This is a genomic window from Mycoplana sp. ABR4_002, assembly GCF_056159645.1.
Genome location: NZ_JBSWVO010000001.1, coordinates 1673391 through 1725821, shown reverse-complemented (window position 1 = coordinate 1725821; position 52431 = coordinate 1673391). Strand labels below are relative to the sequence as shown.

General features: G+C 62.0%; 61 protein-coding genes, 4 tRNA genes and 1 pseudogene (2 of these 66 running past the window's edge). 15 read left to right on the top strand and 51 right to left on the bottom strand.

The features are described 5' to 3' along the window. From rpsS to rpsL, 10 genes are all read right to left on the bottom strand, one after another. Nucleotides 1-180, bottom strand: the 5' portion of a protein-coding gene (gene rpsS, locus ACXAGF_RS08350) for a 30S ribosomal protein S19 (protein WP_075627127.1). 99 nt of this gene lie to the left of the window's left edge; 180 of the gene's 279 nt are visible here — the first part of the coding sequence; it begins with the start codon at nt 178-180; the stop codon falls past the left edge of the window. Between the two features lie 15 nt (nt 181-195). Beyond that, entirely contained in the window at nt 196-1032 is an 837-nt protein-coding gene (gene rplB / locus ACXAGF_RS08345; RefSeq protein ID WP_475016040.1) for a 50S ribosomal protein L2, read from the bottom strand. Between the two features lie 37 nt (nt 1033-1069). Next, on the bottom strand, nt 1070-1363 hold the full coding sequence (locus ACXAGF_RS08340; protein ID WP_475016038.1) for a 50S ribosomal protein L23: 294 nt from the start codon (nt 1361-1363) through the stop codon (nt 1070-1072). After that, nucleotides 1360-1980 carry a 50S ribosomal protein L4 gene (gene rplD / locus ACXAGF_RS08335; protein WP_475016036.1) on the bottom strand — a complete coding sequence of 207 codons (621 nt, stop codon included), beginning with the start codon at nt 1978-1980 and terminating at the stop codon, nt 1360-1362. Before rplD ends, ACXAGF_RS08340 begins: the two co-directional genes overlap by 4 nt. Before the next feature lie 12 nt (nt 1981-1992). Next, complete coding sequence (gene rplC, locus ACXAGF_RS08330) at nt 1993-2676, bottom strand: 50S ribosomal protein L3 (protein WP_475016034.1); 684 nt, start codon at nt 2674-2676, stop codon at nt 1993-1995. A 168-nt stretch (nt 2677-2844) separates the two neighbouring features. Then, nucleotides 2845-3153 carry a 30S ribosomal protein S10 gene (rpsJ, locus tag ACXAGF_RS08325; RefSeq protein ID WP_108001314.1) on the bottom strand — a complete coding sequence of 103 codons (309 nt, stop codon included), beginning with the start codon at nt 3151-3153 and terminating at the stop codon, nt 2845-2847. Nucleotides 3154-3456: 303 nt separating this feature from the next. Further along, nucleotides 3457-4632, bottom strand: coding sequence for an elongation factor Tu (tuf, locus tag ACXAGF_RS08320; protein ID WP_475016008.1), 1176 nt, complete (start codon nt 4630-4632; stop codon nt 3457-3459). A gap of 67 nt (nt 4633-4699) precedes the next feature. Next, the gene (gene fusA / locus ACXAGF_RS08315; protein ID WP_475016032.1) at nt 4700-6799 is read right to left on the bottom strand and encodes an elongation factor G; all 2100 of its coding nucleotides are present in this window, start codon (nt 6797-6799) and stop codon (nt 4700-4702) included. Nucleotides 6800-6819: 20 nt separating this feature from the next. Further along, entirely contained in the window at nt 6820-7290 is a 471-nt protein-coding gene (gene rpsG / locus ACXAGF_RS08310) for a 30S ribosomal protein S7 (RefSeq protein ID WP_475016030.1), read from the bottom strand. A 54-nt stretch (nt 7291-7344) separates the two neighbouring features. After that, nucleotides 7345-7716: a 30S ribosomal protein S12 gene (rpsL, locus tag ACXAGF_RS08305; RefSeq protein WP_003507760.1), complete on the bottom strand. Its 372-nt coding sequence runs from the start codon at nt 7714-7716 to the stop codon at nt 7345-7347. A gap of 557 nt (nt 7717-8273) precedes the next feature. Between rpsL and ACXAGF_RS08300 the strand changes: the two genes are divergently transcribed. Beyond that, nucleotides 8274-8570, top strand: a complete 297-nt coding sequence (locus tag ACXAGF_RS08300) for a transcriptional regulator (protein ID WP_475016028.1) — start codon at nt 8274-8276, stop codon at nt 8568-8570. Between the two features lie 123 nt (nt 8571-8693). On the opposite strand, the gene ACXAGF_RS08295 is transcribed toward ACXAGF_RS08300, so the two are convergent. The 11 genes from ACXAGF_RS08295 to tuf (ACXAGF_RS08245) form a co-directional block, all read right to left on the bottom strand. Next, on the bottom strand, nt 8694-8942 hold the full coding sequence (locus ACXAGF_RS08295; protein ID WP_475016026.1) for a hypothetical protein: 249 nt from the start codon (nt 8940-8942) through the stop codon (nt 8694-8696). Nucleotides 8943-9131: 189 nt separating this feature from the next. Then, a complete protein-coding gene (gene rpoC, locus ACXAGF_RS08290) occupies nt 9132-13346 on the bottom strand; it encodes a DNA-directed RNA polymerase subunit beta' (RefSeq protein ID WP_475016024.1) in 4215 nt (1404 codons plus the stop codon). Between the two features lie 178 nt (nt 13347-13524). After that, a complete protein-coding gene (gene rpoB / locus ACXAGF_RS08285) occupies nt 13525-17664 on the bottom strand; it encodes a DNA-directed RNA polymerase subunit beta (RefSeq protein ID WP_475016022.1) in 4140 nt (1379 codons plus the stop codon). Nucleotides 17665-17922: 258 nt separating this feature from the next. Next, a complete protein-coding gene (gene rplL / locus ACXAGF_RS08280; RefSeq protein WP_475016020.1) occupies nt 17923-18303 on the bottom strand; it encodes a 50S ribosomal protein L7/L12 in 381 nt (126 codons plus the stop codon). Nucleotides 18304-18363: 60 nt separating this feature from the next. Further along, a complete protein-coding gene (gene rplJ, locus ACXAGF_RS08275; RefSeq protein ID WP_475016018.1) occupies nt 18364-18882 on the bottom strand; it encodes a 50S ribosomal protein L10 in 519 nt (172 codons plus the stop codon). A 345-nt stretch (nt 18883-19227) separates the two neighbouring features. Next, on the bottom strand, nt 19228-19926 hold the full coding sequence (rplA, locus tag ACXAGF_RS08270; RefSeq protein WP_475016016.1) for a 50S ribosomal protein L1: 699 nt from the start codon (nt 19924-19926) through the stop codon (nt 19228-19230). A 4-nt stretch (nt 19927-19930) separates the two neighbouring features. Then, complete coding sequence (rplK, locus tag ACXAGF_RS08265) at nt 19931-20359, bottom strand: 50S ribosomal protein L11 (protein ID WP_475016014.1); 429 nt, start codon at nt 20357-20359, stop codon at nt 19931-19933. Nucleotides 20360-20574: 215 nt separating this feature from the next. Further along, complete coding sequence (gene nusG, locus ACXAGF_RS08260; protein ID WP_475016012.1) at nt 20575-21105, bottom strand: transcription termination/antitermination protein NusG; 531 nt, start codon at nt 21103-21105, stop codon at nt 20575-20577. A 16-nt stretch (nt 21106-21121) separates the two neighbouring features. After that, nucleotides 21122-21322, bottom strand: a complete 201-nt coding sequence (secE, locus tag ACXAGF_RS08255; RefSeq protein ID WP_475016010.1) for a preprotein translocase subunit SecE — start codon at nt 21320-21322, stop codon at nt 21122-21124. 185 nt (nt 21323-21507) lie between these two features. Continuing rightward, nucleotides 21508-21583, bottom strand: a tRNA-Trp gene (locus ACXAGF_RS08250). A 546-nt stretch (nt 21584-22129) separates the two neighbouring features. After that, nucleotides 22130-23305 (bottom strand): elongation factor Tu, encoded by a 1176-nt coding sequence (gene tuf / locus ACXAGF_RS08245; RefSeq protein ID WP_475016008.1) that lies wholly within the window; start codon nt 23303-23305, stop codon nt 22130-22132. Between the two features lie 506 nt (nt 23306-23811). Between tuf (ACXAGF_RS08245) and ACXAGF_RS08240 the strand changes: the two genes are divergently transcribed. Next, the gene (locus ACXAGF_RS08240; RefSeq protein WP_475016006.1) at nt 23812-24591 is read left to right on the top strand and encodes a hypothetical protein; all 780 of its coding nucleotides are present in this window, start codon (nt 23812-23814) and stop codon (nt 24589-24591) included. 504 nt (nt 24592-25095) lie between these two features. Here ACXAGF_RS08240 and ACXAGF_RS08235 read toward each other — a convergent pair. Together ACXAGF_RS08235 and ACXAGF_RS08230 are read right to left on the bottom strand one after the other, a co-directional pair. Next, nucleotides 25096-25169: transfer RNA gene (locus tag ACXAGF_RS08235), tRNA-Gly, on the bottom strand. Nucleotides 25170-25193: 24 nt separating this feature from the next. Then, nucleotides 25194-25278: transfer RNA gene (locus ACXAGF_RS08230), tRNA-Tyr, on the bottom strand. 216 nt (nt 25279-25494) lie between these two features. On the opposite strand from ACXAGF_RS08230, the gene ACXAGF_RS08225 reads away from it, so the two are divergent. Further along, the gene (locus ACXAGF_RS08225) at nt 25495-26370 is read left to right on the top strand and encodes a TrmH family RNA methyltransferase (RefSeq protein ID WP_475016005.1); all 876 of its coding nucleotides are present in this window, start codon (nt 25495-25497) and stop codon (nt 26368-26370) included. 31 nt (nt 26371-26401) lie between these two features. On the opposite strand, the gene ACXAGF_RS08220 is transcribed toward ACXAGF_RS08225, so the two are convergent. Both ACXAGF_RS08220 and ACXAGF_RS08215 read right to left on the bottom strand, forming a co-directional pair. After that, nucleotides 26402-26665: a hypothetical protein gene (locus ACXAGF_RS08220; protein WP_475016004.1), complete on the bottom strand. Its 264-nt coding sequence runs from the start codon at nt 26663-26665 to the stop codon at nt 26402-26404. 164 nt (nt 26666-26829) lie between these two features. After that, nucleotides 26830-27453, bottom strand: a complete 624-nt coding sequence (locus ACXAGF_RS08215; protein ID WP_475016002.1) for an FMN-dependent NADH-azoreductase — start codon at nt 27451-27453, stop codon at nt 26830-26832. A 134-nt stretch (nt 27454-27587) separates the two neighbouring features. Between ACXAGF_RS08215 and ACXAGF_RS08210 the strand changes: the two genes are divergently transcribed. From ACXAGF_RS08210 to ACXAGF_RS08185, 6 genes are all read left to right on the top strand, one after another. After that, entirely contained in the window at nt 27588-28535 is a 948-nt protein-coding gene (locus ACXAGF_RS08210) for a LysR family transcriptional regulator (RefSeq protein WP_475016000.1), read from the top strand. 52 nt (nt 28536-28587) lie between these two features. Then, nucleotides 28588-28663, top strand: a tRNA-Thr gene (locus ACXAGF_RS08205). Between the two features lie 304 nt (nt 28664-28967). Beyond that, the gene (locus ACXAGF_RS08200) at nt 28968-29318 is read left to right on the top strand and encodes an STAS-like domain-containing protein (protein ID WP_475015998.1); all 351 of its coding nucleotides are present in this window, start codon (nt 28968-28970) and stop codon (nt 29316-29318) included. Nucleotides 29319-29608: 290 nt separating this feature from the next. Beyond that, complete coding sequence (locus ACXAGF_RS08195; protein WP_475015996.1) at nt 29609-30322, top strand: S1 family peptidase; 714 nt, start codon at nt 29609-29611, stop codon at nt 30320-30322. A gap of 148 nt (nt 30323-30470) precedes the next feature. Next, on the top strand, nt 30471-31193 hold the full coding sequence (locus ACXAGF_RS08190; RefSeq protein ID WP_475015993.1) for a hypothetical protein: 723 nt from the start codon (nt 30471-30473) through the stop codon (nt 31191-31193). Further along, nucleotides 31190-31690, top strand: a complete 501-nt coding sequence (locus ACXAGF_RS08185) for a type II toxin-antitoxin system VapC family toxin (RefSeq protein ID WP_475015991.1) — start codon at nt 31190-31192, stop codon at nt 31688-31690. Before ACXAGF_RS08190 ends, ACXAGF_RS08185 begins: the two co-directional genes overlap by 4 nt. Nucleotides 31691-32468: 778 nt before the next feature. On the opposite strand, the gene ACXAGF_RS08180 is transcribed toward ACXAGF_RS08185, so the two are convergent. The 4 genes and pseudogenes from ACXAGF_RS08180 to ACXAGF_RS08165 all read right to left on the bottom strand — a co-directional run bounded on the left by ACXAGF_RS08180 (nt 32469) and on the right by ACXAGF_RS08165 (nt 34427). Beyond that, the gene (locus ACXAGF_RS08180) at nt 32469-32624 is read right to left on the bottom strand and encodes a hypothetical protein (RefSeq protein WP_475015989.1); all 156 of its coding nucleotides are present in this window, start codon (nt 32622-32624) and stop codon (nt 32469-32471) included. A 235-nt stretch (nt 32625-32859) separates the two neighbouring features. Further along, complete coding sequence (locus ACXAGF_RS08175; protein ID WP_475015987.1) at nt 32860-33318, bottom strand: hypothetical protein; 459 nt, start codon at nt 33316-33318, stop codon at nt 32860-32862. Between the two features lie 193 nt (nt 33319-33511). After that, nucleotides 33512-33757, bottom strand: a pseudogene (locus ACXAGF_RS08170) (IS110 family RNA-guided transposase); the annotation flags it as partial. Between the two features lie 454 nt (nt 33758-34211). Continuing rightward, nucleotides 34212-34427 (bottom strand): hypothetical protein, encoded by a 216-nt coding sequence (locus ACXAGF_RS08165; protein ID WP_475015986.1) that lies wholly within the window; start codon nt 34425-34427, stop codon nt 34212-34214. A gap of 101 nt (nt 34428-34528) precedes the next feature. On the opposite strand from ACXAGF_RS08165, the gene ACXAGF_RS08160 reads away from it, so the two are divergent. The 4 genes from ACXAGF_RS08160 (at nt 34529) to ACXAGF_RS08145 (ending at nt 36876) form a co-directional block, all read left to right on the top strand. Then, nucleotides 34529-34744: a tautomerase family protein gene (locus ACXAGF_RS08160; protein WP_475015984.1), complete on the top strand. Its 216-nt coding sequence runs from the start codon at nt 34529-34531 to the stop codon at nt 34742-34744. 439 nt (nt 34745-35183) lie between these two features. Further along, a complete protein-coding gene (locus ACXAGF_RS08155) occupies nt 35184-35909 on the top strand; it encodes an SOS response-associated peptidase (protein WP_475019236.1) in 726 nt (241 codons plus the stop codon). A gap of 65 nt (nt 35910-35974) precedes the next feature. Next, nucleotides 35975-36580 carry a helix-turn-helix domain-containing protein gene (locus ACXAGF_RS08150; protein ID WP_475015982.1) on the top strand — a complete coding sequence of 202 codons (606 nt, stop codon included), beginning with the start codon at nt 35975-35977 and terminating at the stop codon, nt 36578-36580. Then, on the top strand, nt 36577-36876 hold the full coding sequence (locus ACXAGF_RS08145) for a hypothetical protein (protein ID WP_475015980.1): 300 nt from the start codon (nt 36577-36579) through the stop codon (nt 36874-36876). The genes ACXAGF_RS08150 and ACXAGF_RS08145 overlap by 4 nt, the downstream gene beginning before the upstream one ends. A 39-nt stretch (nt 36877-36915) precedes the next feature. Here ACXAGF_RS08145 and ACXAGF_RS08140 read toward each other — a convergent pair whose 3' ends face one another. From ACXAGF_RS08140 to ACXAGF_RS08080, 13 genes are all read right to left on the bottom strand, one after another. Continuing rightward, nucleotides 36916-37197, bottom strand: a complete 282-nt coding sequence (locus tag ACXAGF_RS08140; RefSeq protein ID WP_475015978.1) for a hypothetical protein — start codon at nt 37195-37197, stop codon at nt 36916-36918. Nucleotides 37198-37323: 126 nt separating this feature from the next. Further along, a complete protein-coding gene (locus ACXAGF_RS08135; protein ID WP_475015976.1) occupies nt 37324-37593 on the bottom strand; it encodes a hypothetical protein in 270 nt (89 codons plus the stop codon). Continuing rightward, nucleotides 37593-37784, bottom strand: a complete 192-nt coding sequence (locus tag ACXAGF_RS08130) for a hypothetical protein (protein WP_475015974.1) — start codon at nt 37782-37784, stop codon at nt 37593-37595. Before ACXAGF_RS08130 ends, ACXAGF_RS08135 begins: the two co-directional genes overlap by 1 nt. Further along, the gene (locus tag ACXAGF_RS08125; protein ID WP_475015971.1) at nt 37781-38566 is read right to left on the bottom strand and encodes an N-acetylmuramidase family protein; all 786 of its coding nucleotides are present in this window, start codon (nt 38564-38566) and stop codon (nt 37781-37783) included. The genes ACXAGF_RS08130 and ACXAGF_RS08125 overlap by 4 nt, the downstream gene beginning before the upstream one ends. Before the next feature lie 398 nt (nt 38567-38964). Continuing rightward, nucleotides 38965-39297, bottom strand: coding sequence for a hypothetical protein (locus ACXAGF_RS08120; protein ID WP_475015968.1), 333 nt, complete (start codon nt 39295-39297; stop codon nt 38965-38967). After that, entirely contained in the window at nt 39294-39587 is a 294-nt protein-coding gene (locus tag ACXAGF_RS08115) for a hypothetical protein (RefSeq protein ID WP_475015966.1), read from the bottom strand. The genes ACXAGF_RS08120 and ACXAGF_RS08115 overlap by 4 nt, the downstream gene beginning before the upstream one ends. Then, complete coding sequence (locus ACXAGF_RS08110; RefSeq protein WP_475015964.1) at nt 39587-40237, bottom strand: hypothetical protein; 651 nt, start codon at nt 40235-40237, stop codon at nt 39587-39589. The genes ACXAGF_RS08115 and ACXAGF_RS08110 overlap by 1 nt, the downstream gene beginning before the upstream one ends. A 65-nt stretch (nt 40238-40302) precedes the next feature. Further along, complete coding sequence (locus ACXAGF_RS08105) at nt 40303-43956, bottom strand: host specificity factor TipJ family phage tail protein (RefSeq protein ID WP_475015961.1); 3654 nt, start codon at nt 43954-43956, stop codon at nt 40303-40305. Then, on the bottom strand, nt 43956-44345 hold the full coding sequence (locus tag ACXAGF_RS08100; protein ID WP_475015960.1) for a C40 family peptidase: 390 nt from the start codon (nt 44343-44345) through the stop codon (nt 43956-43958). Before ACXAGF_RS08100 ends, ACXAGF_RS08105 begins: the two co-directional genes overlap by 1 nt. Next, entirely contained in the window at nt 44342-44593 is a 252-nt protein-coding gene (locus tag ACXAGF_RS08095) for a hypothetical protein (RefSeq protein ID WP_475015959.1), read from the bottom strand. The genes ACXAGF_RS08100 and ACXAGF_RS08095 overlap by 4 nt, the downstream gene beginning before the upstream one ends. A gap of 17 nt (nt 44594-44610) precedes the next feature. Further along, a complete protein-coding gene (locus ACXAGF_RS08090) occupies nt 44611-45111 on the bottom strand; it encodes a DUF1833 family protein (RefSeq protein ID WP_475015958.1) in 501 nt (166 codons plus the stop codon). Next, entirely contained in the window at nt 45108-45461 is a 354-nt protein-coding gene (locus ACXAGF_RS08085; RefSeq protein ID WP_475015957.1) for a hypothetical protein, read from the bottom strand. Before ACXAGF_RS08085 ends, ACXAGF_RS08090 begins: the two co-directional genes overlap by 4 nt. After that, a complete protein-coding gene (locus ACXAGF_RS08080; protein ID WP_475015955.1) occupies nt 45458-47197 on the bottom strand; it encodes a phage tail protein in 1740 nt (579 codons plus the stop codon). The genes ACXAGF_RS08085 and ACXAGF_RS08080 overlap by 4 nt, the downstream gene beginning before the upstream one ends. Nucleotides 47198-47445: 248 nt before the next feature. Here ACXAGF_RS08080 and ACXAGF_RS08075 point away from each other — a divergent pair, with 248 nt between their 5' ends. Then, nucleotides 47446-47769, top strand: a complete 324-nt coding sequence (locus ACXAGF_RS08075) for a hypothetical protein (RefSeq protein ID WP_475015953.1) — start codon at nt 47446-47448, stop codon at nt 47767-47769. Next, nucleotides 47766-48236 (top strand): thermonuclease family protein, encoded by a 471-nt coding sequence (locus ACXAGF_RS08070; RefSeq protein ID WP_475015952.1) that lies wholly within the window; start codon nt 47766-47768, stop codon nt 48234-48236. The genes ACXAGF_RS08075 and ACXAGF_RS08070 overlap by 4 nt, the downstream gene beginning before the upstream one ends. Here the strand turns inward: ACXAGF_RS08070 and ACXAGF_RS08065 are convergent. The 9 genes in view from ACXAGF_RS08065 to ACXAGF_RS08025 are tightly spaced (at most 12 nt apart) and all read right to left on the bottom strand, a layout consistent with a single transcriptional unit that may run on beyond the window. Beyond that, a complete protein-coding gene (locus ACXAGF_RS08065) occupies nt 48233-48607 on the bottom strand; it encodes a phage tail assembly chaperone (RefSeq protein WP_475015950.1) in 375 nt (124 codons plus the stop codon). The two genes, ACXAGF_RS08070 and ACXAGF_RS08065, sit on opposite strands and share 4 nt — an antisense overlap. Further along, nucleotides 48523-48867 (bottom strand): GTA-gp10 family protein, encoded by a 345-nt coding sequence (locus tag ACXAGF_RS08060; protein WP_475015948.1) that lies wholly within the window; start codon nt 48865-48867, stop codon nt 48523-48525. Before ACXAGF_RS08060 ends, ACXAGF_RS08065 begins: the two co-directional genes overlap by 85 nt. A 6-nt stretch (nt 48868-48873) precedes the next feature. Then, entirely contained in the window at nt 48874-49293 is a 420-nt protein-coding gene (locus ACXAGF_RS08055; protein WP_475015946.1) for a phage tail tube protein, read from the bottom strand. Nucleotides 49294-49295: 2 nt separating this feature from the next. After that, on the bottom strand, nt 49296-49664 hold the full coding sequence (gene gp17, locus ACXAGF_RS08050) for a tail completion protein gp17 (protein WP_475015944.1): 369 nt from the start codon (nt 49662-49664) through the stop codon (nt 49296-49298). Between the two features lie 3 nt (nt 49665-49667). Next, on the bottom strand, nt 49668-50132 hold the full coding sequence (locus tag ACXAGF_RS08045; RefSeq protein ID WP_475015942.1) for an HK97-gp10 family putative phage morphogenesis protein: 465 nt from the start codon (nt 50130-50132) through the stop codon (nt 49668-49670). Continuing rightward, entirely contained in the window at nt 50132-50467 is a 336-nt protein-coding gene (locus tag ACXAGF_RS08040) for a phage head closure protein (RefSeq protein ID WP_475015940.1), read from the bottom strand. The genes ACXAGF_RS08045 and ACXAGF_RS08040 overlap by 1 nt, the downstream gene beginning before the upstream one ends. A gap of 3 nt (nt 50468-50470) precedes the next feature. Continuing rightward, nucleotides 50471-50743: a phage fiber-tail adaptor protein gene (locus tag ACXAGF_RS08035; protein ID WP_475015939.1), complete on the bottom strand. Its 273-nt coding sequence runs from the start codon at nt 50741-50743 to the stop codon at nt 50471-50473. A gap of 12 nt (nt 50744-50755) precedes the next feature. Continuing rightward, entirely contained in the window at nt 50756-52309 is a 1554-nt protein-coding gene (locus ACXAGF_RS08030) for a hypothetical protein (protein ID WP_475015937.1), read from the bottom strand. Between the two features lie 12 nt (nt 52310-52321). Further along, a protein-coding gene (locus ACXAGF_RS08025; protein ID WP_475015935.1) for a coiled-coil domain-containing protein crosses the window boundary here: on the bottom strand, nt 52322-52431 show its 3' portion. It continues 937 nt past the right edge of the window; only the last 110 of its 1047 coding nucleotides appear in the window; its start codon lies beyond the right edge, outside the window; its stop codon occupies nt 52322-52324.

Below are 52431 nucleotides of genomic sequence, written 5' to 3'. Positions count from 1 at the left end.
GACCGGAACATGCTTGCTGCCGTTGTAGACACCGAAGGTGAGACCGACGAACTGCGGCAGGATAGTGGAGCGGCGGCTCCAGATCTTGATCACCTCATTGCGGCCGCCCTCGCGCACCTTCTCAGCCTTCTTGAGAAGATAGCCGTCAACAAACGGGCCTTTCCATACTGAACGAGCCATTCCTGACTACCTCTCTTACTTCTTGCGCTGATGGCGCGAACGCATGATGAACTTGTCGGTCGACTTGTTCGAGCGCGTACGCTTGCCCTTGGTGGGCTTGCCCCACGGGGTCACCGGGTGACGACCACCCGAGGTACGGCCCTCACCACCGCCGTGCGGGTGGTCGACCGGGTTCATGACGACGCCGCGAACGTGCGGACGCTTGCCGCGCCAGCGCGAACGACCGGCCTTGCCGTCGTTGATGTTGCCGTGATCCGGGTTGGAGACCGCGCCGATCGAGGCCAGGCAGGAGCTGTGCACGAGGCGCTGCTCGCCGGAGTTCAGGCGCAGGATCGCCATGCCCTGGTCGCGACCGACGAGCTGGACGAAGGTGCCGGCCGAACGGGCGATCTGACCACCCTTGCCCGGCTTCATCTCGACGTTGTGAACGATCGAGCCGACCGGGATGTACTGCAGCGGCATCGCGTTGCCCGGCTTGACGTCGACGGCCTTGTCGGAGGCGATGACCTTGTCACCGACCGCGAGGCGCTGCGGCGCCAGGATATAGGCCTGTTCGCCGTCGGCGTAGCTGACGAGCGCGATGAACGCGGTGCGGTTCGGGTCGTATTCCAGACGCTCGACCGTGCCTTCGACGTCGAACTTGCGACGCTTGAAGTCGACCAGGCGGTAGGTCCGCTTGTGACCGCCGCCCTGGAAGCGCACGGTGATGCGGCCCATGTTGTTACGACCGCCCTTGGAGCTCAGGCCCTCGGTCAGTGCCTTGACCGGCTTGCCCTTGTAGAGGCCAGACCGGTCGACGATGACCAGCTGGCGCTGGCTCGGGGTCGTCGGATTGAAATTTTTCAATGCCATTTTCTTGTTTCCTCTTGGTCCTTAGCCGACTGCCCGATTAGAGCCCGGTGGAGACGTCGATCGACTGACCGTCAGCAAGCGTGACGATCGCCTTCTTGACATCTCCCTGCCGGCCGGAGAAGCCGCGGAAACGCTTGATCTTGCCCTTCCGGACGAGCGTGTTCACAGCCGTGACCTTGACGCCGAACAGTGCTTCGACGGCAGCCTTGATCTCAGGCTTGGAAGCGCGCTTGGCGACGTTGAATACGACCTGGTTATGTTCGGATACCAGCGTCGACTTTTCGGTGATCGCCGGCGAGACGATCACATCGTAGTGGCGAAGATCCGTCATTTGAACCGCTCCTCCAGAGCTTCGACTGCAGCCTTGGACAGGACGAGCTTGCCGCGACGCAGGATGTCGTACACGTTGATGCCCTGGATCGGCAGAACGTCCACGTTCGGGATGTTCTGGGCTGCGAGCTTGAAGTTGTTGTCCAGCTCGGCGCCGCCGATGAAGAGGGCGTTGGTCAGGCCGAGGCTGGCGAAGTTGCCGGCCAGCGCCTTGGTCTTGGCTTCGGCGGCGACGAGATCATCGATGATGATGACGTCTTCTGCCTTCAGCTTGGCCGAAAGAGCGTGACGCAGGCCGAGCGCGCGGACCTTCTTCGGAAGATCGTGCTCGTGGCTGCGGACAACCGGGCCGTGGGCCTTGCCGCCGCCGCGGAACTGCGGAGCGCGTGCGGAATGGTGACGAGCGCGGCCCGTGCCCTTCTGCTTGTACATCTTGGCGCCGGTGCGCGAAACTTCCGCGCGGCCCTTGGTCTTGTGGGTGCCCTGCTGCTTCTTGGCGAGCTGCCAGCGAACGACGCGGGCGATGATGTCCTCGCGCGGCTCGAGGCCGAAGATCGCGTCGGAGAGGGAAACCTTGCCGGCGTCCTTCCCTTCGAGGGTCGTGACTTTGAGATCCATAACCAGGCTCCCTTACTTGGCTGCGGCGCGGACAGCGGCCGGACGCGGAGCGTCAGCCGGCGTGCCGGACTTGATGGCGTCGCGAACGACGATCCAGGCACCCTTGGAGCCCGGGACCGCGCCCTTGACGAGGATCAGACCACGGTCCTCGTCGGTCGAGACGACCTCGAGGTTCTGGGTGGTGACGCGCGTCTGGCCCATGTGACCAGCCATGCGCTTGCCCTTCCAGACACGGCCCGGATCCTGGTTGGAGCCGGTCGAACCATGCGAACGGTGCGAAACGGACACGCCGTGCGTGGCGCGCAGACCGCCGAAGTTGTGGCGCTTGATCGCGCCGGCGAAACCCTTACCGATCGTGGTACCGGTGACGTCGACCAGCTGGCCGGCGACGAAATGGTTGGCGGAAAGCTCCGACCCGATATCGATGAGGTTGTCGGTCGAGACGCGGAACTCGACGAGCTTCGCCTTCGGCTCGACGCTGGCGGCAGCGAACTGGCCGCGGAGCGCCTTCGACGTGTTCTTGACCTTCGAGCGGCCGGCACCGAGCTGGACTGCGGTGTAGCCGTTCTTTTCTTCCGTGCGATGGGCCACCACCTGGCAGCCGTCCAGTCGCAATACTGTTACAGGGATATGCTCCCCTGCGTCGTTGTAGACGCGGGTCATTCCCACCTTCTGTGCAATCACACCTGAACGCATGGTTCATTCCTCTTAGAAGTCCTGTGGGGGCGAGCCCCTACACGCCTCTTTGTTTAAGGATTCCGCGGAGGCCGTCCGGCCTTCGGGTTTCCCGTTCCTAGAAGCCGTTGGCGTTACCGCCACGTACCTTCCTTGTTATTCGGCTTACGCCGGACTTGAGAAACCTGATTAGAGCTTGATCTCTACGTCGACGCCGGCGGCGAGATCGAGCTTCATCAGGGCGTCGACCGTCTGAGGGGTCGGGTCGACAATGTCGAGAAGGCGCTTATGGGTGCGCATCTCGAACTGTTCGCGGCTCTTCTTGTCGATGTGAGGCGACCGGTTCACCGTGAATTTTTCAATACGCGTCGGGAGCGGCACCGGGCCGCGCACGCCGGCACCGGTGCGCTTGGCCGTCGACACGATTTCGCGCGTGGAGGCATCGAGGATCCGGTGATCAAACGCCTTCAGGCGGATGCGGATATTCTGGCCGTTCATACGACTTGTCCTTGTTCTTGTTTTCGCGGCTTCGATTACGAAACACGCATTGAACTTCGATTAATGTTCGGCCAGTCCGCTAGGTTTTCAAAGATCGGAGGGACAGGGTTTCCCCCGCCCCTTCCTATTTGAGCGGCCGTGGCCGGCCTGTCTTTTGGCGATCGCACAATGCCGACGCAAAGATGCAAATCACGCGTGCGCGCCATTTGCACTATTTTGGCGTCGTCGGCAAGGCGTGCGAGCGACTAAATCTTTCGTGGCGGCTATGCCCGGACCGCATAACGGCCCGGGCACGCCAGAGGCTTACTCGACGATCGATGCGACGATGCCGGCGCCGACGGTGCGGCCGCCTTCGCGGATGGCGAAGCGCAGCTTCTCTTCCATCGCGATCGGAACGATCAGCTCGACGTCAACGGTGACGTTGTCGCCCGGCATCACCATTTCCGTGCCTTCCGGCAGCGTGACGATGCCCGTCACGTCGGTGGTGCGGAAATAGAACTGCGGACGGTAGTTGGTGAAGAACGGCGTGTGACGGCCGCCCTCTTCCTTCGTCAGGATGTAGGCCTCGGCCTTGAACTTCTTGTGCGGCTTGACCGAACCCGGCTTGCACAGGACCTGACCGCGCTCGATGCCGTCGCGGTTGACGCCGCGCAGCAGCGCGCCGATGTTGTCGCCGGCCTGGCCCTGGTCGAGCAGCTTGCGGAACATCTCGACGCCCGTGCAGGTCGTCTTCGTGGTCGGACGGATGCCGACGATTTCCAGCTCCTCGCCAACCTTGACGATCCCGCGCTCGACGCGGCCCGTGGCAACCGTGCCGCGGCCCGAGATCGAGAACACGTCCTCGACCGGCATCAGGAACGGCTGGTCGATCGGGCGCTCCGGCGTCGGGATGTAGTCGTCGACGGCGGCCATCAGCTCGCGGATCGCGTCTTCGCCGATCTTCTTGTCAGAATCTTCGAGAGCGGCCAGCGCCGAGCCCTTGATGATCGGAATGTCGTCGCCCGGGAACTCGTAGGACGACAGCAGTTCGCGCACTTCCAGCTCGACCAGCTCGAGCAGCTCGGCGTCGTCAACCTGGTCGACCTTGTTCAGGAACACAACGATCGCCGGAACGCCAACCTGACGGGCGAGCAGGATGTGCTCGCGGGTCTGCGGCATCGGGCCGTCGGCGGCCGAGCAAACCAGGATCGCGCCGTCCATCTGCGCAGCGCCGGTGATCATGTTCTTGACGTAGTCGGCGTGGCCGGGGCAGTCGACGTGCGCATAGTGACGGTTCGGCGTCTCGTACTCGACGTGCGCCGTCGAGATGGTGATGCCGCGCGCCTTCTCTTCCGGGGCGGCGTCGATCTGGTCATACGCCTTGAACTCGCCGAAGTACTTCGTGATCGCAGCCGTCAGCGACGTCTTGCCATGGTCAACGTGGCCGATCGTGCCGATGTTTACGTGAGGCTTGTTGCGCTCAAACTTACCTTTTGCCATTTCCGGCTCTCCATTATCAGTCCCCTTGCGGGGAAGCGTTCAAATCGTTGTCGGATGGGTATTCCGGTCACTTCTGACCGGAATACTTCGCCTGGATTTCCTGCGCCACGTTCGAGGGAACCGGCGAGTAGTGGTCGAACACCATCGAGTACTGCGCACGACCCTGCGACATGGAGCGCAGGTTGTCGACGTACTTGAACATGTTCGCCAGCGGCACGTGGGCGTTGATCACGACGGCAACGCCGCGCGATTCCTGGCCCTGGATCTGGCCGCGGCGGGAGTTCAGGTCACCGATCACGTCGCCGACGTATTCTTCCGGCGTCACGACCTCGACCTTCATCATCGGCTCGAGAAGCTGGGCACCAGCCTTCCTGGCCGCTTCACGGAAGCAGGCACGCGATGCGATTTCGAAGGCCAGAACCGAGGAGTCGACGTCGTGGAATGCACCGTCGATGAGGGTGGCCTTGACGCCGAGCATCGGGAAGCCCGCGAGCGGACCCGACGACAGGACGCTTTCGATGCCCTTCTGCACGCCCGGGATGTACTCCTTCGGAACGGCACCGCCGACGATCTTGGACTCGAACTTGAAGTCCTCGCCCTCCGGGTTCGGTTCGAACACGATCTTGACGCGTGCGAACTGGCCGGTACCGCCGGTCTGCTTCTTGTGCGTGTAGTCTTCTTCGCAGGCCTTGGTGATGGTTTCGCGGTAGGCAACCTGCGGAGCACCGACGTTGGCCTCGACCTTGAACTCGCGACGCATGCGGTCGACGATGATGTCGAGGTGCAGTTCGCCCATGCCGGCGATGATCGTCTGGCCGGATTCCTGGTCGGTCTTGACGCGGAACGACGGGTCCTCGGCCGCCAGGCGGTTGAGCGCGAGGCCCATCTTTTCCTGGTCGCCCTTGGACTTCGGCTCGATCGCGATCTGGATGACCGGCTCCGGGAACTCCATGCGCTCGAGCACGACCGGCTTCAGCGGGTCGCAGAGCGTGTCACCGGTGGTGGTTTCCTTCAGGCCGGCAAGCGCAACGATGTCGCCGGCAAAGGCTTCTTCGATGTCTTCGCGGCTGTTGGAGTGCATCTGCAGCATGCGGCCGACGCGCTCGCGCTTGTCCTTGACCGTGTTCAGAACCGACGAGCCCTTCTCGAGCTTGCCCGAGTAGATGCGCGCGAAGGTCAGCGAACCGACGAAGGGGTCGTTCATGATCTTGAACGCGAGCATGGACAGCGGCTCGCTGTCGTCGGCGTGGCGCTCGATCTCGGCTTCGGTCTTGACGTCGATGCCCTTGATCGCCGGAATGTCGAGCGGCGACGGCAGGTAATCGACGACGGCGTCGAGCAGCGGCTGAACGCCCTTGTTCTTGAACGCGGTGCCGCAGAACATCGGGTGGAACTTGACGTCGATCGTGCCGCGGCGAACGAGCTCGCGGATCTTGTCGTTGTCCGGCATTTCGCCTTCGAGGTAGGCTTCCATCGCGGCCTCGTCGATCTCGACGACGGTCTCGATCAGCTTCTCGCGATATTCCTCGGCCTTCGCCTTCATGTCTTCCGGAATCTCGACGACGTCCCACTGGGCGCCGAGCGACTCGTCGCGCCAGATGAGCGCGTTCATCTCGACCAGGTCGATAACGCCCTTGAAGTCGCTTTCAGCGCCGATCGGCAGCTGCATGACGACGGCGGTCGCACCGAGGCGGGTCTTGATCATCTCGACCGAGCGGTAGAAGTCGGCACCGGTCTTGTCCATCTTGTTGCAGAAGATCATGCGCGGAACATGATACTTCTCGGCCTGGCGCCAGACGGTCTCGGTCTGCGGCTCGACACCGGCGTTGGCGTCGAGCAGCGCGATCGCACCGTCGAGGACACGCAGCGAGCGCTCGACTTCGATGGTGAAGTCGACGTGGCCGGGGGTGTCGATGATGTTGAAGCGGCGCATCTTGCCGTCACGGCCCTTCCAGAAGGTCGTGGTCGCGGCCGACGTGATGGTGATGCCGCGTTCCTGCTCCTGCTCCATCCAGTCCATGGTGGCGGCGCCGTCGTGGACTTCGCCGATCTTGTGGGACTTGCCGGTGTAGTAGAGGATACGCTCGGTCGTCGTCGTCTTGCCGGCGTCGATGTGCGCCATGATACCGAAGTTTCGGTAGTCTTCGATCTTGTATTCGCGTGCCATAATGGACTGCCTTTTCGAGATTACCAGCGGTAGTGCGAGAACGCACGGTTGGCGTCAGCCATCTTGTGCGTGTCTTCGCGCTTCTTGACGGCACTGCCGCGGTTGTTTGCCGCATCCATGAGTTCGCCGGAGAGGCGCTCGACCATGGTGGTTTCGTTCCGCTTGCGCGCTGCCGAGATGACCCAGCGGATCGCGAGGGCCTGACGACGCTCCGGACGAACATCGACCGGAACCTGGTAGGTTGCACCGCCGACGCGACGCGAACGAACTTCGACATGCGGCGCGACGTTGTCGAGCGCCTGATGGAACACCGTGATCGGGTCCTGCTTGGACTTGCCCTGGACGACATCGAAGGCGCCATAGACAATCGTCTCGGCGACCGACTTCTTGCCGTCAAGCATGATGGCGTTCATGAATTTCGTTACTACGAGATCGCCGAACTTCGGATCCGGATTGATCTCGCGCTTTTCTGCTCTGTGACGTCGGGACATACTTTTCGTCTCTCAACTCTGATTGGGTTCCAGCGAAATGGCGCCGGTTACTGGTTACTTCGGACGCTTCGCGCCATACTTGGAGCGGCGCTGCTTGCGGTTCTTGACACCCTGCGTATCGAGAACGCCGCGGATGATGTGGTAGCGCACACCCGGAAGGTCCTTCACGCGGCCGCCACGGATCATGACGACGGAGTGTTCCTGCAGGTTGTGGCCCTCGCCGGGGATGTAGCCAATGACCTCGAAGCCGTTGGTCAGGCGAATCTTGGCGACCTTACGCAGAGCCGAGTTCGGCTTCTTCGGCGTGGTCGTGTAGACGCGGGTGCATACGCCGCGCTTCTGCGGGTTCTCCTGAAGAGCGGGAACCTTGTTGCGCTTTACCTGTGCCTGACGAGGCTTACGGATCAGCTGGTTTACGGTAGGCATATAACCATCCCTTGCAAATTTGTCTCGTTACCCTTCCGGGCGGAACTTTACCGTTTCCGGCGACTGCCACACGCCTTGCGTTCATGCGCAAAACAGGACCGATCCGCTTTTCGCAGATGGCCCTCTCAAAGGCAGAGGACGCGATATTCCCGCGTCATGCGTGCAGCATTCATGTCATCAACGTGCGATGGAACCTTGTTTGAGGCGAACTTCAGAACGAGTCGTGCCGAACCAGCCAGCCTCACATGGGCTCCGATGGGCGTGGCTCTACTGGCTTAAGCCCCGGGCGTCAAGGGGCTGAGGGAAATATTCTTACGCGGGAGCGGCTGGCACCCCTGAAGAACCGGGCTTTCGCCTCGAAACGCGGTGCTTGATCCGCTTGACGGCGTCCCGGGCCGCCGCGTGCCTGTCGCACGACATTTGTTAAGGAATGATGAAGGGAGAATCAACTCCCCTCCGCGTTGTCCCCATCCCGGCGCGCCCTGACGGCGGCGGCGCTTTCCATTTCGGAGCAAGCGGCGTAATGGTCGGGTTCTGACAATTCCGAGGACACCTCCATGACCATCTCCCCCGACAACGACAACAACAACGAGGACGCCATGGTCTTCATCATCATCGGCAAGGCCTATGAGCGCGACGGCGACGAGGATGGCGTCGACATCCACGTGATGCTGAAAGCCCCGGACGACGACAGCGCCGTGCGCGAAGCGCTCAACGCGCTTGCCGAGGAGGGCTTCCTCGAGGCCGACCTGGACCAGATCGGCACGCTGACCGACGAACCGGACGAAGAGCCGCATGCCTCGGCCTACCAGGGTGCGCTCGAGGGCGAGGTCGCGATCATCCGTTTTTCCTGACGCCCGCCCGCGCGGGGAGCGCCGCCGGAAGTCGCCGACGGCGCCGACGAATTGCCCGGCCGCAGGCTTGCTGCCACCGCGCCCGGCGCGACCGGCCAGCGCCGGCAGCGATATAGGGGACGACTAGGCCTCCCAGGCGAAAAAGGTCGTCCCCGATACGTCTATGAAGACGGCCGCCGTCACCGTACCGCTCACCGCCACGTCGCCTTCATACCGGAACCCCTCCCCCCTCAGAACGAAGTGCCACCCGCCGGCGTGACGGTAGATCGCTTCCGTTGCCGATCGCGAAATCAGGGCGTGCCCACCGTCATCGACAATGATGCCTCCGTCCGGCCCGGCGGCAACCCGGCCGGCCTTGCTGCTTTCTGCCATTGCCTGCCCCTCTTTACCCTCTCCCGCAGCAAGTCTCGCTGCTGCCGAAAGATCGCGCCTCCCCCAATTGGGTGAGACGAGCGCGAAAGGCGGGCGTTTGGCCCGCTCCTGCGGTCCGCGGCCGCTCCGGAACGCAAAAGGCCGCCCGGATTGCTCCGGGCGGCCTTCGCGTTCAATCGGCAGAACGGCTCACTCGCCGGCCGGGACGTTCTCGCCCTCGACCATGTCCGCAAGCATCGGCGTGGCCGTGCCGGCGCCCGTCGACTTGCGCCGCTCGTCGAGAATCATCTCGTCGCGCGAGGTGGCGATGCGGCGGATCTGGGTCATGGTTCCGCCGGTACCGGCCGGGATCAGACGGCCGACGATGACGTTCTCCTTCAGGCCCTGCAGGCCGTCGGTCTTGCCGGCGATCGCAGCCTCCGTCAGCACCTTCGTCGTCTCCTGGAAGGAGGCGGCAGAGATGAAGGACGGGGTCTGCAGCGACGCCTTGGTGATGCCGAGCAGCACCGGTTCGCCATAGGCCGGCTTCTTGCCGTCCTCGATCAAGCGGTCGTTGACGTCTTCCAGCTCGATCCGGTCGACATTGTCACCGACGATGTAGCTTGAGTCGCCGGCATCGGTGATCTCGACCTTCTGCAGCATCTGGCGGACGATCACCTCGATGTGCTTGTCGTTGATCACAACGCCCTGCAGTCGATAGACCTCCTGGATCTCGTTGACGAGGTAGGAAGCCAGAGCCTCCACGCCCTTGATCGCCAGGATGTCGTGCGGCGCCGGGTTGCCGTCGAGGATGTAGTCGCCCTTCTCGATGTAGTCGCCGTCCTGGAGATGGAACGGCTTGCCCTTCGGGATCAGGTACTCGACAGGCTCGACGCCGTCCTCGGCCGGCTCGATGGTGATGCGACGCTTGTTCTTGTAGTCGCGACCGAAGCGGACGGTACCATCGATCTCGGCGATGATGGCGTGGTCCTTCGGACGACGGGCCTCGAACAGTTCGGCAACGCGCGGCAGACCACCGGTGATGTCCTTGGTCTTGGCGCTTTCCAGCGGCGAACGCGCGAGCACGTCACCCTGGGAGACCTTCTGCCCCGGCTCGACCGAAAGGATCGCATCGACCGACAGCAGGAAGCGGGCTTCGCCGCCGCGGGCAAGCTTGGCAACCGCGCCGTTCTTGTCCTTGATGACGATGGCGGGCTTCAGGTCGGTGCCGCGCGGCGTCGAACGCCAGTCGATGACCTGACGCTTGGTGATGCCGGTGGACTCGTCGGTCGCTTCCAGGACGGAGATGCCGTCGACCACGTCCTCGAAGTGAACGGTGCCCTCCACTTCCGTCATCATCGGACGGGTGTAGGGGTCCCACTCGGCCAGACGCTGGCCGCGCTTCACCTTGTCGCCGTCATCGACATAGATCTTCGAACCATAGGCAACACGCTGCGAGGACCGTTCGACCCCGCGCTCGTCCAGGATCGTGATCGCCATGTTGCGGCCCATGGCAATCAGGTTGCCTTCGGAGTTGCGCAGCATGTTGCGGTTCTTGATCTGCACCGTGCCTTCGTAGGATGCCTCGAGGAACGACTGGTCGACCACGGTCGCCGTGCCACCAAGGTGGAACGTGCGCATGGTGAGCTGGGTGCCCGGCTCGCCGATCGACTGGGCGGCGATGACGCCAACGGCCTCGCCCATGTTGACCGGGGTACCGCGCGCCAGGTCGCGGCCGTAGCAAACGCCGCAGACGCCGGTCTGGATCTCGCAGGTTAGCGCCGAACGGATCCGGATCGACTGGATGCCGGCCTTCTCGATCTCGACGACGTCGGCCTCGAGGATCATCTTGCCGGCATCAACGATGCGAGCGCCGGTGACCGGATGATCGATGTCATCAAGGGCGGTGCGGCCAAGGATGCGCTGGCCGAGCGAGGCGACGACCTGGCCGGCATCGACGATCGCCGTCATGGTCAGGCCCTTGTCGGTGCCGCAATCGACGTGCGTGACGATGCAGTCCTGCGCGACGTCGACGAGACGACGCGTCAGGTAGCCCGAGTTCGCGGTCTTCAAGGCGGTGTCCGCCAGTCCCTTGCGGGCGCCGTGCGTCGAGTTGAAGTACTCGTTCACGGTCAGGCCTTCCTTGAAGTTCGAGATGATCGGCGTTTCGATGATCTCGCCCGACGGCTTGGCCATGAGGCCGCGCATGCCGCCCAGCTGGCGCATCTGGTTCGGCGAACCGCGCGCGCCCGAGTGGCTCATCATGTAGATCGAGTTCATCGGCTTCTGGCGACCGGTCGCGTCGTCGAACTCGACGGCCTTGATGCGGGCCATCATTTCTTCGGCGACCTTCTCGGTGGCCTTGCCCCAGGCATCGACGACCTTGTTGTACTTTTCGCCCTGGGTGATCAGGCCGTCATTGTACTGCTGCTCGTATTCCTTCACGAGCGCCTCGGTGTCGCCGACGATCTTCGCCTTCGTGTCCGGGATCACCATGTCGTCCTTGCCGAACGAAATGCCGGCACGGCAGGCATGGGCGAAGCCCAGCTGCATGATGCGGTCGCAGAAGATGACCGTGTCCTTCTGGCCGCAGTGGCGGTAGACGGTGTCGATCATCTTGGAGATGTTCTTCTTGGTCATCTCCTGGTTGCAAATGTCGAACGGCACGTTCGCGTTCTTCGGCAGAAGCTCGCCAATCAGCAGCCGGCCCGGGGTCGTCTCGTAGATCTTCGAAACCGGGTTGCCCTCGGCGTCGACGGTCTTGTAGCGGCCCTTGATCTTGGCGTGCAGCGTCACGGACTTGGTTTCAAGAGCGTGCTGCAGTTCGCCGAGATCGGAGAAGGCCATGCCTTCGCCCGGCTCGTTCTGGTTCATGATCGACAGGTAGTAGAGGCCGAGAACCATGTCCTGCGAGGGCACGATGATCGGCGCGCCGTTCGCGGGGTGCAGGATGTTGTTCGTCGACATCATTAGCACGCGGGCTTCGAGCTGGGCTTCCAGCGACAACGGCACGTGGACGGCCATCTGGTCGCCGTCGAAGTCGGCGTTGAAGGCGGTGCACACGAGCGGGTGCAACTGGATCGCCTTGCCTTCGACCAGGATCGGCTCGAAGGCCTGGATGCCCAGGCGGTGCAGCGTCGGAGCGCGGTTCAGGAGCACCGGATGCTCGCGGATGACCTCGTCGAGGATATCCCAGACTTCCGGCTTTTCCTTTTCGACCAGTTTCTTTGCCTGCTTGACGGTCGAGGAATAACCCTTGGCGTCGAGGCGCGCATAGATGAACGGCTTGAACAGCTCGAGCGCCATCTTCTTCGGCAGGCCGCACTGGTGCAGCTTCAGCTCCGGGCCGGTCACGATGACCGAACGGCCGGAGTAGTCGACGCGCTTGCCGAGCAGGTTCTGGCGGAACCGGCCCTGCTTGCCCTTCAGCATGTCGGACAGCGACTTCAGCGGCCGCTTGTTGGCGCCGGTGATGACGCGACCACGGCGGCCGTTGTCGAACAGGGCGTCAACCGACTCCTGAAGCATGCGCTTCTCGTTGCGGATGATGATGCCCGGCGCGCGCAGCTCGATCAGCCGCTTCAGGCGGTTATTGCGGTTGATGACGCGGCGATAAAGATCGTTCAGGTCGGAGGTCGCGAAGCGGCCGCCGTCAAGCGGAACCAGCGGGCGCAGGTCCGGCGGGATGACCGGGACGACCTTCATGATCATCCACTCCGGACGGTTCCCGGATTCCATGAAGTTCTCGACGATCTTCAGGCGCTTCATCAGCTTCTTCTGCTTGAGATCCGACGTGGTGTCGGCAAGCTCGGAACGCAGGTCGCCAGCGATCTTCTCGAGGTTCATCGAGGCAAGCATTTCGTAGATCGCTTCGGCGCCGATCATGGCGGTGAACTGGTCTTCGCCATATTCATCGACCGCGATCATGTACTCTTCTTCGGAGAGAAGCTGGTTCTCCTTCAGCGCCGTCAGGCCCGGCTCGGTGACGATGTAGTTCTCGAAATAGAGAACGCGCTCGACATCCTTCAGCGTCATGTCGAGCAGCGTCGCGATGCGGCTCGGCAGCGACTTCAGGAACCAGATGTGGGCAACCGGGGCGGCGAGCTCGATGTGGCCCATGCGCTCGCGGCGAACGCGCGACAGCGTGACTTCGACGCCGCACTTTTCGCAGATGATGCCCTTGTACTTCATGCGCTTGTACTTGCCGCACAAGCACTCGTAGTCCTTGATCGGTCCGAAGATGCGCGCGCAGAACAGACCGTCACGCTCGGGCTTGAACGTACGGTAGTTGATCGTCTCCGGCTTCTTGATCTCGCCATAAGACCAGGAAAGAATCTTCTCCGGGGACGCAATCGAAATCCTGATGGAATCGAAGTTCTGCGCAGGCACCTGCGGATTGAAAAGATTCATGACCTCTTGGTTCATGCCTGTCTCCTTTGCGGGCCCGAGGCCCTCAGCTTAGCGTGCGAATGCGGCGATACCCGGCTGCCGCAATGTCCGCTTCAAACGGAAAGTGCCGCCTCTCCAAGAAGCGGCGAAGCCCCCGCTGCCGTGCGGCGAAGCGGGAGCGGTGCGCGCCGCACGGCAGCGCGCACCCTGATGCTTACTCGGCGGCGTGCGGCAGCTGGGCCTCGCCGGTCGGCTCGACCTTCGAGTTCTCCAGCTCGACCGACAGACCCAGCGACCGCATTTCCTTGACGAGAACGTTGAAGCTCTCGGGAATGCCGGCCTCGAAGGTGTCGTCGCCGCGGACGATGGCCTCGTACACCTTCGTACGGCCGGCGACGTCGTCCGACTTCACCGTCAGCATTTCCTGCAGGGTGTAGGCGGCGCCGTAGGCTTCCAGGGCCCAGACCTCCATTTCGCCGAAGCGCTGACCGCCGAACTGCGCCTTGCCGCCCAGCGGCTGCTGGGTCACAAGCGAGTACGGGCCGATCGAGCGGGCGTGGATCTTGTCGTCGACGAGGTGGTTCAGCTTCAGCATGTAGATGTAGCCGACGGTCACCTGGCGGTCGAACTGCTCGCCGGTACGCCCGTCATAGAGCGTCGACTGGCCGCTGACCTTCAGCCCCGCCTTCTCCAGCATGTCGTTGACGTCCTTTTCGACGGCGCCGTCGAAGACCGGCGTCGCGATCGACACGCCCCGGCGGGTCTGTTCCGCCAGCCGGACGATGGATTCGTCGTCATACTGCTTGATCGGCTCGCCCTTCGGACCTGCTCCGATGACGCTGTCGATCGTCTCGCGCAGCGGCTTGATCTCGCCACCCGCCTTGTAGGCGTCCAGCATCTCGCCGATCTGCTTGCCCATGCCGGCGCAAGCCCAGCCGAGATGCGTCTCGAGGATCTGCCCGACGTTCATGCGCGAGGGCACGCCAAGCGGGTTCAGCACGATGTCGACATGCGTGCCGTCCTCGAGGAACGGCATGTCCTCGACCGGAACGATGCGCGACACGACGCCCTTGTTGCCGTGACGGCCGGCCATCTTGTCGCCCGGCTGGATCTTGCGCTTCACGGCGACGAAGACCTTGACCATCTTCATGACGCCCGGAGGCATCTCGTCGCCGCGCTGGACCTTCTCGACCTTGTCCATGAAGCGCTGCTCGAGCCGCGACTTGGACTCGTCGTACTGGCCGCGCAGCGCCTCGATCTCGCCCTGCGCCTTCTCGTCCTCGACGGCGAACATCCACCACTGCGAACGCGGATATTCGGAGATGACGGCGTTGGAGAGTTCGGTGCCCTTCTTGAAGCCCTTCGGACCTGCAACGGCGGCATGGCCCCGCAGCATGTCGATCAGACGGCCATAGACGTTGCGGTCGAGGATCGCCTGCTCGTCGTCACGGTCCTTGGCCAGACGCTCGATCTCCTCGCGCTCGATCGCCATCGCGCGCTCGTCCTTCTCCACGCCGTGGCGGTTGAAGACGCGCACTTCGACGACGGTGCCGAAGGTGCCCGGCGGCATGCGCATCGAGGTGTCACGCACGTCGGACGCCTTCTCGCCGAAGATGGCGCGCAGCAGCTTCTCTTCCGGCGTCATCGGGCTCTCGCCCTTCGGCGTGATCTTGCCGACGAGAATGTCGCCCGGCTGGACCTCGGCGCCGATGTAGACGATGCCGGCCTCGTCGAGGTTCTTCAGCGCTTCTTCCGAGACGTTCGGAATGTCGCGCGTGATTTCCTCCGGACCGAGCTTGGTGTCACGCGCCATCACCTCGAATTCCTCGATGTGGATGGAAGTGAACACGTCGTCGCGAACGATCCGCTCGGACAGCAGGATCGAGTCTTCGTAGTTGTAGCCGTTCCAGGGCATGAACGCGACGAGCGCGTTGCGGCCCAGCGCCAGGTCGCCGAGGTCCGTCGACGGGCCGTCGGCGATGATGTCGCCCTTGTTGAGGACGTCGCCCACGGTCACCAGCGGACGCTGGTTGACGCAGGTGTTCTGGTTGGAACGCTGGAACTTCTGCAGCCGGTAGATATCGACGCCGGACTTCGACGGGTCGAGGTCCTCGGTGGCGCGAATGACGATACGGGTCGCGTCGACCTGGTCGACGACACCGCCGCGGCGGGCCGCGATGGCCGCACCGGAGTCGCGGGCGACGACCGGTTCCATGCCGGTGCCGACGAACGGCGCCTCAGCCCGCAGCAGGGGCACGGCCTGACGCTGCATGTTCGAACCCATGAGCGCGCGGTTGGCGTCGTCGTTCTCGAGGAACGGGATCAGCGCGGCCGCGACCGAAACGAGCTGCTTCGGCGAAACGTCCATCAGGTTGATCTGGTCGCGCGGGGCGAGCATGACTTCGCCGGCATGGCGGCAGACGACGAACTCTTCTTCGAACTCGTTGTCGGCATTCAGAACCGAGTTGGCCTGCGCGACGTGGTACTTGGCCTCTTCCATCGCCGACAGGTAGACGACGTCGGTCGTGACCTTGCCGTCGACGATCTTGCGGTACGGGCTCTCGATGAAGCCGTACTTGTTGACGCGGGCAAAGGTCGCAAGCGAGTTGATCAGACCGATGTTCGGGCCTTCCGGCGTTTCGATCGGGCAGATGCGGCCGTAGTGGGTCGGGTGAACGTCGCGGACTTCGAAGCCGGCGCGCTCGCGCGTCAGACCACCCGGGCCAAGCGCCGACAGACGGCGCTTGTGGGTGATTTCCGACAGCGGGTTGACCTGGTCCATGAACTGCGACAGCTGCGAGGAACCGAAGAACTCGCGCACGGCGGCAGCCGCCGGCTTGGCGTTGATCAGGTCCTGCGGCATGACCGTGTCGATCTCGATCGAGGACATGCGCTCCTTGATGGCGCGCTCCATGCGCAACAGACCCAGGCGATACTGGTTCTCCATCAGCTCGCCGACCGAGCGGACGCGGCGGTTGCCGAGGTTGTCGATGTCGTCGATCTCGCCCTTGCCGTCACGCAGCTCGACCAGCATCTTGACCACCGCGAGGATGTCCTCCTTGCGCAGCACGCGCACGGTGTCGGCAACGTCGAGGTCGAGGCGCATGTTCATCTTCACGCGGCCCACGGCCGACAGATCGTAGCGCTCGGGGTCGAAGAACAGCGACTGGAACATCGCCTCGGCCGACTCCATCGTCGGCGGCTCGCCCGGACGCATGACGCGGTAGATGTCGAACAGCGCGTCCTGGCGGTTCTCGTTCTTGTCGACGGCCAGGGTGTTGCGGATGTAGGCACCGACATTGATATGGTCGATGTCGAGCACCGGGATCTCGGTGAAGCCCGCGGACAGGATGATCGGCAGGGTCTTCTCGTCGATCTCGTCGCCGGCCTCGAGGTAGATCTCGCCGGTGCTGTAGTTGACGACGTCTTCGGCAAGGTAGTTGCCGTAGAGGTCCTCGTCGGTCGCCTTCAGCGCCTTCAGCCCCTTCTCGACGAGCTGCTTGAGCAGGCGCGGGGTCAGCTTCTTGCCGGCCTCGACCACGACCTCGCCGCTGTCGGCGTCGACCATGTCGGCAACGGCCTTCAGGCCCTTCAGCGATTCCGGGTGGAACGGCACGCGCCAGCCTTCGCCGTCGCGCTGGTAGACCGACTGGGTGTAGAAGGTCGACAGGATCTCCTCGCCGTCCATGCCGAGCGCCATCAGGAGCGACGTCGCCGGGATCTTGCGGCGGCGGTCGATGCGGGCATGCACGATGTCCTTGGCGTCGAACTCGATGTCGAGCCAGGAGCCGCGATAGGGGATCACGCGGGCGGCGAACAGCAGCTTGCCGGAAGAATGGCTCTTGCCCTTGTCATGGTCGAAGAACACCCCCGGGGAGCGGTGCATCTGCGAGACGATGACGCGTTCGGTGCCGTTGACGATGAAGGTGCCGTTGTCAGTCATGAGCGGCATGTCGCCCATGTAGACGTTCTGTTCCTTGATGTCCTTGATCGACTTGGCGCCGGTGTCCTCGTCAATATCGAACACGATGAGGCGGAGCGTCACCTTCAGCGGCGCCGCGTAGGTCAGGTCGCGCTGGCGGCATTCCTCGACGTCGAACTTCGGCGGCTCGAATTCGTAGGAGACGAACTCCAGCATCGAAGCGCCGGAGAAATCGGTGATCGGGAAAACCGACTTGAAGACGGCCTGAAGGCCCTCGTCCGGACGACCGCCGGCGGGCTCTTCGACCATCAGAAACTGATCATAGGACGCCTTCTGGACCTCGATGAGGTTCGGCATCTCTGCGACTTCGGGAATTTTTCCAAAAAACTTGCGTACGCGCCTGCGACCGTTAAACGAAAGGGTCTGAGCCATCGTCGCTCCTTCAAATCTGTGCATCCGGGCCTGCAACGGACGGGGTTCGCTGGCCAGTCGATCCCGTCGATCATGGGTATTTCAATCTCGTCCTGTCTTCCCAACGCGCCGGCCGGATTGCCTTTCGGTCAGGTGCAGGACCATCCTCTTGAAGAACCCATTACCCAAAAGCCGTTTTGACGGGCTTTTGGGTAATCGGTTCGGCAGCAGCCTCGACGGGAGAGGGCCTTGCGGCCCTCCCCCATCGCGGTCTCGATATTACTTGACGTCGACCTTGGCGCCGGCTTCCTCAAGCTTCTTCTTGAGGTCAGCGGCTTCAGCCTTGGAAACGCCTTCCTTGATCGGCTTCGGAGCGCCTTCGACGAGGTCCTTGGCTTCCTTGAGGCCGAGGCCGGTGATGGCGCGGACTTCCTTGATGACGTTGATCTTGTTCGCGCCGGCATCCGCGAGGATGACGTCGAACTCGGTCTTTTCTTCTTCAGCGGCGGCAGCTGCGCCTGCACCGCCGGCAGCGGCAGCAACAGCTACCGGAGCAGCAGCCGAAACGCCCCACTTCTCTTCGAGAAGCTTCGAAAGCTCAGCGGCTTCCAGGACGGTCAGCGAGGAGAGGTCTTCAACGATCTTTGCGAGATCAGCCATTTTGATAGTTCCTTTTGTTCGGTTCGAACTGGGTTGATTGATTTACAGCGAAAAACCGCCTCAAGCGGCTTCGTCCTTCTTGGCGTAGGCTGCGAACACGCGGGCAAGCTGGCTTGCCGGTGCTGCAACGACCGTGGCGACGCGGGTGGCCGGGGCATTCAGCAGGCCCAGCAGCTTTCCGCGCAGCTCGTCCAACGACGGCAGGGTCGCAAGCGACTTGACTGCATCGGCGTCGAGCGTGGTCGAGCCCATGGCACCGCCGAGGACAACGAGCTTGTCGTTGGTCTTGGCGAAGTCCATGGCAACCTTCGGAGCCGTCATCGGGTCATTGGCGTATGCAATGAGCGTCTGACCCTGGAAGAGATCTGTCATCCCTTCCGACTCCGTTCCCTGAAGGGCGATCTTGGCCAGGCGGTTCTTCGCGACTTTGACGGTTCCGCCGGCAGCGCGCATCTTCGTACGAAGATCGTTCATCTGCGCAACGGTGATACCGGCATAGCGGGCCACGACAACCGAACCGGAAGCCTTGAAGACTTCGTTCAGCTCCGTGACGAATTCGCGTTTTTCCGCTCTTTCCACTGCCTATCTCCAGTTGACGGGGCTACGGACATCCGCAGACCCCATCGGGTTTGCCTTTTGCCGCCAGGGATCAACTCGCGAAGATCCCGAGCGACGCTCGAGGATCCTGTCCCCTCGCGCTCGGCCATGCGGCCGGGGCACAAGGCAAGGTAGGTTCGAACCGAACTTGTTCCGCGTATCACTACGGGGTCGAAATCCAGGTCTTACCCGTCTCATGCAGGCAAAGTGATTAAGGTCCAACCACCTGCAATCTCGGACAGGAGTTCCGGGTTTCCCCGGAAATTCCCGGCCAGACATGACCGGGAATTCTTGCTCTGCGCCAGGCCGGAGCCGGGCGCGAAAAAATCAGGCCGCGGTCAGCGTCGACGGGTCGACCTTGACGCCCGGGCCCATGGTCGAGGAGATCGCCACGCGCTTGACGTAGTTGCCCTTCGCACCGGCCGGCTTGGCCTTGATGACGGCGTCGGCGAAGGCCTTGATGTTCTCTTCGAGCGCCTTGGCGTCGAACGAAGCCTTGCCGATGCCGGCGTGAACGATGCCGGCCTTCTCGACGCGGAACTCGACGGCGCCGCCCTTGGATGCCTTGACGGCACCGGTGACGTCCATCGTGACCGTGCCGACCTTCGGGTTCGGCATCATGCCGCGCGGGCCGAGCACCTTACCGAGGCGGCCGACGAGCGGCATCATGTCCGGGGTGGCGATGCAGCGATCGAAGTCGATCTTGCCGCCCTGGACGATTTCCAGCAGGTCTTCGGCGCCGACGATATCGGCACCGGCAGCCTTGGCTTCGTCAGCCTTGGCGCCACGGGCGAATACGGCAACGCGGACCGAACGGCCGGTGCCGTTCGGCAGGTTGACGACGCCACGGACCATCTGGTCGGCGTGACGCGGGTCGACACCGAGGTTCATCGCCACTTCAACGGTCTCGTCGAACTTGGCAACGGCCCGTTCCTTGACCAGCGAGACGGCGTCCGTCAGGCCGTAGACCTTGGTCGGATCGACGCCTTCACGAATTTTCTGGATACGCTTTGCAATCTTCGCCATGGTCTCAGCCCACCACTTCCAGGCCCATGGAGCGAGCCGAGCCCGCGACCATTGCCATTGCGCCTTCTACGTCGGCAGCATTCAGGTCCTTCATCTTGGCCTCGGCGATCTTGCGGACCTGGGCCTCGGTGATGGTGCCTGCCTTTGCCTTGCCCGGGGTCTTGGAGCCCGACTTCAGGCCTGCTTCCTTCTTGAGGAAGTAGCTGACCGGCGGCTGCTTCATGACGAAGGTGAAGGACTTGTCCTGGTAGTAGGTGATGACGACCGGGATCGGCATACCCTTTTCCATTTCCTGCGTGGCGGCGTTGAACGCCTTGCAGAATTCCATGATGTTAATGCCACGCTGACCAAGCGCAGGGCCGATCGGCGGGGACGGATTTGCCGAACCTGCCGAGACCTGCAGCTTGAGCTGGCCTGCAACTTTCTTAGCCATTTCTCTCTGCCTTTACTCTTGTGCGACCGGTCGCCCGGCCATCGGTGCCGCACCCCCGAAGGTGGCGCGACGGCTGCGGTTGCGTGGTGCGGGACATGACGCCCGGCTAAGACGCCCACCCTTCCACGCGGGTTGCGGGAAACTCCCGCGCCGACGCCGTAAGGCGCCGGGATTGAGGGCGCCGCGATCGAGCCAGGCTCCCGCGGCGGCGATGATCAGATTTTCTCGACCTGGCCGTATTCCAGCTCCACAGGGGTGGCGCGACCGAAGATCGAAACCTCCACCTTCAGGCGCGAACGCTCCTCGTCGACATCCTGCACGACGCCATTGAACGAGGCGAACGGACCGTCGGACACACGCACCTGCTCGCCGATCTCGAACGAAATCGACGGCTTTGGCCGATCGACCCCTTCCTGGACCTGCCCCAGAATCCGCTCCGCCTCGTAGTCCGGAATCGGCACCGGCTTGTTGTCGGAACCGAGGAAGCCCGTGACCTTCGGCGTGTTCTTGATGAGGTGATACGCCTCATCGGTCAGGTTGGCGCGAACAAGGACGTAGCCCGGGAAGAACTTGCGCTCGGCATCGACCTTGCGGCCGCGACGCACTTCCACGACCTTCTCGGTCGGCACCAGAATCTTCTCGAAAAGATGCTCGAGCCCCTTCTGGCGGGCCTTCTCCTCGATCGATTCGGCCACCTTCTTCTCGAAATTCGAATAGGCGTGAACGATGTACCAACGCGAAGCCATGCTCATCTCCACCCGATTACGCGCCGACGTTCAGGATCAGGCCGATGAGCCAACCCATGAGCTGGTCCGCCGCGAAAAAGAAGACCGCAGCGAAAAAAACCATGACGAGTACCATTACGGTGGAGATCATCGTCTCGCGCCGCGTCGGCCAAGTCACCTTCGACGCTTCGGAGCGGACCTGCTGCAGAAACGTTATCGGATTCGTCTTGAATGCCATTGAATGCCCACGCCATTACGGCGCGTAAAGCCGAATAATCAGCCCCACGCACCGCGTGTCTGTTTTGCCCTACATAAAGCGCGATTCTTCTTTTCACAAGAGGCAAACGCGCTTTTCACGAAATTGGACGCAAACCGTCCGCCGCCGATCCGCCGCCGCCGCAGTTCACCGCGCAGACGGACGAATGGCAGGGGCAGAGGGGCTCGAACCCCCGACCTGCGGTTTTGGAGACCGCCGCTCTACCAACTGAGCTATACCCCTTTGCGCCTATGCCGCCGGCCGGGCGACCCTTGATCGCGACGAACCGCCATAGGCATGGCGCACCCTTTAAGACGCGACGAACGGATTGGCAAGTGCGATTTTCGACTTTTCCAGCGCGGATGCTGGTGCGGCAGGCTGCCCAAGCCCGAAGCTGCGCGATCCCGCCACCGACGCCCCACAATCCGGTGGAATCATAGGCTTGCGCGCCGCGCTCTACCCGTTGACGGCCACCCATCCGACGGCAGGCACCGCTCCGATCCGAACGGTCGCGGAGGCCACGCCCGACCGCTCCATGAGGCGCCGCGCTTGCCAAAGGCATTGGCCGTGCCGTCGCGCCCCAGGCGCTGCTCCGCCCCGTTCCTGTCCTGAAACGATTGGGACGACGGTGCGGCCGCCCGGGCAATGGGATGGGGCAAGCCCACCCCCTGCCCGCCAGAGCGACGCAGGCAAGCGGCCGTCGGCATCACGCGCGCTGCCTGTGACGCGCCAAGAAAAAAGGCCCCGCGGCGGTGCCGCGGGGCCTTCCGTTGCCGGTTGAACCGACGCTTACTCGACGATCGATGCGACGATGCCGGCGCCGACGGTGCGGCCGCCTTCGCGGATGGCGAAGCGCAGCTTCTCTTCCATCGCGATCGGAACGATCAGCTCGACGTCAACGGTGACGTTGTCGCCCGGCATCACCATTTCCGTGCCTTCCGGCAGCGTGACGATGCCCGTCACGTCGGTGGTGCGGAAATAGAACTGCGGACGGTAGTTGGTGAAGAACGGCGTGTGACGGCCGCCCTCTTCCTTCGTCAGGATGTAGGCCTCGGCCTTGAACTTCTTGTGCGGCTTGACCGAACCCGGCTTGCACAGGACCTGACCGCGCTCGATGCCGTCGCGGTTGACGCCGCGCAGCAGCGCGCCGATGTTGTCGCCGGCCTGGCCCTGGTCGAGCAGCTTGCGGAACATCTCGACGCCCGTGCAGGTCGTCTTCGTGGTCGGACGGATGCCGACGATTTCCAGTTCCTCGCCAACCTTGACGATCCCGCGCTCGACGCGGCCCGTGGCAACCGTGCCGCGGCCCGAGATCGAGAACACGTCCTCGACCGGCATCAGGAACGGCTGGTCGATCGGGCGCTCCGGCGTCGGGATGTAGTCGTCGACGGCGGCCATCAGCTCGCGGATCGCGTCTTCGCCGATCTTCTTGTCGGAGTCTTCGAGAGCGGCCAGCGCCGAGCCCTTGATGATCGGAATGTCGTCGCCCGGGAACTCGTAGGACGACAGCAGTTCGCGCACTTCCAGCTCGACCAGCTCGAGCAGCTCGGCGTCGTCAACCTGGTCGACCTTGTTCAGGAACACAACAATCGCCGGAACGCCAACCTGACGGGCGAGCAGGATGTGCTCGCGGGTCTGCGGCATCGGGCCGTCGGCGGCCGAGCAAACCAGGATCGCGCCGTCCATCTGCGCAGCGCCGGTGATCATGTTCTTGACGTAGTCGGCGTGGCCGGGGCAGTCGACGTGCGCATAGTGACGGTTCGGCGTCTCGTACTCGACGTGCGCCGTCGAGATGGTGATGCCGCGCGCCTTCTCTTCCGGGGCGGCGTCGATCTGGTCATACGCCTTGAACTCGCCGAAGTACTTCGTGATCGCAGCCGTCAGCGACGTCTTGCCATGGTCAACGTGGCCGATCGTGCCGATGTTTACGTGAGGCTTGTTGCGCTCAAACTTACCTTTTGCCATGTTATTCTTCCTGTGAACGAATTGGGCTTAACCGGCCCTCCCGGTTTGGCAGCCGTTTAAGGCTTTCGCAAGGAATGCGCAAGCCTTAAATACGTCGGCGGAGGTTGCATGGACGCCCGCCGCAATCGTGCCGTTGCGCGCCCGATGCCGCTCCATCCTGTTTTCCCGGCAGGACATCTTTTGCGATTAAACTCAGCCAGTTCTCGCGCCTTGCTAGTAAAGCACATCAGGAAGCTGCTGCCGGCCCCGAGGCGCTGACGCTGGGCAGGAGCGGCGCCTTGACCGCGTGCTGACCGCCTCGGTTGTCCGTTTTCGGATTGCGTCTCGTCCCACGTCATGGAAAAACGGCTGCCGATTGCCTGCCCAGGCCACCAGAGGTGTCGATGATTCCATATATGCGCGTTGCATCCGCAATGCAGGGACACGATCGACAGCGACGCCGCACGCTGCTGTCTTTCTTGCTTCCGGGCCAGCGGTCGCTTCGTCCCGGTCCGCTCGGGCACGCCGTGGATCGCCTGCCGCTGCACGCCGTCGCCGCCAGGCTGGGCTTTGCGCAGCGGTTCGACCGGGCCGCGTCGCGGCTGGCTGGCGCCGGGGGCGGCGCCGTATCGCCGCAACAGGCCCTCGCCTATTTCGGTCCGCGGCTTTTCTTCTCCGCCGATCCGAAAAGCCTGACACACCGGCTGGACGAAAAATTCCTCGACGGCGACGAGCGGCGCTGGATCGGCAGGCACTTCCTGGATGCCGGCGACTGGCGCAACATTCTCTCGCATGTCGAGGGTTCGCCGGTGCACCGCGAGATCATCGAGGTCTGCCAGACGCGCGCCGCCTTTCGCGACGGCCCGCAATACGCCCGCCACGCCGAGATGATCCGGCGGGGACGCCCGCCCCGCCGCGGCGGCAAGCCGCTCGACACGATGGACAAGCTCGACGCCTATTTCCGCTACTGCCTCGAACTGGTCGAGAACATCGACCGGACGGGCATCCTGCCACGCGGCCGCTTCCAACGGTCGAACGATACAGGACACCGCCATCGCTCCATCCGCTCCATCTGGCAGGACCTGGTCGAGCGCGACATCGGCGTTGCGATCTGTGCCGACGGCCGCCTGGTTCGCCACACCTCCGGCAAGCACCGGCTGGCGGCTGCGGTCGGCCTGGGCCTCGACTACGTTCCGGTGGAGATCCGCATGGTGCACCTGCACTGGCTTCAGGCGCAGATGCAGCGGCTCGACCTGCCGCCGGCCGCGGCACTCGCGACGGCACTGGAGGAAAAAAGCTTCGGCTGATGCGCGCCCGTCTTGTTCGGCTTTGGGCAGTTCATCGTGCACGGCATTGTCACGCCGCACAGCTGGGCAGATTCTACAGCCCCAGCCTTGCCGCCGTTCTGCTGCTGCATTCCCGATAGGGGACTTTAGCTCTAATGGGCGCAATCCTGTGGCGTCACCGCGCGAGACTGGCTGATCGGCATCGCCCATCTTGCAGCTTTCATGTCCTTTGGCGTCGCCAAATCCGCCTATCCATGAATGGCGGACAGGAACTCGCGTTATCCCTTTGCGGAGAGGAGATGCGCCGCATTGGTATTGATGGCTCTGCCGCATGTCAGAGTGACGCTCGTGGCGACCTTCGGCGCGAAACAGTCTGGGATGCCTGACGGGGCCGTCTTTCTAGAACAGCTCTACCGCAACAATCTGGCGCGCCCAAATGCGCCTGAAGTTCCAACGCCAAATTGATCGGCGAATCACGTCGCTCTCCACGCAGGTGAATGGCTAGCGCATTTATGATGTGAGGGCTGGAGCGGGTAGCGGGAATCGAACCCGCGTATTCAGCTTGGAAGGCTGCTGCTCTACCATTGAGCTATACCCGCGGCCTTCGATCCGTTGCGACAGAATGGTGGAGGGAGCTGGATTTGAACCAGCGTAGGCATAGCCAACGGATTTACAGTCCGTCCCCTTTAACCACTCGGGCATCCCTCCTTATTCCGTCGGGATCTAAGCGACCAAGCATCTGGCAGAGCGAAGCTTGTTCCCGCCGAAGCAAGGCGTCCGTTCGATCTGCGCCGCGTATATGACCGCCCCGTTTCCTCCTGTCAACACGATGCTTCGGAAAAAGTTGGGAAAAATTCGGGCCCGGAAATCGGCCGCCGGCGATCATTGGATTTGCGGTTTTCCCGCGCCCGGCTATAAGGCGGCATGAGCAAGGACGACGACAGCGGCCGCAGCGCCCGCGACACCCATTACGCCAAACTGCGCCGCGCGCACCGCGACCAGCGACGCGAGCGCGGCGAGATCCCCACGCCGGCCGCGGAGCGCCACCGCAAGAAGGCCGAGGGCTGGACGGCACCGGCACTGGCGCCCGACCAGGTCTTCCTCTACGGGCTGCATACCGTGCGCGCCGCGCTCGACAATCCCGAACGCCACATCATCAAACTCTCCGTCACGCAGAACGCCGCACAGCGGCTTGGACTGCCAGATCCCGGCACCCTTCCCTACCCGGTCGCGAGCGTGCTGCCGTCCGATATCGACAAGGTGCTCGGCCCGGAGGCGATCCACCAGGGCGTGATGCTGGAGACGCGCCCGCTACCGGTGCGCAGGCTCGGCGCATTGAAGGAAAGCCCGCTGATCCTGGTGCTCGACCAGGTCACCGACCCGCACAATGTCGGCGCCATCCTGCGCAGCGCCGTCGCTTTCGGGGCCGGGGCGGTAATCACCACGATGCGCCACTCGCCGACCGAGTCGGGCGTCCTTGCCAAATCCGCCTCGGGTGCGCTCGAACTCATCCCCTACATCCAGATCACCAACCTCGCCGACGCGCTGGCGGAACTGCACGCGCTCGGCTTCTTCTCGGTCGGCCTGGATTCGGAAGGACCCGCGCCGTTCGAGGCCACGCTCTCAGGCGACAAGCTGGCGCTCGTCCTCGGCTCCGAGGGCAAGGGACTGCGCCAGAAGACGCGCGCGACCTGCAGCGCACTCGCCCGCCTCGACATGCCTGGCGCGATCAAGTCGCTGAACGTTTCGAACGCGGCGGCCATCGCCCTTTATGCGGCGCGCCAGTACCTGATCCGGTAGAAGCCCTTGCGGGCGGACAAGGGCCGGGACGCTAGATCCGCGCGGGAACGCTCTGCCGCGGCTGGGGACCGGCCGCCTGAGGGCAGCCGTCCTGGAGCTTCTTCCAGTTCGGCACGTTGAGCGCCATCTCGCACCGGGCCAGGTAGGTGCGGCCGTCCACCTTCAGGCAGGCAACGGCGCCCTGCTGATAGCGGCTGCCATCGCGATTGCGGCAGGTACATTCGCCGGCGGCCTCAACCGCCAGCGGCAGGACCAGGAGCGGGCACAGGATCAGAACGCCAAGCAACGAGCGCATCCGCGGTCTCCATGGCTTCTTCCTCATCCATTAAATTCTAGGCCAATTTTCGCCGCTGTCGAGCGTTGCGGGACAATCGGCGCCCGCGCGGGATCGCCCCGCTCAGGCAAAGGGCCGCCGGACGAGGTCCGACGGCCCTTGCGCAACGCGCTGTGTCGGCAGTGCTAGCTGGCGAGCTTCAACTTGCCGAGGCCGGAGATCGTCCGCTCGGCCGCGGCGATCGCGGTCGCCTTCGTTTCGCCGCTCAGGTTCAGTCCTTCGGCCCGGACGAACTCGATGTCGGTGATGCCGATCAGGCCGAACACGGCCGTCAGGTAGCTCTCCTGGTGATCCATGACCGCAGCCGGCCCGCTGCTGTAATGGCCGCCGCGGGTGGAGGCCACGATCACCTGCTTGCCCTTGGCGAGCCCCTCAGGGCCGTTTTCGCTGTAGCGGAAGGTTTTGCCCGCCACGGCGATGCGATCGATCCAGGCCTTGAGCTGGCTCGGCAGGGAGAAGTTGTACATCGGCGCGCCGATGATGATCAGGTCGGCCGCCAGGAACTCGTCGAGTACCACAGCATTGGCGGCGACGTCGGCGGCGACCTGAGCGTCGACGTCTTCCGGCCTGGCGTTCGCTGCCATCAGGTGGGCGCCGGTCAGGTGCGGCAGGGCGTCGGCGACAAGGTCGCGATACGTGATCGCCGCGGTCGGGTTCTCCGCCTTGAGCTGTGCGGCGATGGCTGCGGTCAGGCGGCGGGAAACGGAGTGCTCTCCGAGAATGCCGGAGTCGATGTGGAGGATTTTCATGATATGGCACCTCTGTTTATCTTGCGGTGCACCCTATATGTCGTGAAACCGGTCGCCCGATTAGACGGGCAAAAACCAATTGACCGTTTCCCGAGGGAAACAATAGACAGTGCAAGCGCGGACATGGAGTTGCCATGCAGGACCTGAACGACCTTATGCTCTATGCCGCCGTGGTGAAGCACCGGGGCTTCACGGCGGCCGCCAACACGCTCGGCGTACCGAAGTCCAAGATCAGCAAACGCGTCGCCCACCTTGAGGAGCAACTGGGCGTCAGGCTGCTGGAGCGCTCGACCCGCAAGCTGCGCGTCACCGACATCGGCCAGAGCTTCTACGAGCGCTGCGAGGCAGTGCTGGCCGGGGTGGAAGAGGCCGAGGCGGTGGTCTTGGCGGCCAAGTCCGAGCCGGCCGGTCCGGTCCGGCTTTCCATGCCGCCGGGTTTCGCGCCGATGCTGGCGGACGTGCTGCCGCTGTTCATGCAGCGGCACCCGCGGGTGAAGCTGTCGATCCTGATGACCGGCCGGCCGGTCGATCTGATCGACGAGCGGGTCGACGTGGCGCTGCGGGTGCGGGCGAGCTATGACGGCGACCAGTCGGTGGTGGTGCGCAAATTCGCCGAGACGCGCCAGTACCTTGCCGCCAGCCCCGCCTTCATCGCAAGGCACGGGCCGGTTACGCTGGAGAACCTGCCGCTGATCCCGACCTTGGCGATACAGGAGCAGCCGGGACGGGCGGTCTGGACGCTGACCAACTCGTCCGGCGACGTCCACGACGTCGCGCACCAACCCGTCCTCTGCTGCGCCGATTTCGGCATCCTTGAGCGCGCGGCGATCGAGGGGGTCGGCGTCGGCCTGTTGCCCGACACGCTCGTCGAGCGCGGTTTCCACACCGGCATTCTGGTGCCGGTCCTGTCCGAATGGAGCTCGCCCGCCTCCACCGTGCACGCCGCGTTCACCTCGCGCCGCGGCATGCTGCCCGCTGTCCGGGCGCTGATCGACTTTCTGGCCGAGGCCCTGCCGAGACTGATGGCGCGCTGCAAGGAGATCAACCCGCGCCCGCCGTCCTCGGGAGACTGGTCGATCTGATCGGCTTTTTTCCTTTACAGCGCCCTGGAATCTGCTAACCACTCTCCCCAGCGCCCTTATAGCTCAGTTGGTAGAGCACCTGATTTGTAATCAGGGGGTCCCGGGTTCGAGTCCTGGTGGGGGCACCAAAAATTTCCAAACAATATCAACTGATTATCGACCGCGGCAGATCAGACATCCGCAGATTCATGTCGCATGGTGTTGCATACCGTTCCCCTTGATTTCCCAGTATTTCCAACGGGCGACGGCAGCTCCACGCGACATGGAATGCAACATGGGAGAGGGTTTTCGACTTGCCGCGCTCCACATTTCGGCAGGTGGAAAAGCTCTCACTGTCGGACAAGTGCCTGCTACGATGGTCGAGGTTTTCGGACCTTAAGTCGTAGTGGAGAGTTTAAGGGCAGACTGGAAGTTCGCCCTGGAAAAGAGGTCATGGAAACTGAGATTTTCGTCGCGAGAGATTTCACGAAGTACCCGGGCCCGCGTTACCGGACCTCTGGGCCTTTTAGTGGGCAACAATTCCGTGAGGAACTGATCGCGCCCAAGCTCCAAGAGGCGATAGACAGCGGGAACGTTCTGGTTGTGGTCCTCGATGACGTCGCAGGCTATCGCTCGTCGTTTCTAGATGAGGCCTTTGCCGGTCTAATCCGCTCAGGGTTCACGCTCCATCAGCTCGATGCCCACCTACAGATCGTGGCCCGCACGCGGCGCTTCCGACGCTATGCTGTCAGAGCCAACGAATTCATCGACGAAGAGGCAACCAAAGAACGGATGACGCATTGATACTTGGTCCATGCGGCGGGGACACCTCTCCGAACTTTTTTCGCTCAACCGTACCGTAATCGCGGAATCTGACCTTCCCGTAGCGTAGGCAGAGGGCTTTAAATGTGTCGACTCGCCCCCCGCGGGTCGCCTAGCCACTCCCAGCCGTGGCACACTTGCCCCGCCATAGTGCGGGGCTTCTTTTTTGTGGCTTCGGGGTACTCGATAATGAAGCTGCGGATATTTGGTCACCCCAACTTGACACCCGCGTGTACCGTGCCACGTTGCGCGCTACAGGCGAGGGCTGTAACGTGACTGACTATTTTGCATTGCGAGAGGCGCAGGTAAGTCGAGTTTTCAACATCCGGACAGCTAGGGGAATGGGAACCGCATTCCTTTGGTTCGACCAACTTGGCGCGTTCTTCGTTACGGCTCGGCACATCGTTCGCGGGGTTCAGGTCGGAGAGAATATCTTTCTTCGTGCTGAGAATTTTGTTGCTTTCGTCGTTCGCGAGATCGTCGAAGAACCAGACTACGACGTGGCACTTTTTACGCTCAACCAGTTCCCAGTGGCTCATGATCATGTGAGAGTTCCTGCCCAACCTCAGCTAGCTTTTGGCCAGCGAATGGCGTTCTTAGGGTTTCCACATGGGCTAACGGGGCATCACCTTAACCCCAGGACAAATTTTGTTATGCCTCTGGCTCGGACAGCCTTTTTCAGTGGGAGTGTCGAAATCGAAAACTTAACTCTCATGGTTCTCGATGGGTTCAACAATCCCGGCTTTTCGGGGGCGCCCGTCTACGCTCGAGATGCCAATGGCGGAACAGCATTGTCTTCCATCATTTCTGGATATCGACACGAGAGGGCCGAACACAGCAGGGTATATCGGCAGGCCGCGGACGGCGAAAAGGAATACATAGCTGACACCTACGTGGAAGCGAACAGCGGGTTGATATATGCGACACGATCCACGGTTATGCTGGAACTTTTGCCGCAACTACAAACACGAAACCCGATGGAGTGACCCTAGGCCCTCCCTATTATTTATTCATAAGTCCGCAAGCGGCCTAGTTCAAAGGACCTGAACCGCAACGCTTAATTGATTTGCAATGACGCTGTGGTAGTGGCATGGATTTCGTAATGGTTTCCGATGTTTCATGCAGTGAGACAGGATGAGCGAATTCCTTGAGTACCTGTTCCGCATAGTCGGGCCAAAGCCTGACACGATTCCCATGTCCAGGCTCGCCCTCTACATGGGCGAATTTGCACGCCTAATGGGTTCGCAGGACGAGGTGCATTTTGCTCATATCGTGGAAAAGAGTGTTGGCATCGTGGCAAGGGCGCGTGAGGAAGATGTTGCTACAATTTCCCCCCGGATACGTAGCGCCTCCCGCGGGGATGACGACGCAGATGCCGCCTCTCCGTGGCGAAGATTGAACGAACTTTTGGCCGAGGACCGATGGACTGCAGAACTGCCTCTGCCGAAAGGAGGCGAAGTCATCATATTCCCCGGTAGCGCCAAGGTTTCAAAGGCGGCTCTCACAATCAACCAGCACACATCAGTCCAGGGGCGTTTGGTCCGGATTGAGGGCAGCGGCGATACAGTAAAGGTGGGTCTCGATATCGACGGCGACCTCACGGCCCGCATTACTGTCAGCGCCGCTCACGCGAAGGAACTGGCGCATCTCTTCCATCAGTATGTGCGCCTCGGTGGCGAAGCTCGGTGGAAGCGCGATCCAAGTGGTAGGTGGACGATCGACAATTTGAACGCGACAACGTTCGAAGTTCTTGAGGATGCTCCGCTGTCAGAAACACTCGCCAAACTTAAGGCGATACTCCCGGCGGGCTCTGGTGAGCGGATTGTCAAGGCAGTGAATGAGTTGCGCAGCGCATGATGATTGTCGTCGATACGAATTTTCTGATCCACCTGATCGATCCCTCCAGCACACAAAACAATAACCGCCAGTCAGAACGGGTGTACCACTTCGTCCAAACGGCCACCAAGGAAAACGCCGTGATAACCATACCGGCACCGTCTTTATCAGAGCTTGTCGCCGGACGAGCGGAACGAGTGGATGAAATCGTCGAGACGGTCAGGAAACTCAAAGGCTTCTCCGTCCAGCCGTTCGATGAAACAATTGCCATCGAAACAGGGGAAAGGATTGCGCAAGCGCTTGCCAGAACGCCAAAGGCAGACCGTTTGGAGGGCTGGAAAGTGTCGATGAAGTACGATGCGATGATAGCTGCGACAGCAATCGTTCGCGGCGCGAGCGCAATATACACGACCGACAGCGGTTTTCAGAAGTACCTTGAAGGTAGTGCTGTGAAGGTAGTCCTTATCGAGGCTCTTCCCCTGCCACCAGAAGATCCCCAGGGCAATCTAGCGGTTTAGTGCGGGCCCTCATCAACAGGGGGTATCCGCAAAAGCCGATCGGCGCCCCTCCTGCTTCCGCCTCTGTGACTTCCGCGGTTTTCAAATCAACGAAGCTGCGTATATCGTGCATGCTGGCACCTTGCACCATGGGGAGCAGGAGGGGGTCTCTGACATGAAAGCCGCCGGATTTATATCGCTCCTGACCTCAGTAGTGCTGTCGGGATGCGTCTCGTCAGGCGAAGCTATCCAAGGACCCAGCGGGCAGACGTTTCAGGAGGCCAAGTGCAGCGGGTCACCAAATGCGTGCCTGAAGGCTGCGGCTAACGAATGTAAGGGCAGTTACCAGGTTATTGACAGTACGAGCAATGCTGGCGGCCTCGTGGCGGATATCATGCCGGGGCCAGTCACGTGGTACCGAATGACGTATCAGTGCGGACAGTCCGATGGCAAGATGCCAACATTCCCGTTCCGCGGACAATCCTATACCCCAGCACCAGTGGTCATAACGAACAGCGCACCTCGAATGACCACAACGAACTGCAACAGGGTAGGGAATAACGTTACCTGCACCAGCTATTAACCCCCAGTCGACCCAGGCAGGTGCAGCTCCCGATAACCTGATGCGGGTGCAATTGTAGCCCGGTTCGATCTGTACATCTTGCCCCTGTCACAATCGGCGACTACATTGTTCGCAGATCGTCCCTCGTGCCTCTGACCACGGATGTACTGGCAGGGGCACGGGGTGACGGCAAGAGAGGTCGGGTTTAGCCCGGCCTTTTCTTTTGAGGGCCGACCTCTAAGCCCAAGGATTGCGCTGTCTCTTTGAAGCAGGCCGTAAATCCTCCGCCTCGGCCGCAGCCAACGAGAGCAGGTAGAGCAGCATTTCCGCTCCTTCACGCTGCTTGGCGTCCTGCTTCGGGCTGGACGTCAGAGAATTCGACTTCAGCAGCATCTACTCGGTGTTTCTTACACGTACTCGTCCACCCTTTTCCGCGCGAACTATGGCAGCGGCTTCTCTAATCGGCGGGATGAGGTCAAGCTGTCTCGCACTCTTTGCCAAGGCGGGACGAGACTAGTTCATCGTCCGCGGTCGGCCTTGAGCGGCCGTTCGCGCTCGGTCGTCGTTGAGAAGAGGCGACCTGCACGGCCTGGATGGAACCAGAAGTTCATTCCCGGAGCATAATCGACTACAGAATGATCCTCGGAACACCAAGGCGATGCCATGCATTGCGCGCTTCTCTCATCTCCGACTCGCTGCCAGGGGTATAATATTTGCGATGAAGCCAGAATATTCTTTCCTGCTCTGGCTTTTTTGACCGAGTGCCCGGATCACGGGTCATTCGGGCGCGTATTTCGTCAAGCGTCAATACATAGCAGGTTATCTCCGGTGTTCGAGTATAGACGGCGAATACCCACCAAGGGGTTACAATTGTCTGGGGAAGTAAACCAAGCGGTGTGTCCTGCGGTTTGCCACTATGTGCTTTAACTTGAATTGGGTGAATAGTGCGCTCGTCCTCCGAAGCAGCATATAGATCAGCGCCCCGCGCATTTCGGACAGTGGGCATCACGTTCCACCCTGACAGAGATAATTCGCGGGCAACGTGATATAGGCCGATATTTCCTGTAATCTGCTTAATGTTGCTCAATAGTGGTCCCCTACAAACCCATTTTACAAAGCGGACCCTTGGACTAATTATGGTCCATCAGCCTAGTTCTGCTCCATACCTCTTATCCGTTCGATGAAATAGCCGGCAATGGCAGTGCCGCCCAGGATTTATCGTGGTGTGCCGTGATGGTTCAGGGCCCGCGCTTCTCTCCGGGATCGGCACTCAGCCCCCGCTACAGTTGAGACGTGTCCTCCCTCGTCCAGCGAAACTCCGTGCCATTCACCCACATGCGAAGCATGACGACAGCGAGACGGCGGGCCAGTGCCACTTTGGCCTTCTTGCTGCCATGCCGCTTGGCGATGTTCCTGGCCCATGCCTTCAGCCAGCACCATTTCACCACGCGCGTCATCTTCGACTGGGCGGCCTCATACAGCAGTCGCCGCATCATGGCGTCCCCGCGTAGAGAGACGTGGCCGACCAAGCGGCGCAGACACCTCCATTTTCAAATCCGTGAAAGAGAGCACTGTCGCCATAAGCGACCGCGACACCATTCTCGATTTCACCAGTAACGACACAATTCATCTGGCAACCATCGACGCCAACGCAAAGGTGGCATCGGCACCAAGGGTTTTACGGGTAAGGCTGGTGAACTGCGGTACGACAAGAAGGCGTCGGACACCTACATTTACGCGGACACAAATGGGGACAAGAAGGCCGATTTCGCAATTCACCTCGATGATGCGCTGACCCTGGGTAAAGGCGATTTCATCCTGTAGCCGGCCAGCCTCGCGCCTGCTAAATTTAGCTTATCGCCCAAAGGCTGGCCAAGCGGTAAGTAGCGTCCGTGGTTTGCCCCACAGGCCACAAAGCCGCGGCCCGGCGGCCCCTAACCTAATCGCCGGGTCGCGGCTCTCCGCGCGTTTGACTTTCACTCATGGGGACTCTGGGGCCAATGGGCTCAGGGCGAGGAACTCGGCCCGATCACGGATACCAAATTCAAAAAGGCGCATTATCCGCCTTGCCAAGTCTTCCGCGGCTTCGGATGGACGGCTTACCCGGTATCGGGCGCAAAGCTCGTCGAACACTCCCTGCATCATTTGCAGGTCCTCGGGGCCGGCAAAGTCGCTGGCGTGAGGTGTAAAAGTCATTTGTATTCTCCTAACCTCAGAACGCTAGCATGGAATTGTGGCGACTTCGGTCGCTTGCACCCTTCACGCCCTTCAAGGTCCGGAAACAAGGAGGTTGACCTGTGCCGTACGTAAAGGTCGAGATCGCAAAAGGGATCGCCAGTGTTGATCAGAAGCGCGCTGTCATCCGCCGGATGACAGAGGTTCTTGTCGAGGAGCTAGGCCGCAACCCCGAATATGTCTTCGTCGTGATCGATGAAATCGAGACCGATAATTGGGGCAGAAAAGGCGTCACGTTGACCGACTTGTGGAACAAGGAAAAGACGGATGCGCCCTAGCCCGCTGCTCCTTAAGCAGCGCCCCTCCTCCTGTCACCGTCGGCGGGCGGACAGAACATCACCGTCATTTGTCGTGAGCCGCAACGCGGGCATCGGAGGCGGGAGGCCAGCAACGCCAGAGGAAAGTCACGTCCGCGGGTCGCCAGCAGGGTCAGCAGATCGAGGTCATGGCTCCAGGTGCAGCGGCGTACTGACTTCAGCCCCTCGCGATTGCCGTAGCCGCATCGCGCCATCAGCCGCCATCCCTGGCTATGTGCCTCGCCTATTGTCTCCGTCGTCATGACCTGCTCATATACCACGAACAAACAGAGAACAATGCAGGCGTTCCCGCCATTGCGATAGAGCAGTGCCGCCGCTTGCCAACCTGATGCGCCAAGTGCGGGTGATTGACATCGCCCAGACTGAGCAGCCAGCATGGCCGCGCCAAGGGGGAACTTCGATGTGCAACCTGTACAATGTAGCGACGAACCAACTCTCGATCCGGCAGATCACGCGAGCCATGGTCGACAGTCTCGGCAATCTAGAACCGTCGATGGACATCTACCCCGACCGCATGGCCCCGATCGTCCGGAACACACCGGCCGGCCGTGAAATGGCGATGGTTCGGTGGGGGCTGCCCTCCTCCAGCCAGGCCCTTTACCAGGCGGCGAGCAAGCGGGCGGACAAGTTGCGCGCCAAGGGGAGAGAAGTCGACTTCAACGCGCTGCTGAGAATGGAGCCGGACGGCGGGACGACGAACGTCCGTAATACGGCGAGCAAGCACTGGACTCGCTGGCTCGGCGTCGAGAACCGCTGCGTCGTGCCGTTCACCCGATTTGCAGAGCCAGATCCGGCCAGCAAGGTTGAAGGCGGCAGGACGCCCAATGCTTGGTTTGCGGCCGATGACGATCAGCCGTTGAGGTTCTTCGCCGGGATCTGGGTTCCTCAATGGGAAAGCGTGCGCAAGGTGAAGGAAGGAGTGATCAAGACTGATCTGTTCGGCTTCCTGACGACAGAACCGAACCGCGTCGTCGCTCCGATCCACCAGAAGGCAATGCCCGTTGTGTTGCGCAACGAGGACGAGATTGAGACTTGGCTGACGTCACCGTGGGATCAGGCGAAAGCATTGCAGAGGCCTCTGCCGGATGATGAACTCATGCTGCTTGAGATGGCCGAAGCCGCATAGGCTCCGCGATCCAAACCGGCCTCTCGGTCTTGACTGCAAGACTCTGATCCACCACGGGAACGACAATGGCGGCTATCAAAGACGTGGAAATCCGGGGATACGTCATCCAAGACAACGGAAAACTGGAGCCACATTTTATCTATCCAAGCAGTTACTTTGGTTGCAGTTGCCCGAACGTCGGCGACACGATCTGCCAGGACGACTTCGAAGGGAACCCAGTATTCTACAGCGTCCAACGGCGCCACTTCATGTTTGACCCGCCACAGGGTTGGGCGCTCATCCTCCGTGAAATAGATCCCGCGCCGCCTCTCGTAACTTTTTTTGAGGCGTGGGAGGAAGACACGAAGTTTTGGAGAGAGATCGATGAGAAGGAGCGCGCGAAAGAACTAGAGGAACTTTCAGCGTTGCGTCAAAGACTTGCCAACGCCAAGCCGAAATCAAAACCAATGGCAAAAGGAAAGCTGCCGACCGATTCGAGCGAACGGGAGGTGTTTACGCCAAAAGCACTAGCCGAGCGCTGGCTATGTTCCGAACGGCACGTTCGAAACATGATCAACCGAGGAGAAGTGAAGGCATTCAAGCATGGAGGAAAGTTACTTCGAATTCGGATCGAGGAAGTTCTTCGCGTAGAGAAAGGAAACCGAGGAGAAGTGCCAGGAGGTTCCTCATGACAAAATCAGTTGGTGACGACGACCTAATTTCGCTTGCCGAGGCAGCGAACATATTCTTCAATGGCCGAATTTCGAAATCCTCACTACGAACAGAGGCTTCGAAGGGAAATCTGGAAATCATCCGCATTGCGAACAAAGACTTCGTGACACGAAATGGCATCAAGAGAATGATCGAGCGCTGCACTGTCACTGCCAAGCCGGCCGCTCCTACCTATGCCGACCGGAGTTTGGTCACACCACAGGAAGTGCTCCGAGTAAGACTTGCAGAAATGCGGAAGAAGCATTCGTCTTCCTAGAGGAAGCGGCTTCGGGAGGTGTGGGGCTAGGCGGCCACATCAAGGGATATGCAGCCCGCCCTTGATCATGAAGGTCATGAACGCGCCGACAATGGCGACGATGATCACCATCACGATGCTGACAAGATAGCCATTGATCTTGTCCAGCTTCTTGTCCACGCCCACGAACTTCTCCAAGAGGTGCTTCCACTGCTCTTCCTTCCGGGCGTCGGCAATGTCGGCCTGGGTCAGTCTGTGTTCCATCGAGGACATCCGTTGGTCGTGAGCGGCGTGCTTGTGTTCAAGGGCAACCACGCGTGAACGTAGGTCGGCGGCATCCATGATCGTGTCCTCGGACATCTATTCCCTGCCATTCAATTCCAGCATTTCAGATTAGCACCGTGGGCGTTGTGAGAGGCCACGGCATTTGCGAAGGCGCGATCAGTGCGGGTGATCGTCACCGCAGTCTCAAGGCTCGGCCGTAGCTTCTGCCAGCCGGCGCACGCATTGCTCGGCGTCGTCGTCTGACAGCCCGAAATGCCGGCACAGCTCAGCAGCATCAGCAGAAGATATTTCCGCATTGGTCAGGTCCCTTGCGTGGATAAGCTCGATTGTCTTCTCCAGGGCGGCTGTGGCAGCTTCAGATGAGCCCGCACGCTTGCCGATGAAGTATGACGGCGGGAAAGCCAGAACCGCACCCAGGACCGCACCGGCGGCCAGCGTAAGGCGGCTGAACATCACGTTGACCACCCGCGACGGCGTGCGATCACCCAGACGGCTTCCACTCCGGCAACGATTAGGCCGCCGAGGAGGATGGCGAGATCCGGGTCGTTTGCGATCTGCTCGGCGATGTCGGCAGGGATGATGCTCTTGAGGACGAGATAGCCCGCCAGGTAGCGAAGCAGCGAGCGGGAGAGCGGCGCAATCATGCTTTGGAGCCTTTCCAGATTGTGAGGAGATAGCGGAAAAGAGCCGGCCAGAATGCCGTCGTCTCTTTCGTGGAGCTGGTGGGCTTTGTGCCGATCTCGAAGGACGGCACCGGGATATCGGAGACCGGCTTCGGCACCGGCGCGGTCAGGACGCCCGGCTGGTAGCCCTTCCATTTTCCCGCCCGCAGCCTCTCCGAGGCCGTCCGCATCTTTGCGGCATAGGCGCCGTTCAGGCCGCCGCCGTTGTAGACTTCCTCGATCCTGCCGAAATCGCGCTCCTTCAGAGCCGCCACCAGGCCCTTGCCGCGCAGGAAACCTGCGAAGGCGGAAAGCTGGTAGACCTCGCTGTCGCAGAAGGCCTCGAACATCTGCTTCGCCGTCTGGTGGCCGCAGAGCTTGTGGTTGAAGCCCATGATCTGGAACTTGCCGACGCTGATCGCCATGAAGGCGGCGTCCTCGTCGACGGCGATCGCGCGCTGGAGCAACCGATAGCGAGCGTCCGCGTCCGGCTGGTCCGTGTAGCCGCCCTTCTTCGGGCTGATCCAGGACTTGCGGGCGAGCCCGGCCTTCACCGCCCCTACCCGCTTCTTTTCCGGAAGGTACTGGTAGAACTTGTGCTTCTCGAACAGGATCTTGATGCGGCCGTCCGGGAACCAGCCGAAACCGGCGCTCTCGACATCGGCGATGGCTTCAAGGTCGGCGGGATGGCAGCCGAGCGCGTCGGCCAGGCGTGCGATATCGGCGTCGGCGATCGCCGCCGCTCGACCTTTTCCAAGCGTCATGGGATGTTCCTCGTGTTGATCGAAGATCAGAAGTGGCGGTTAAACAGGTGCGGGACCGAGAGGGCAGCGCGGAACAGAGGCGCGTCCTGCGCGTTGTATGCCGTCATGACAGGAGGACCCTGCGATGGACGACGGATTTGTAGAACTCTCGGTTCTGGCGGTTGCCATGATGTTCGTGCTGCTGGTCACGCTGACGCTATGACATCGGCGAGACCGGCGCTGCTGTCAGTGTGATTTCTGGCTATTGTCCTGATTTTATTGCGGTGGTAGTTTTGGATCAGCATTAGCGGTTAAAACTAACCGTTTGGAATAGAAGACCGCCAGCCCCGGCGGGATTCTTGAAGGGCGGAGTGCCCCTAACCTACACTCCGTCCTTCACCCTCACGCTATCTCTGAGGCTACGGCCAGGTGATCTGAGGCAACTCTCCGATAAACTCGGCAATAGTCGGCTGCGAGCGCTGGCCGCCGAGTACCTTCGCAAGTTCACCATAGGCATAGGCCCATACGGCATCGCGCCAGGCAGCGAATGCTTGCGCTTCCTCGGCCCATTGCGGAATGGTCGAATTCACATAGGACGCCAGCGTGACGCCGTCGTGGTAACTCCGCGATCTTGCCGTCTGGTCGACGTGCGACTGGATCGCGGCGGCGTACTGCGCCTGAAGGCCGGCCTGGGTCGCTGCCGCCTTTTGCTCGACCGTGATTACTTCCGATGGATTTACCGTCCACGTCATGCTGCGTCTCCCGGAAAGGTGATCGGACCGTCTGCCGGGTCCGCGATCGGCGCTGGGAAAAGGCGTTCTTGCGGCGCTTCATGGCCGCACGGCAGGAGCAGCGTTAGTTTGATCTCGCCATCCACCCTATCGACCGGCCCGACGATGAAGTCGCACGGGACGTTTTCGACCGTTGCGCCATCGGGCAACCCGGTGAAATCGAACACCTCGCCGTTGATGGTCAGGACATCGCCGGCTTTCGTTACGGACAGTTCAGAGTCCGAGCGCTGCGGAGAAAGTTGGATGAGCATTAGAACCACCTTCCGATAGCCATTGCGAACACGTTTGAGGAACTCGAGGCGGCACCGCCCGCTTGCGTCCTCGCCTGAAGTGAGATTGAGGAACCCGAACCACTACCCGCGCTTGTGATTGTTATCGCATCACCCACTGCTGTCAGGGCCGAACCGATGAACGCATCCGCTTGGGAAACGAATGTCGCGGGGTAGGTCCAGACTGTATTCACGCCGCCGCTCGCCGCCACAGTCGCGGTGCAAATCTGCGTTCCGTCTGCGAACCGGACATAGCGACCGTTAGCGTTGCTGCCTCGCTCTACGATCGCGCCGGTCGGTGTGCCTCCCGACTGCGACACCGTGCCTACGATCGCCTGCATGGCGGCTGCCGCCGTTCCGGTCCAGCGGATGAAGGAACCCGCCGCGCCCGTGAGGCCAGCGACGGCGGCCAGTTGCGCGTCGTAGGCTTGCACGTCCGTGCCACTGCCGAAACTGATCGCGCCGGTCGAGGTGTTCACCGTCATCAGCAGCCGGTCGCTGGCGCCGTCGTACTCATAGAACTTGTGCAGACCGGCCGTGGCCGTATCCAGCCAGATCGTGCCGGCTACGGCATAGGAAGGACGGCTTGAGCCCGAGTGTGCGCTCAACAGCGCATCAAGGCTGTCGTCCATCCTCGTCGCCATGACGGTCGGCGTTGCCGGTCCCGCAAGCGGAACACTCCAATCTGTTGCTTGGCTCATTGCAGAACCCCGTATCCTTTCGCGACATAATCGACTGTTCGGGTGATTGCCGACCCGCCCGCATTCTTGAAGGCGATGTGAAAGCCGGTCTCGTCTTTGCTGGTGATCTCGTAGTAGTCGCCGGTTGCCAGCCCCTGGGCTGCGATCGACAGACCCTGAAGTTGGCGGAAGGCGGGCGAGAAGTTGATGGTCAGGCCAGAGCCGGACACGACAATGTCATCCCCGGCGACGACGCGGTCCGGCATGTCGACCGTGACGGACATGCCGGTGACAAGAGGCGTCACGTCCTGCTGGAAGCTTTCGAGCAATGCCCGGAACCGGTAGGCGCGTGCGGCCCAGTCACCGGTGACGAGCGGGGTCCAGTCCGACCAGACCGGAGAACCGCCCGGATCATCCTCTGTCGTCGAGATTTCGATCGACACGTTCCACAGCCCGCCGATGTCGCCGAAGTAGTCGTCCCGCTCGAAATAGTCTGACAGGCCGAAGAAATCGTCGCTCGACCACTCGCCGCCGGCTTCAATTTGTGCGGACACGCGCGAAGTGTAGACCGCGCCGAGATCGACCACCTCGACGAAGTCGTAATAGCCTGCCTCCAGATATCCGTCCGTCCCGAGGAAGAAGTCCCCCTGCTCGAACACGTCAGACATGGAGAAGAAATCCGTCGCACCCTCAAGGCGCAGCGCGTTGCCGTCGAAATAGGTTCCATCCTTGTCGCCCGGGAATGGCGCCTCCTCTTCAGCCAACTCCACCGCGTTGAACGTCGTCAGCGGGTCGATCGTGCTGATGATGACGGCAGGGTTTGTCGACTGCATCCCCGAGTACGAGACGGCCTTGATCAGGTATGTGCCGAGCAGGGCCGGGACCTGAACCTGCAGGCCCGAGACCGAGCGCAGAATGGTGGAGGTCTGCCAGGTAGCCCCGGAGACGACACCGGTATAGCGGATCTCGTAGTGCGAGATTGCGCCTGCCTGGGTTGTCGGCGCGTTCCAACGAAGCGTTGCGTTGTCCCCCGCCACCGCGATCGAGAAGCCGGTCACAGTTGCGGGAACGGTCGCGAATATCTTCGCGCTGAACACTCCCAGCAGCCAGTCCGACAGTTGCCCGTTCTCGAACACGGCGCGAATCCGGACGTCATAGGCGCCGGCGGCGATTTCAATCAGGTCGATCCGCGGTTCAGCCGAGTTCTGGACCGGAGACCACTCGCCCGTCCCCTTCTCGGCATACTGGACCACATAGCCGCTGACCTTACCGACGTCCGGCGCGAGCCAGGACAGGGCAATCAGGGAGGTGGCCGGCGATGTCGTCCAGATCCGCTCTATCGATGACAGGGCGGTCGGCTTGTAGGCGCGGTAGTCGATCGGCACGGTAATGCCCGTCTCGAAGTCCGGGATCTCTCCTGTGTCCGCGTCCAGGATCTCCGGCGCGTCGTCGACCAGTTCAAGCTGCGCAGTCAGGTCGGCCTGCGGTGTGATACTCTTGACGCGAAGAACAACGCTTTCGAGCCCGTTCTCGCCGAACATGACGAGATCGCCGGCCGTGGGAAGGCTGCCGGAGCCGTTGAGCGTGAACGTCGTGAACTCTCCATCCGCGCCGGCAACGGTACGGACGAGCGTGGTGCCGTCAGCCTTGCGAAAACGCATGGAGTAGGTCTTGCCCGACTCCATCGTGAAGGTGTCGTCGATCGTCACCGTGTCCGGCGAGGAGGAGACGGATTTCACCCGCCCTGCCCCGAGGCCCCATAGCACCGTATCGTGGTTAACCCGAACCCGATCGCCGCGGGTGCAGACCAGATGCTCGAAATCGGTCGAGAGCGTGTAGACCTCGCGCTGCAGCCGGTTCTGGGCGATGTGATAGCGCGCGTGCTTCCAGATAATCTCCGGACCGGTGACGCCGGGGAAATCGATGCCCTCGAACTTGGTGGCATTGCCCGCGTTATAGCCGTCATCGTAGACCACGCGCTCGTCGTTCAGATAACCGTTGTTGCGGTTGATGAACGAGACGCGGAAGGCGTGCGGCAGTTCGGCATAGCCACGCTGGGACGAGAAGTCCCAGGAGTTCCGCGGCGTGAAGTGCTGCACGATCGGCGAGTTCGCCACGTCCCAGACCACGCCCCACTTGCCATCGCGAAGTGACACGGCGGCACGGCCGGCAGCGGCAATCATGGAAAGGGTCTCGTAGACCGAGCGCTGTTCCGTCGCCACATACTCGAACCGGAAGACATTGGAGTCGCAGTAGGCGTGCCAGTCCTGCAGGCTCTGCAGATCAATCATGCTGTCCGGCACAGGACGCGCATTTGCGCTGCCCTGCAACACATGCCGGAAATGGTCGGCCGGGTTGCGGCTGGTCTGGTCGTTAACCCAGCTCGATCCGTTCCACGCCTTGATGCGCGGCTGTACGATGCAGTTCAGCCGGTCAACCGTGCCGGACAGTTCGCCTGTCGCACGGATGCGCATGGCGATCAGCGTCAGCGGCTTGTCGAAGTTGATCACCGTCGCATTGCGGCGGCCGCGAAGCGCGGTCCAGTAGCATGTTTCCGTCACGAACGCGGCATCACCGGTATAGTCCACGGTCGCCTTGCGCATGCGGATATCGTACTGGCCGGCCGGGACGCTCTTGCCGAGCCACCGGCGGATAGCCTGGCGGGTCTTGATATACTGGCGATCGGTTCCGAGTTCGGACCACGGATCACCGGATCCCGTCAGGCGATACTGCGCCTCGATGATGACCTCGTACTTGTCGTCATCACCGTCCTTTTTCTTGGTCTTGATGATGCCGTTCGGGAAGCTGTAGTCGACCGAGATGTAGTTGACATCGTCCGCCGTCGTGCGGGTGACCCACGAACTGTCATAGTCAAGCAGGATCTGCACCGCTTCCTCGAACACCGGGCGGGTGTAGAGCGTCGGGGATTCCGTCAGGTGGTTTTCGATCACCTCGATCTCGACGTCGTCGAAGCGCGAGATCGGGGTTTCACCGATGCGAATGTCCGACACGTCCATCGGGCCATAGCCGAGGCAGAACAACTGCCGCAGGTACTGGTCATCTGCGCGGATCTCGGTGTATGCGCCGGCAGCATAGGGCGGCGAGATGCGATGACGGCCGAAGACGTGCGGGATCGCGCCATACTGGACCGCCGAGTTCTGCCCGCCGCCGATCGAGTAGAGCGTCTTGGTCTTTTCCGCTTCCTGCTGCTGCGGCTGCGCGACCGGAAACAGCGCATTGACCACCAGAGAGCCGATAACGGTGATGCCCGATGCAATCAGGCCCGTGACCGTGGCCGAGCCGGCAAATCCGATGGCGGCAGCAAGAACCGGAGCGAGGAACAGCGCACCGATGGCGATCACCAGCCCGAGGATGGCCCGGAAGGCGTTCTTGCCCGGTACGGCCACGACGCTGACCGAAACACCCGGCTTCACGCGCACGCGCGCCCAACGCTCGGCAGGGACGGCATGGCCGGCGATCTCGATATACACCCGGCGGCGGTCGAACGTCGGGAACGCGGCGTGGCATTCCTCGACCATCTCCGCCAGCGACAGCCCCGCAGGCAGGCGCAGGTGATGGCGCTCCTGCTTCAGAGGCGACGGGCGCAGGAAGACATCGACGCCCTCCCCTGGTCCGAGGAGTTCGCCGGCATGAACACGTTCAAGGTGCATTAGGCCAGCCTGTAGAAACCAACGATGCGGTTGCGGAGATGCAGGGCGTCGAGACGTTCGATGGCCGAGGGTCCGGGACCATCGGAATGCAGCAGGCGCCCGCCCGATAGGCGGATGCCGACATGGTTGTGGTGGCGGCCGTTGCGCATCAGCACGACGTCGCCTTCCTGTGGCACGGTGGCCTCGATCCAGTGGGCTTCCCGCTCCTCGTCGACCAGCGGGCCGATGCCGCGCGGCCGGAACTCTCGTTCCTGCATTTCCGCCACATAGGACGGGACAGCACGGCCGAGCACGTCGCGGTAGTAGAGATAGACCAGCCCCCAGCAGTCCGCGCCGTCATAGCCGCGACCGTGGGCCACGTAGGGAATGCCGACGAACCGGTCGATCATTCAGAGACGATCTGGATCTTGACTTTGCCCTTGACTATTTCGGTGAGGAATTCGCCAGTGTTCTTATCCAGCGCGATGCGGCCTTGCGGCGTCTCGACCTGCCGCTCGATCTCCCCAGCCTCGTCATCAGCCATCAAGACGCGCTTCTGCTCGACGCCGTCTAGAAGCACCTTAGCAACCTTGCCGTCACCGTTGAGGATGCACCAATCACGGTATCCGGAGTCGCTTTCATTCGTGGATAGACGCATGTGCTTGACACCTTTGGTTAGAACAGGCCCGGAAATGCCCCCGGCGTGAACTGGCCGGCCGGATAGGGTTCATTGATCAGCGCATCGGCCACGAGGTCTGCGGTGATCTGCTCGCCGATCGTCACGTTCGCCAGTTGCAGCGCCGGCAGTTCGATTTCAACGTCATCCGGGCTGGATGCCAGGACGATCTCGACCTTGATACTGGCCGGGGTTGCGATCGAGCGCAGCAGCGCCACCAGCGAGCGCTCGGTGTTGTCGATCGAGAGCTGCACCCGCGGCGGGCTATCGCTCTTGTCATCCGGAAGCGTGAACTCGAACGGCAGGAACAGGTATTCCTCACCACGGCTGACGGTCGCATAGACGAGCGGCGAGGACGAGATCCGGGTTGTCGGGTCGGACGAGAGATAGATCGGCTCGGCCAGGTCGTCATGCGTCACCGTCAGCAGGCAGATGACGACCTCGTCCGTCTCCTGCGCATTGATGGCGCCGAGGAAGGTCGCAGAGACGCTGCGGCTCACGGTAGCACCTCAAGGTCGATACTGACCCGCCAGTCAAACCCCATCGGCGCAATGCTGTAGGGGCTCTTCATCCTGACCAGCAAGTCCGGCCCATCATGTGGGTCCGGGAACGTGAACGGCGTGGCGCGATCTGCGATGTCATCCGCAACGAACGCCTTGAAGGTCGCCAGTTGCGCCGATGTCATGTGCATCGCCCCGGTGATCGGATAGACGGCAGACGTTGTGCGCCTGCGCGTCTTTGCCGGCCCGATCGACATCTCGGACGTGATGAGGTTGTCCGGTCCCTCTTCTCCATAGCTGTCACGGAGGAAGGCTTGCGGAAGCGTAGACGGCCAGTCGGGAGTGCTCATCGCTTGGCAAGACTCCCCTTAAGCCCGTACTGCCCTTGCAGAGCGCTGCGCGAGGACGAACCGGGCGTGTTGATCTTCTTCGCCACCGCCTCGTCGATCAGAACGTCAAGCGCCGTTCCGTTGGCTGTCTGACGCTCACGCTGGTTCACGGTGGCGTTCGAGTTGTTGATGATGTTGACCTGAACCGCCTGGCCGGAGCCCAGCGACTGACCGGGCTTCGTGATGTCGACGCGCTCGTTCGGCGACTTCCGGAACATGACAAGCTGGCTGTCGATACCGCCGGCGCCACCCGGAAGGATCGTGCCACCGCGGGCAAAGCCGAACAGGCTGCTCGCAAACCCGGAAAAGAAGTTGCCGAACCCGCTTCCATACCCAAGGCTGGACGACAAGGCATTGATCGCCACATCCGCCAGCTTGCCGATGATTTCGGACAGAACGTCGGACCACTCCTTCGTCCCATTGATTAGGCCGGCGATGGAGTTGCCGAGCCCGGAGAAGGCGTTGCTTGCAGACTGCCCGAGGGTATCGAACGAGCCTTCCGTGCTGCTTAGTGCCGACGAGACTTGGTTGGCCGTATCCTTCGCGATGCTGACAACCGATCCCTGAGCCTCCGACATACCGTTGGCAAGGCCCTGCATGATGTAAGTGCCAAGCTCGTGCATCAGGCGGGACGGCGAGCGCACGATGAAATAGTCGGCGACCCCGTTGTAGATGGAGTCGCCAATCTCCGAGATCCCGCCCTTCACGCTCTCCCACTTGGCCTTAATGCCGTTCCAGAGGCCGTCAATGATCTGGCCGCCAATCTCCAGCATCTGACCGGGAAGCGCAGCAAAGGCCGTCAGGATGTCGTTGGCGAACTGGACGATCGCCACTCTGACTTCCTCGACCTTCTGGACCATGCCGTCCCAGGCACCCTCAAAGCTCGCCCAGGCACCGGTGAGGAAGTTCTGTATCGCCGTGGCCGTGTTCGTGATCTCGGGCCAGAAGGCAATGATAGCCGTCGTCAATGCAGCCACACCCGCCACAGTCGCGGCTACCGGTGCGCTGATTGCAGCTATGGCCGTGACAAACAGCCCGAGTGCTGCAACAGCCGGCCCAATGGCAGCAGCCAGACCGGCAACGATGGTCCCCCACTTCAGTAGTTCCGGGTTCGTCTGCGACAGCGTCTGCACGAACGTGGTGAGGTGTTCCGCAAGCCCGGTCACGAACTCCAGAATGCCGCTCGTCGCAATGGCAACGGTGAGCCCCTTCACCGCCTCGCCAAGCGCCCGCATGGAGTCGTTATATTCCTTCAGGCCGTCTGCCTGGTCCGCGGAGATGACGGCAGCCCCTTCGCCGAGCTTCCGGAACCCTTCGCCCCCTTGCTCGAGCAGAGGGATAAGCGCGGTCGCATCCGACGCCATCGCTTCGAGGTAGAACGTCAAATCCTGCTGCGATGCGCCAGCCTTCTTCAGGCTGTCGTAATAGAGCTGCAGTGCTTCCGGGCCGGAGAGATCCTTGAAGGCTTCCGCGGTCAGGCCGATCTTGGGCGCGATGTTGTCGAAGAAGTCCTTCATCGGCCCGCCGCCGGTGGCATTGAAGTCGCCGACGCGGTCGTTCACGTCCTTGAAGATGTCGGCCAGCTTGTCGCCTTCGACCCCAACGGAGCGAGCAGCGAATGCCAGCTTCTGGAACTCCTCGAACCCGACGTTAGAGATCTGGGCGTTCTTGCGAAGTTGATCGATGTCCTTCGCCATCTGGCCCGCAGCAACAGCGATGGCACCGCCGGCGGCGGTGATCGGCGCGGAGACATAGGTCGACAGGCGCGTTCCCCAGCCCTGCAACTGCTTGCCAACGCTCGCCAGGTTCGAGCGCATGCTCTTTAGCCCGTCGTTGAACTGGGCGGTATCGATGCCCAGATTGACGCGCAGAGCGCCGATGACTGCACTTGCCATCAGTTCGTTCCTGGTTAAATGTTGCCGAACAACTTAAGGGTGAGGGCAATATGACGAGAGCTATCGTTTTGCTGGCAGTTTCGGTTTTCGCCACTACCGCCGCGGCGCAGTCGCTCCCGCGCTACGACGTAGAAGCCTATTGCACCAAAGTCGCCGAGACTGTTGGTGGATCATCACAGATTGAGAATACTTGCATCAACCAAGAGCAATCGGCGTACAACGGCCTGAAAAGCAAAGGTGATGGCCTCGACGCTAAGGCTTTAACCTACTGCGACAAGGTGACAAGTACAGTCGGAGGCACGTACCAGATTCTCGCGACCTGCATTGAGCAGGAAACGATGGCGGCCAGATCGAAGCCAGGATTTCAATATTGAGAGCCACCTTCCTGCTCATTGCTTTAGCTATCCAGCCGGCGCACGCCGCCGATGTAGTTGTCGGTCGCGCGGCCGTCATCGATGGCGATACGATCGAGATCGCCGGCCAGCGGATACGCCTTAACGGCATTGATGCGCCGGAAAGCCGCCAGCCATGCGCCGACCGTGACGGTGTTGCCTATCGGTGCGGCCGAGATGCCGCCAACGCGATCGACACCTTCCTTGCCGCTTCACGTCCTACCCGCTGCGAGGTCGTCGGTCGGGATCGCTACAAGCGCCTCGTCGCTGACTGCTTTCGTGCGGATGGGGAGAACGTCGCGGCCTGGATGGTGCGACACGGGCACGCCTTGGACTGGCCCCGCTATTCGAAAGGCCGATACGCCAACGAGCAAGGCTCGGCGAAGGCGGATCGGATTGGTATGTGGCAAGGCGCTTTTGACGCCCCTTGGGACTGGCGCAAGAACTAAGGCCGACGCTTCGCGAAGATCCCGCGCATGACCGCCTCGATCTGCGCTGGCGACATCTTGCGGCCGGTCGGCTTCTTCTCGCCGAGCAGCTTTTCCAGATGCGGAAGCTTCTTCTGTCTTGCGAATGCTTCGGTGTGCCATGCCTGAGCCAAGCGGTCGTCCCGCTCACGCTTCAGCCTGGCAACGGCCCCGTCCAGAATGACGTTCATTTCCCGCGGGGTGAGGCCCCAGAAATGCGAAGGGTCGAGCCCGCATTCCACCCATGACTTGAGCAGATCGAGCGGTTTTAACCCTTCGCCTTCTGAGGGTTTTCGTCTGCCTTCGCCTCCGGAAACGCGAGGTTGAACGCCTTGCCGATCGATTCCATGCAAGCGGGGATGCCTGCCTCGCTTGCCAGTTCGCCGGCCGCCTTCAGGTCCATGTCGGGGTGATGGTCGCGCAGACCGGCCCAGACGATCGCCCTTACGGTCGACATGCGAATGTCTTCCGGGTTGTTGAGGCCATTGACGATCTTCGCCACTGGCTGCCCGAGCTGATCTTCGAGTTCACATAGGGCATTGATGGAGAACGACAGGGTATAAGCCTTGTCCCCCACCTGGAACGCAACGGAACCACGACGCGAATTTGCCATGTGCTATCAGCCCCAGGTTTCCGCGCCGGACACCGCAACGGTGATCGTAGCCGTCATGCGGTCGTCGATCGGGATTGACTTCTCGAAGCCGGTGATGACAGCCGTGAAGGTGACGGTGACCGCGTTAGGAAAGGTGATCTTGTGGTCGACCGCATCGCCGCTGTCGAGAAGGCCGCGGATCAGTTCGTCCGAAGCATTGCCCGGAACCCAGTTGATCTCGAAAGTGGCCTCGCCGTTGTCGATCAGGCCGCCGATGTACTCCCGGCGACGGTTCGGGCTCTTCATGTGGGTGGCGTCGATACGGTCGGCAGCAGCCGCACCGGGCGTCACGTTGATGACTTCGGCGATCGGCACGAAAGCCGGCGTTCCGAGCGATGCGTCCCAGATCTCATACCCGGTATCATAGCCAATCAAGGCGGTGGTCATGGTCAGTTCTCCTGATAGTGAACAATGATGTCGATGGAGGTGCGGAACTGGTTGTTCACATCGCCGGCGTCCGCAGCCGGTAGATCCCGTATGCTGTCGACGAAAATGGCCTGCATTGCGCCCGACGAGTAACCGGAGACCAGCAACTCGACGGCGCGGGCCTCGGCGAGGGCTTCGCCATATGTGCTGCCATAGCAGTCAATCTGCACGCGGCGGGATGAGAGCCCCGACGCGCCCTTGTAGTGATAGTCCACGATGGCGCTAACACGGTTCATCACCACATATGGTGCCGGCACGCCCTGCGGCGCGCGCACCCAATAGCGTCGTCCATCCGCAACGGAGGCGAGCAGCGCGGTAAGGGCTTCTTCCATCGGTTATCCCTTTGCCGCAGCCTTTGCAGCCTTGCGGGCCAGCCGCTGCGCCGCCTTGATGATTTCGTCGCCGAGGGCGCTCTTGATGGTTTCAAGCACCTGTTGCTTGTTGCCGTCCCATGCAGGACGGGCGAACGGATGCGGCGGGGCGCCATCACCACCGAACTCTCGAAGGTGCGCCTGCGGCAGACCACCAGCTCCAACGAACATCTCGACGGCCGCCCTGTCGTTGGCGAACATCTTCCGGTGTACGGATGCCTGACGCTTGGTCAGCCGTGTCCCCACGCCAATGCTCTTCTGAAGGTGCCCCTCATCCACTGGAGCCATTGCCGCCATCTGGGCAGCAACCGGTGCTGCGCCCGTACGAAGAACGCGGCGAAGCACGTTCTTTCCGGTTGCCTTCGGGAGTTCCCCGAGTGCCCGGTCCAGCTCCCGCAAACCTTCGACCTTGACCGTCACCTTGGCCATCAATCGGCCCTCATGCTCGCAGTGATCTCGATGAACCGGTTTCGCCCCTCGTCGGCCTCCTTGATGCCTTTAATGTTCCAGATCGCGCCGGCGTGGCTTATACGGTCTGTGGGCTTCAAACCGCGTGTCGTCGTGCTGGAGCGCACCTTGAAGCGGCTCACAAGAAACGCACCCACCTGACTGGACGCCTCCCGTTCGCCGTCGCTGACATCTCTGCGGGATGCCCACGCAGACGCGAGATCCGTCCAGGTCTCGACCAACTCATTCAAATCGTTGGGAACGGTTGTGGCGCGTTGGAACGTTATGCGCCGATCAAGGTCGCCGGCTCCGGTCACTGGTCATTTCCCCTTGATCTTGAGTTTCACGCTCTGGTCCATCGTCCGGCCGCCAGCAGTGACGACCCGGTTTGTTATCAGCAGCGAGTCGCCATCCGTGCCGCCCGACAGCCAGATCGTTGTCGTCGTGGTGGTGTTGCTGTCGCTGTCCTTGGTAATGCTGTCCGGAACGAACCAGGTGGATGAGGAAATCGTGTCCTCGTCCAGCCGTGCCGACCAGTCCAGTTGATAGTCGAGCACTTCGTCCGGATCCTTGAAGGGCCATGTCAGCGCCATCAACCATTCTCCCTACGCTGCCAGGCTGCGTTCTTCTGCCATCGTGAATGCTATTCGCTGCTCGTCTTCCACACTCGCCGAGCGCGCTTCTGCGGGAACGGAAAGCACCCGATCCGCAGTTGGCGGGGACGGGACGATGAAGACGCCCGCAACGCCAACAGTGTCGCCGGCCTCTACGATTGCGGCGGCTGCCTTGATGGCGACCGCGCCAGAGGACGAAACGCTGTCGGCCGCTTCCTGTGCAGCTACCGCCCCCCTGATGGGGATGACCGCCGCGGAGACAATCGTGTCTGCCGCTTCGGTGATCGACGCCGCGCCGGTATTGACCAGCGCGCCCTCACCCGTTGCCGCGACCGTATCGCCGGTCTCCGTTACAGACGCCGTGCCCGCGAGAGACAGGGCACCCGCGCCGGAAACCGTATCGCTTGCCTCTGTGATCGAGGCTTCGCCCGTCGTCGTGACCTGACCGGAGCCGGAGGACGCGACGGTGTCCGCCGCCTCCGAAATCGACGCACTGCCGACGATGAAGACCGCACCAGCCGCGCTGGTCGTGTCCCCGGCTTCCGTGATGGCCGCACTGCCCACCAGAGGCAGAGTGCCGGCCGATGCTACGCTGTCGCCCGCCTCGGTGATCGATGCAGCGGCCGCGATCGAGATGACGGATGCGGAACTGACCGTATCCGATGCCTCGGTGGCCGTAAGGCTGCCCGACACCCTGACCGCGCCGGCGGATGCAACAGTGTCTGCCGCTTCCGTCGCGGCCAGAGCCCCGGTGTTCGCCAGGGCGCCAGTCGCCGAGACGGTATCGCTGGCCTCTGTCGGGCTTGCCGTGCCCTTGATTGCCAGAGCACCGGCAGAAGACGCCGTGTCCGAGGCTTCGGTGATCGAACCGCTGCCCGATATGCTGCTTGCGCCGGCGGGCCGGATCGGAACGACGATCGACGCCCACTTGTAGTCATTGCCGCCGTTGCCGTTGGCGCGGGTTCGGGCTCCTGTCGATCCTGCGGTGGTCTGCGTACCGTCGCCAAGCCATGTGACCGTGCCAGAGCGGCGAACGGAAATGCTCGGCGTCGTGCCTGTGACCGTACCAGAGCCGGGGCCGTCCCAGTTGGCTTCAGCGAAGATCAGGAAGCACCCGTCCGTCGTGGTCGTGACGCTTCCGTACCCGGTAGATTGTCCGTTCGATCCGGACTGCACCGCTGCGGCCGGCGTGACATCGATCGGCGTTGACGTATCGGCCCCGGTGAGCCGATACATGTAGCCCTGCGATTCCGCGCTGGCGTGCGTGAACGTGTAGTTCCCGCTCTCCCCCGAGGCGACCTTGTAATAGACCCGGATCGAGATCTCGTAAGGGTCGGTATCGGCCGTGCCGCTCGGGCTGTTCGTGACCTCCGTAAAGCCTGCGGGAGGCGTGACGGAGATCAGCGGAAGAGCGCTGGCATGGCCAACTTGCAACACGGCCACCAGCAGGTCGCCGTTGGTGATCCCGCTGGGCGCCGTGATGGTCGAGTTGGTCCGCGAGCCAAAGGTTGGCGTATTGCTGACCGAGCCGACTGCGATAGCCATGGGTGCGGCCCCTTAGCCGATCGGCTTGCCGGTCACGGAATCGATGTTGCCATAGACCGTCGCGGGGCTTTCGATAGCCATCGATCCCCAGTGACCCTTTTCGATCACGTTCTCGTAGACGC

Excerpts from the sequence above, each read along its gene's own strand:
- ACXAGF_RS08080 (WP_475015955.1), bottom strand. The coding sequence starts at position 47,197 with ATGGCGAAGGACATCGATCAACTTCGCAAGAACGCCCAGATCTCTAAC.
- ACXAGF_RS08210 (WP_475016000.1), top strand. The coding sequence starts at position 27,588 with ATGCAGGACCTGAACGACCTTATGCTCTATGCCGCCGTGGTGAAGCAC.
- ACXAGF_RS08115 (WP_475015966.1), bottom strand. The coding sequence starts at position 39,587 with ATGCTCATCCAACTTTCTCCGCAGCGCTCGGACTCTGAACTGTCCGTA.
- ACXAGF_RS08190 (WP_475015993.1), top strand. The coding sequence starts at position 30,471 with ATGAGCGAATTCCTTGAGTACCTGTTCCGCATAGTCGGGCCAAAGCCT.
- ACXAGF_RS08185 (WP_475015991.1), top strand. The coding sequence starts at position 31,190 with ATGATGATTGTCGTCGATACGAATTTTCTGATCCACCTGATCGATCCC.
- rpsL (WP_003507760.1), bottom strand. The coding sequence starts at position 7,716 with ATGCCTACCGTAAACCAGCTGATCCGTAAGCCTCGTCAGGCACAGGTA.
- ACXAGF_RS08200 (WP_475015998.1), top strand. The coding sequence starts at position 28,968 with ATGGAAACTGAGATTTTCGTCGCGAGAGATTTCACGAAGTACCCGGGC.
- rplC (WP_475016034.1), bottom strand. The coding sequence starts at position 2,676 with ATGCGTTCAGGTGTGATTGCACAGAAGGTGGGAATGACCCGCGTCTAC.
- rpoB (WP_475016022.1), bottom strand. The coding sequence starts at position 17,664 with ATGGCTCAGACCCTTTCGTTTAACGGTCGCAGGCGCGTACGCAAGTTT.
- rplK (WP_475016014.1), bottom strand. The coding sequence starts at position 20,359 with ATGGCTAAGAAAGTTGCAGGCCAGCTCAAGCTGCAGGTCTCGGCAGGT.
- tuf (WP_475016008.1), bottom strand. The coding sequence starts at position 4,632 with ATGGCAAAAGGTAAGTTTGAGCGCAACAAGCCTCACGTAAACATCGGC.
- ACXAGF_RS08120 (WP_475015968.1), bottom strand. The coding sequence starts at position 39,297 with ATGACGTGGACGGTAAATCCATCGGAAGTAATCACGGTCGAGCAAAAG.
- ACXAGF_RS08165 (WP_475015986.1), bottom strand. The coding sequence starts at position 34,427 with ATGACTTTTACACCTCACGCCAGCGACTTTGCCGGCCCCGAGGACCTG.
- ACXAGF_RS08140 (WP_475015978.1), bottom strand. The coding sequence starts at position 37,197 with ATGGATGCCGCCGACCTACGTTCACGCGTGGTTGCCCTTGAACACAAG.
- ACXAGF_RS08295 (WP_475016026.1), bottom strand. The coding sequence starts at position 8,942 with ATGGCAGAAAGCAGCAAGGCCGGCCGGGTTGCCGCCGGGCCGGACGGA.
- ACXAGF_RS08060 (WP_475015948.1), bottom strand. The coding sequence starts at position 48,867 with ATGGCAAATTCGCGTCGTGGTTCCGTTGCGTTCCAGGTGGGGGACAAG.
- ACXAGF_RS08215 (WP_475016002.1), bottom strand. The coding sequence starts at position 27,453 with ATGAAAATCCTCCACATCGACTCCGGCATTCTCGGAGAGCACTCCGTT.
- ACXAGF_RS08125 (WP_475015971.1), bottom strand. The coding sequence starts at position 38,566 with ATGACGCTTGGAAAAGGTCGAGCGGCGGCGATCGCCGACGCCGATATC.
- nusG (WP_475016012.1), bottom strand. The coding sequence starts at position 21,105 with ATGGCTTCGCGTTGGTACATCGTTCACGCCTATTCGAATTTCGAGAAG.
- ACXAGF_RS08105 (WP_475015961.1), bottom strand. The coding sequence starts at position 43,956 with ATGCACCTTGAACGTGTTCATGCCGGCGAACTCCTCGGACCAGGGGAG.
- rpoC (WP_475016024.1), bottom strand. The coding sequence starts at position 13,346 with ATGAACCAAGAGGTCATGAATCTTTTCAATCCGCAGGTGCCTGCGCAG.
- ACXAGF_RS08220 (WP_475016004.1), bottom strand. The coding sequence starts at position 26,665 with ATGCGCTCGTTGCTTGGCGTTCTGATCCTGTGCCCGCTCCTGGTCCTG.
- rplD (WP_475016036.1), bottom strand. The coding sequence starts at position 1,980 with ATGGATCTCAAAGTCACGACCCTCGAAGGGAAGGACGCCGGCAAGGTT.
- ACXAGF_RS08155 (WP_475019236.1), top strand. The coding sequence starts at position 35,184 with ATGTGCAACCTGTACAATGTAGCGACGAACCAACTCTCGATCCGGCAG.
- ACXAGF_RS08110 (WP_475015964.1), bottom strand. The coding sequence starts at position 40,237 with ATGGACGACAGCCTTGATGCGCTGTTGAGCGCACACTCGGGCTCAAGC.
- secE (WP_475016010.1), bottom strand. The coding sequence starts at position 21,322 with ATGGCATTCAAGACGAATCCGATAACGTTTCTGCAGCAGGTCCGCTCC.
- ACXAGF_RS08300 (WP_475016028.1), top strand. The coding sequence starts at position 8,274 with ATGACCATCTCCCCCGACAACGACAACAACAACGAGGACGCCATGGTC.
- ACXAGF_RS08085 (WP_475015957.1), bottom strand. The coding sequence starts at position 45,461 with ATGAGCACTCCCGACTGGCCGTCTACGCTTCCGCAAGCCTTCCTCCGT.
- ACXAGF_RS08045 (WP_475015942.1), bottom strand. The coding sequence starts at position 50,132 with ATGGCCAAGGTGACGGTCAAGGTCGAAGGTTTGCGGGAGCTGGACCGG.
- rplL (WP_475016020.1), bottom strand. The coding sequence starts at position 18,303 with ATGGCTGATCTCGCAAAGATCGTTGAAGACCTCTCCTCGCTGACCGTC.
- fusA (WP_475016032.1), bottom strand. The coding sequence starts at position 6,799 with ATGGCACGCGAATACAAGATCGAAGACTACCGAAACTTCGGTATCATG.
- ACXAGF_RS08180 (WP_475015989.1), bottom strand. The coding sequence starts at position 32,624 with ATGCTGCTGAAGTCGAATTCTCTGACGTCCAGCCCGAAGCAGGACGCC.
- ACXAGF_RS08100 (WP_475015960.1), bottom strand. The coding sequence starts at position 44,345 with ATGATCGACCGGTTCGTCGGCATTCCCTACGTGGCCCACGGTCGCGGC.
- tuf (WP_475016008.1), bottom strand. The coding sequence starts at position 23,305 with ATGGCAAAAGGTAAGTTTGAGCGCAACAAGCCTCACGTAAACATCGGC.
- ACXAGF_RS08055 (WP_475015946.1), bottom strand. The coding sequence starts at position 49,293 with ATGACCACCGCCTTGATTGGCTATGATACCGGGTATGAGATCTGGGAC.
- rpsJ (WP_108001314.1), bottom strand. The coding sequence starts at position 3,153 with ATGAACGGCCAGAATATCCGCATCCGCCTGAAGGCGTTTGATCACCGG.
- rpsG (WP_475016030.1), bottom strand. The coding sequence starts at position 7,290 with ATGTCCCGACGTCACAGAGCAGAAAAGCGCGAGATCAATCCGGATCCG.
- ACXAGF_RS08145 (WP_475015980.1), top strand. The coding sequence starts at position 36,577 with ATGACAAAATCAGTTGGTGACGACGACCTAATTTCGCTTGCCGAGGCA.
- ACXAGF_RS08075 (WP_475015953.1), top strand. The coding sequence starts at position 47,446 with ATGACGAGAGCTATCGTTTTGCTGGCAGTTTCGGTTTTCGCCACTACC.
- ACXAGF_RS08035 (WP_475015939.1), bottom strand. The coding sequence starts at position 50,743 with ATGGCGCTGACATGGCCCTTCAAGGATCCGGACGAAGTGCTCGACTAT.
- ACXAGF_RS08340 (WP_475016038.1), bottom strand. The coding sequence starts at position 1,363 with ATGACGGATCTTCGCCACTACGATGTGATCGTCTCGCCGGCGATCACC.
- ACXAGF_RS08130 (WP_475015974.1), bottom strand. The coding sequence starts at position 37,784 with ATGATTGCGCCGCTCTCCCGCTCGCTGCTTCGCTACCTGGCGGGCTAT.
- ACXAGF_RS08150 (WP_475015982.1), top strand. The coding sequence starts at position 35,975 with ATGGCGGCTATCAAAGACGTGGAAATCCGGGGATACGTCATCCAAGAC.
- rplB (WP_475016040.1), bottom strand. The coding sequence starts at position 1,032 with ATGGCATTGAAAAATTTCAATCCGACGACCCCGAGCCAGCGCCAGCTG.
- ACXAGF_RS08135 (WP_475015976.1), bottom strand. The coding sequence starts at position 37,593 with ATGTTCAGCCGCCTTACGCTGGCCGCCGGTGCGGTCCTGGGTGCGGTT.
- rplA (WP_475016016.1), bottom strand. The coding sequence starts at position 19,926 with ATGGCGAAGATTGCAAAGCGTATCCAGAAAATTCGTGAAGGCGTCGAT.
- ACXAGF_RS08225 (WP_475016005.1), top strand. The coding sequence starts at position 25,495 with ATGAGCAAGGACGACGACAGCGGCCGCAGCGCCCGCGACACCCATTAC.
- ACXAGF_RS08095 (WP_475015959.1), bottom strand. The coding sequence starts at position 44,593 with ATGCGTCTATCCACGAATGAAAGCGACTCCGGATACCGTGATTGGTGC.
- gp17 (WP_475015944.1), bottom strand. The coding sequence starts at position 49,664 with ATGGAAGAAGCCCTTACCGCGCTGCTCGCCTCCGTTGCGGATGGACGA.
- ACXAGF_RS08030 (WP_475015937.1), bottom strand. The coding sequence starts at position 52,309 with ATGGCTATCGCAGTCGGCTCGGTCAGCAATACGCCAACCTTTGGCTCG.